General features: G+C 44.5%; 53 protein-coding genes and 1 pseudogene (1 of these 54 cut by a window edge). 13 read left to right on the forward strand and 41 right to left on the reverse strand.

Features of this window, described 5'->3' with window-relative positions; translation table 11 throughout:
- Nucleotides 1-153: 153 nt before the first annotated feature.
- On the reverse strand, nt 154-1,068 hold the full coding sequence (locus ACFP56_RS07950) for an ArsR/SmtB family transcription factor (protein ID WP_379233043.1): 915 nt from the start codon (nt 1,066-1,068) through the stop codon (nt 154-156).
- Between the two features lie 168 nt (nt 1,069-1,236).
- Between ACFP56_RS07950 and ACFP56_RS07955 the strand changes: the two genes are divergently transcribed.
- The 3 genes from ACFP56_RS07955 to ACFP56_RS07965 all read left to right on the forward strand — a co-directional run bounded on the left by ACFP56_RS07955 (nt 1,237) and on the right by ACFP56_RS07965 (nt 5,636).
- The gene (locus tag ACFP56_RS07955) at nt 1,237-2,403 is read left to right on the forward strand and encodes an iron-containing alcohol dehydrogenase (protein ID WP_379233317.1); all 1,167 of its coding nucleotides are present in this window, start codon (nt 1,237-1,239) and stop codon (nt 2,401-2,403) included.
- A 91-nt stretch (nt 2,404-2,494) separates the two neighbouring features.
- The gene (locus ACFP56_RS07960; RefSeq protein ID WP_379233045.1) at nt 2,495-3,307 is read left to right on the forward strand and encodes an aldo/keto reductase; all 813 of its coding nucleotides are present in this window, start codon (nt 2,495-2,497) and stop codon (nt 3,305-3,307) included.
- Nucleotides 3,308-3,527: 220 nt separating this feature from the next.
- Nucleotides 3,528-5,636 (forward strand): hypothetical protein, encoded by a 2,109-nt coding sequence (locus ACFP56_RS07965; RefSeq protein ID WP_379233047.1) that lies wholly within the window; start codon nt 3,528-3,530, stop codon nt 5,634-5,636.
- 110 nt (nt 5,637-5,746) lie between these two features.
- On the opposite strand, the gene ACFP56_RS07970 is transcribed toward ACFP56_RS07965, so the two are convergent.
- The 5 genes from ACFP56_RS07970 to ACFP56_RS07990 all read right to left on the reverse strand — a co-directional run bounded on the left by ACFP56_RS07970 (nt 5,747) and on the right by ACFP56_RS07990 (nt 10,415).
- Nucleotides 5,747-6,844: an ABC transporter substrate-binding protein gene (locus tag ACFP56_RS07970; protein WP_379233049.1), complete on the reverse strand. Its 1,098-nt coding sequence runs from the start codon at nt 6,842-6,844 to the stop codon at nt 5,747-5,749.
- Between the two features lie 33 nt (nt 6,845-6,877).
- Complete coding sequence (locus ACFP56_RS07975) at nt 6,878-7,714, reverse strand: ABC transporter permease (RefSeq protein WP_379233051.1); 837 nt, start codon at nt 7,712-7,714, stop codon at nt 6,878-6,880.
- A 24-nt stretch (nt 7,715-7,738) separates the two neighbouring features.
- Nucleotides 7,739-8,530 (reverse strand): ABC transporter ATP-binding protein, encoded by a 792-nt coding sequence (locus ACFP56_RS07980; RefSeq protein WP_379233053.1) that lies wholly within the window; start codon nt 8,528-8,530, stop codon nt 7,739-7,741.
- A 97-nt stretch (nt 8,531-8,627) separates the two neighbouring features.
- Nucleotides 8,628-8,912 (reverse strand): DUF6171 family protein, encoded by a 285-nt coding sequence (locus tag ACFP56_RS07985; protein ID WP_379233055.1) that lies wholly within the window; start codon nt 8,910-8,912, stop codon nt 8,628-8,630.
- 15 nt (nt 8,913-8,927) lie between these two features.
- Nucleotides 8,928-10,415, reverse strand: coding sequence for an alpha-N-arabinofuranosidase (locus tag ACFP56_RS07990; RefSeq protein WP_379233058.1), 1,488 nt, complete (start codon nt 10,413-10,415; stop codon nt 8,928-8,930).
- 164 nt (nt 10,416-10,579) lie between these two features.
- Between ACFP56_RS07990 and ACFP56_RS07995 the strand changes: the two genes are divergently transcribed.
- The 4 genes from ACFP56_RS07995 (at nt 10,580) to ACFP56_RS08010 (ending at nt 14,372) form a co-directional block, all read left to right on the forward strand.
- Complete coding sequence (locus ACFP56_RS07995) at nt 10,580-11,572, forward strand: aldo/keto reductase (RefSeq protein ID WP_379233060.1); 993 nt, start codon at nt 10,580-10,582, stop codon at nt 11,570-11,572.
- Nucleotides 11,573-11,635: 63 nt separating this feature from the next.
- On the forward strand, nt 11,636-11,836 hold the full coding sequence (locus tag ACFP56_RS08000; RefSeq protein ID WP_379233062.1) for a small, acid-soluble spore protein, alpha/beta type: 201 nt from the start codon (nt 11,636-11,638) through the stop codon (nt 11,834-11,836).
- Between the two features lie 166 nt (nt 11,837-12,002).
- A complete protein-coding gene (gene fabV / locus ACFP56_RS08005) occupies nt 12,003-13,193 on the forward strand; it encodes an enoyl-ACP reductase FabV (RefSeq protein ID WP_379233064.1) in 1,191 nt (396 codons plus the stop codon).
- A gap of 243 nt (nt 13,194-13,436) precedes the next feature.
- The gene (locus ACFP56_RS08010) at nt 13,437-14,372 is read left to right on the forward strand and encodes a ribose-phosphate diphosphokinase (RefSeq protein WP_379233067.1); all 936 of its coding nucleotides are present in this window, start codon (nt 13,437-13,439) and stop codon (nt 14,370-14,372) included.
- A gap of 222 nt (nt 14,373-14,594) precedes the next feature.
- On the opposite strand, the gene ACFP56_RS08015 is transcribed toward ACFP56_RS08010, so the two are convergent.
- Complete coding sequence (locus tag ACFP56_RS08015; RefSeq protein WP_379233069.1) at nt 14,595-15,506, reverse strand: aldo/keto reductase; 912 nt, start codon at nt 15,504-15,506, stop codon at nt 14,595-14,597.
- Between the two features lie 22 nt (nt 15,507-15,528).
- The gene (locus ACFP56_RS08020) at nt 15,529-16,536 is read right to left on the reverse strand and encodes a Gfo/Idh/MocA family protein (protein WP_379233071.1); all 1,008 of its coding nucleotides are present in this window, start codon (nt 16,534-16,536) and stop codon (nt 15,529-15,531) included.
- Nucleotides 16,537-16,675: 139 nt separating this feature from the next.
- On the opposite strand from ACFP56_RS08020, the gene nagZ reads away from it, so the two are divergent.
- Nucleotides 16,676-17,935, forward strand: coding sequence for a beta-N-acetylhexosaminidase (gene nagZ, locus ACFP56_RS08025; protein ID WP_379233073.1), 1,260 nt, complete (start codon nt 16,676-16,678; stop codon nt 17,933-17,935).
- Nucleotides 17,936-18,304: 369 nt separating this feature from the next.
- Here nagZ and ACFP56_RS08030 read toward each other — a convergent pair whose 3' ends face one another.
- The 5 genes from ACFP56_RS08030 to ACFP56_RS08050 form a co-directional block, all read right to left on the reverse strand.
- The gene (locus ACFP56_RS08030) at nt 18,305-20,635 is read right to left on the reverse strand and encodes a septation ring formation regulator EzrA (protein WP_379233076.1); all 2,331 of its coding nucleotides are present in this window, start codon (nt 20,633-20,635) and stop codon (nt 18,305-18,307) included.
- Between the two features lie 91 nt (nt 20,636-20,726).
- The gene (locus ACFP56_RS08035) at nt 20,727-21,404 is read right to left on the reverse strand and encodes a PspA/IM30 family protein (protein WP_379233078.1); all 678 of its coding nucleotides are present in this window, start codon (nt 21,402-21,404) and stop codon (nt 20,727-20,729) included.
- A 77-nt stretch (nt 21,405-21,481) separates the two neighbouring features.
- Nucleotides 21,482-22,375 carry an ROK family protein gene (locus ACFP56_RS08040; protein ID WP_379233080.1) on the reverse strand — a complete coding sequence of 298 codons (894 nt, stop codon included), beginning with the start codon at nt 22,373-22,375 and terminating at the stop codon, nt 21,482-21,484.
- Between the two features lie 354 nt (nt 22,376-22,729).
- Nucleotides 22,730-23,509: a glutamate racemase gene (gene murI, locus ACFP56_RS08045; RefSeq protein ID WP_379233082.1), complete on the reverse strand. Its 780-nt coding sequence runs from the start codon at nt 23,507-23,509 to the stop codon at nt 22,730-22,732.
- 62 nt (nt 23,510-23,571) lie between these two features.
- On the reverse strand, nt 23,572-24,546 hold the full coding sequence (locus tag ACFP56_RS08050; RefSeq protein ID WP_379233084.1) for a 2-hydroxyacid dehydrogenase: 975 nt from the start codon (nt 24,544-24,546) through the stop codon (nt 23,572-23,574).
- A 301-nt stretch (nt 24,547-24,847) separates the two neighbouring features.
- Here ACFP56_RS08050 and ACFP56_RS08055 point away from each other — a divergent pair, with 301 nt between their 5' ends.
- Entirely contained in the window at nt 24,848-25,546 is a 699-nt protein-coding gene (locus ACFP56_RS08055; protein WP_379233086.1) for a Crp/Fnr family transcriptional regulator, read from the forward strand.
- Between the two features lie 26 nt (nt 25,547-25,572).
- A complete protein-coding gene (gene infC, locus ACFP56_RS08060) occupies nt 25,573-26,049 on the forward strand; it encodes a translation initiation factor IF-3 (protein ID WP_379233088.1) in 477 nt (158 codons plus the stop codon).
- Nucleotides 26,050-26,107: 58 nt separating this feature from the next.
- Here infC and nrdR read toward each other — a convergent pair whose 3' ends face one another.
- Nucleotides 26,108-26,587: a transcriptional regulator NrdR gene (nrdR, locus tag ACFP56_RS08065; protein ID WP_379233090.1), complete on the reverse strand. Its 480-nt coding sequence runs from the start codon at nt 26,585-26,587 to the stop codon at nt 26,108-26,110.
- A gap of 95 nt (nt 26,588-26,682) precedes the next feature.
- On the opposite strand from nrdR, the gene ACFP56_RS08070 reads away from it, so the two are divergent.
- Nucleotides 26,683-26,898: a small, acid-soluble spore protein, alpha/beta type gene (locus ACFP56_RS08070; RefSeq protein WP_379233092.1), complete on the forward strand. Its 216-nt coding sequence runs from the start codon at nt 26,683-26,685 to the stop codon at nt 26,896-26,898.
- Nucleotides 26,899-27,063: 165 nt separating this feature from the next.
- Here ACFP56_RS08070 and ACFP56_RS08075 read toward each other — a convergent pair whose 3' ends face one another.
- From ACFP56_RS08075 to pstB, 7 genes are all read right to left on the reverse strand, one after another.
- The gene (locus ACFP56_RS08075) at nt 27,064-27,633 is read right to left on the reverse strand and encodes a lytic transglycosylase domain-containing protein (protein WP_379233094.1); all 570 of its coding nucleotides are present in this window, start codon (nt 27,631-27,633) and stop codon (nt 27,064-27,066) included.
- On the reverse strand, nt 27,630-28,226 hold the full coding sequence (coaE, locus tag ACFP56_RS08080; protein ID WP_379233096.1) for a dephospho-CoA kinase: 597 nt from the start codon (nt 28,224-28,226) through the stop codon (nt 27,630-27,632). The genes ACFP56_RS08075 and coaE overlap by 4 nt, the downstream gene beginning before the upstream one ends.
- 14 nt (nt 28,227-28,240) lie before the next feature.
- Entirely contained in the window at nt 28,241-28,966 is a 726-nt protein-coding gene (locus ACFP56_RS08085) for an MntP/YtaF family protein (protein ID WP_379233098.1), read from the reverse strand.
- A gap of 95 nt (nt 28,967-29,061) precedes the next feature.
- Nucleotides 29,062-29,895 carry a DNA-formamidopyrimidine glycosylase gene (gene mutM / locus ACFP56_RS08090; protein ID WP_379233100.1) on the reverse strand — a complete coding sequence of 278 codons (834 nt, stop codon included), beginning with the start codon at nt 29,893-29,895 and terminating at the stop codon, nt 29,062-29,064.
- Between the two features lie 18 nt (nt 29,896-29,913).
- On the reverse strand, nt 29,914-32,589 hold the full coding sequence (gene polA / locus ACFP56_RS08095; protein WP_379233103.1) for a DNA polymerase I: 2,676 nt from the start codon (nt 32,587-32,589) through the stop codon (nt 29,914-29,916).
- 109 nt (nt 32,590-32,698) lie between these two features.
- Complete coding sequence (gene phoU / locus ACFP56_RS08100; protein WP_379233319.1) at nt 32,699-33,358, reverse strand: phosphate signaling complex protein PhoU; 660 nt, start codon at nt 33,356-33,358, stop codon at nt 32,699-32,701.
- Between the two features lie 48 nt (nt 33,359-33,406).
- Nucleotides 33,407-34,162, reverse strand: coding sequence for a phosphate ABC transporter ATP-binding protein PstB (gene pstB, locus ACFP56_RS08105; protein ID WP_379233106.1), 756 nt, complete (start codon nt 34,160-34,162; stop codon nt 33,407-33,409).
- Between the two features lie 212 nt (nt 34,163-34,374).
- On the opposite strand from pstB, the gene ACFP56_RS08110 reads away from it, so the two are divergent.
- On the forward strand, nt 34,375-35,280 hold the full coding sequence (locus tag ACFP56_RS08110; RefSeq protein ID WP_379233108.1) for an AraC family transcriptional regulator: 906 nt from the start codon (nt 34,375-34,377) through the stop codon (nt 35,278-35,280).
- 40 nt (nt 35,281-35,320) lie between these two features.
- Here ACFP56_RS08110 and ACFP56_RS08115 read toward each other — a convergent pair whose 3' ends face one another.
- From ACFP56_RS08115 to ACFP56_RS08125, 3 genes are all read right to left on the reverse strand, one after another.
- Nucleotides 35,321-36,043 (reverse strand): response regulator transcription factor, encoded by a 723-nt coding sequence (locus ACFP56_RS08115; protein ID WP_379233110.1) that lies wholly within the window; start codon nt 36,041-36,043, stop codon nt 35,321-35,323.
- Nucleotides 36,044-36,119: 76 nt separating this feature from the next.
- On the reverse strand, nt 36,120-37,898 hold the full coding sequence (pnpS, locus tag ACFP56_RS08120) for a two-component system histidine kinase PnpS (RefSeq protein ID WP_379233112.1): 1,779 nt from the start codon (nt 37,896-37,898) through the stop codon (nt 36,120-36,122).
- A gap of 19 nt (nt 37,899-37,917) precedes the next feature.
- Nucleotides 37,918-38,934, reverse strand: coding sequence for a bile acid:sodium symporter family protein (locus ACFP56_RS08125; protein ID WP_379233114.1), 1,017 nt, complete (start codon nt 38,932-38,934; stop codon nt 37,918-37,920).
- An 84-nt stretch (nt 38,935-39,018) separates the two neighbouring features.
- On the opposite strand from ACFP56_RS08125, the gene ACFP56_RS08130 reads away from it, so the two are divergent.
- Nucleotides 39,019-40,158, forward strand: a complete 1,140-nt coding sequence (locus tag ACFP56_RS08130; RefSeq protein ID WP_379233117.1) for a YfbR-like 5'-deoxynucleotidase — start codon at nt 39,019-39,021, stop codon at nt 40,156-40,158.
- Between the two features lie 76 nt (nt 40,159-40,234).
- Here ACFP56_RS08130 and ACFP56_RS08135 read toward each other — a convergent pair whose 3' ends face one another.
- From ACFP56_RS08135 to ACFP56_RS08215, 17 genes and pseudogenes are all read right to left on the reverse strand, one after another.
- A complete protein-coding gene (locus tag ACFP56_RS08135; RefSeq protein ID WP_379233119.1) occupies nt 40,235-40,426 on the reverse strand; it encodes a hypothetical protein in 192 nt (63 codons plus the stop codon).
- 7 nt (nt 40,427-40,433) lie between these two features.
- Nucleotides 40,434-43,337 (reverse strand): DEAD/DEAH box helicase, encoded by a 2,904-nt coding sequence (locus tag ACFP56_RS08140; protein WP_379233121.1) that lies wholly within the window; start codon nt 43,335-43,337, stop codon nt 40,434-40,436.
- Complete coding sequence (locus tag ACFP56_RS08145; RefSeq protein WP_379233123.1) at nt 43,337-44,896, reverse strand: hypothetical protein; 1,560 nt, start codon at nt 44,894-44,896, stop codon at nt 43,337-43,339. Before ACFP56_RS08145 ends, ACFP56_RS08140 begins: the two co-directional genes overlap by 1 nt.
- 148 nt (nt 44,897-45,044) lie before the next feature.
- Nucleotides 45,045-46,802, reverse strand: coding sequence for a sensor histidine kinase (locus tag ACFP56_RS08150; RefSeq protein ID WP_379233125.1), 1,758 nt, complete (start codon nt 46,800-46,802; stop codon nt 45,045-45,047).
- A 199-nt stretch (nt 46,803-47,001) separates the two neighbouring features.
- The gene (locus ACFP56_RS08155) at nt 47,002-47,811 is read right to left on the reverse strand and encodes a sensor histidine kinase (RefSeq protein WP_379233127.1); all 810 of its coding nucleotides are present in this window, start codon (nt 47,809-47,811) and stop codon (nt 47,002-47,004) included.
- A 41-nt stretch (nt 47,812-47,852) separates the two neighbouring features.
- A complete protein-coding gene (locus ACFP56_RS08160) occupies nt 47,853-48,527 on the reverse strand; it encodes a response regulator transcription factor (protein ID WP_379233129.1) in 675 nt (224 codons plus the stop codon).
- A 207-nt stretch (nt 48,528-48,734) separates the two neighbouring features.
- Complete coding sequence (gene isdE, locus ACFP56_RS08165) at nt 48,735-49,718, reverse strand: heme ABC transporter substrate-binding protein IsdE (protein ID WP_379233131.1); 984 nt, start codon at nt 49,716-49,718, stop codon at nt 48,735-48,737.
- Nucleotides 49,719-49,894: 176 nt separating this feature from the next.
- Nucleotides 49,895-50,968, reverse strand: coding sequence for a heme uptake protein IsdC (gene isdC, locus ACFP56_RS08170; RefSeq protein ID WP_379233133.1), 1,074 nt, complete (start codon nt 50,966-50,968; stop codon nt 49,895-49,897).
- Between the two features lie 314 nt (nt 50,969-51,282).
- On the reverse strand, nt 51,283-54,840 hold the full coding sequence (locus ACFP56_RS08175) for an NEAT domain-containing protein (protein ID WP_379233135.1): 3,558 nt from the start codon (nt 54,838-54,840) through the stop codon (nt 51,283-51,285).
- A 125-nt stretch (nt 54,841-54,965) separates the two neighbouring features.
- The gene (locus ACFP56_RS08180; RefSeq protein ID WP_379233137.1) at nt 54,966-55,349 is read right to left on the reverse strand and encodes a hypothetical protein; all 384 of its coding nucleotides are present in this window, start codon (nt 55,347-55,349) and stop codon (nt 54,966-54,968) included.
- A gap of 517 nt (nt 55,350-55,866) precedes the next feature.
- Nucleotides 55,867-55,971: pseudogene (locus tag ACFP56_RS08185) on the reverse strand (LuxR C-terminal-related transcriptional regulator); the annotation flags it as partial.
- An 11-nt stretch (nt 55,972-55,982) separates the two neighbouring features.
- Nucleotides 55,983-56,138, reverse strand: coding sequence for a hypothetical protein (locus tag ACFP56_RS08190; protein ID WP_379233139.1), 156 nt, complete (start codon nt 56,136-56,138; stop codon nt 55,983-55,985).
- Entirely contained in the window at nt 56,135-56,380 is a 246-nt protein-coding gene (locus ACFP56_RS08195; RefSeq protein WP_379233141.1) for a HEPN domain-containing protein, read from the reverse strand. The genes ACFP56_RS08190 and ACFP56_RS08195 overlap by 4 nt, the downstream gene beginning before the upstream one ends.
- Nucleotides 56,367-56,624 (reverse strand): nucleotidyltransferase family protein, encoded by a 258-nt coding sequence (locus ACFP56_RS08200; protein WP_379233321.1) that lies wholly within the window; start codon nt 56,622-56,624, stop codon nt 56,367-56,369. The genes ACFP56_RS08195 and ACFP56_RS08200 overlap by 14 nt, the downstream gene beginning before the upstream one ends.
- A 307-nt stretch (nt 56,625-56,931) precedes the next feature.
- Nucleotides 56,932-57,063 carry a DUF6398 domain-containing protein gene (locus ACFP56_RS08205; RefSeq protein ID WP_379233143.1) on the reverse strand — a complete coding sequence of 44 codons (132 nt, stop codon included), beginning with the start codon at nt 57,061-57,063 and terminating at the stop codon, nt 56,932-56,934.
- Nucleotides 57,053-57,100, reverse strand: coding sequence for a hypothetical protein (locus ACFP56_RS08210; protein WP_379233323.1), 48 nt, complete (start codon nt 57,098-57,100; stop codon nt 57,053-57,055). The genes ACFP56_RS08205 and ACFP56_RS08210 overlap by 11 nt, the downstream gene beginning before the upstream one ends.
- A gap of 25 nt (nt 57,101-57,125) precedes the next feature.
- On the reverse strand, nt 57,126-57,671 hold the 3' portion of the coding sequence (locus ACFP56_RS08215) for a hypothetical protein (RefSeq protein ID WP_379233145.1). 336 nt of this gene lie beyond the right edge of the window; only the last 546 of its 882 coding nucleotides appear in the window; its start codon lies beyond the right edge, outside the window; it ends in the stop codon at nt 57,126-57,128.

Consider the following 57,671-nt stretch of genomic DNA (forward strand, 5'->3'; position numbering starts at 1 on the left):
CAACAAAACGAGGCACAAAAGCCTGTGCAAGCGAGTATGGGCGGCGCAGCTTTGATTCCGCCCTCAACGAGTAGCTGCATCGCAACACTTACATATCATCGAAGCAATACTTATTTACCGCTCTGCTCTACAGATGTTGCAGCAGCGGCTACTTTACTTGCAAGTAATCGTGCAATGAATATCCTGATTGTAATTGCCAAACCCGCTGCCGAACAACGTCACCCCGCCACAGCGCTTTGCATCACTGCGGCTGCTAATACGCATAACAATTTCTTCGTCAGCACATAATGATAACGCATCAATCGTCATATTGGATACGAGTACACCATCAATAAACGTTCCTTGCTCATTAACACGAATATGCTTCATCACACCGTGTTGAATATCTTTATGCCACCATTGTGGTGTGAAAATTGCTGTTCCTTTTCCAATTTTACCTGGAAAGGTCCATACCGCTACATCAATGCCATTAAAGCTAAATACAATATCTGAAGGCTGCAAATGAGACGATGAGCAAGGTGTTTCTGAGCAAATTTCAAGCGACACCTCAAGGGAGCTGGCTTGCTCGTTATACAGCATATAATTCGGGATGCGATACTCGATAAACCCGCTGCTAAACCATACAACACGAGCATCTCGATGAACAGGATCTGCAAAGTAACGAGGGTCATCGCACATCCCAAGCATACTGTGCTCAGAGGCAAGACCGCAGCTTGGCTTCACCTCATAATCCGCATACATGCCGACTGGAATCATCACATCGTATTTTTGAACGCTTGGTTTCTTATTGTGTATCTGACTTCTAAAATTCAGGACCATCTGCTCCAGCTTTAAAGAACATAGCTTTTGCTGACCTCGTTTACCAGCGATCAACTCGCTTGCAACAATGCCTGCCTGCTCGAGCATTTGAATATGACGTGTAACGATGGGCGGTTTAATATCAAGCGCTTCCGATAGCGATCGAATATTCATTGGCCGTTCATTCAGCAATTCAATAATGCGAATTCTAGTAGGTGATGAAAAGCACTCAAGTATTGAAAAGTTATCCTGATTCACCGAGACTTCCATATGTATTCTCCCTTTCAACAAAATCCACTCTATTGTATAACTTGAAAGTTAATTAATCAATATGTTCAATCCGATTGACACTCGATTTTCCATGAAATACAATAGTGAAGAAATTAAATAAACACGCATTCATTAACCTGCGAGTTATCCTAATGAGGAGGGATCAATATTTTACCTTTTTCTTTTCATAATCCTACACGCATCATTTTCGGTGAAGGAAAAGCAAGCGAGGCAGGATCAGTAACTGCTACATACAGCAAAAACGTGCTTCTAGTATACGGCGGAAACAGCATTAAACGAACAGGTCTATACGATTCCATTAAGTCGCAGCTGAATCAAGCGGGCGTTCGAGTAGTGGAATTGGGAGGCATTGAGCCTAATCCTCGCTTAACGAGTGTTAATGCAGGAATCAAATTGGTGCGCGATCATCAGCTTGATTTTATTTTGGCAGTTGGCGGTGGTAGTGTTATCGATGCTGCAAAAGCAATTGCAGCAGGTGTGCCATATGAAGGCGATGTTTGGGATTTCTTTACAAACAAAGCAAGTATTCAAGCCGCTATTCCGCTTGGAACCGTTCTAACCTTGTCCGCTACTGGTACAGAAATGAATGGCTCTATGGTCATCAGCGATTGGGAAAACAAACTGAAGCGCGGATCAGGCAGTCCGCATGTATACCCGCGTTTCTCAATTTTAGATCCAACACTTACCTATACTGTACCAGCAAATCAGACGGTTTACGGTTCAATTGACATTATGTCGCATGTATTCGAGCAGTATTTCAGCTTAACCGACAATACCCCTTTGCAGGAACGCTTCTGTGAATCAATTCTGCAAACGGTGATTGAAAATGTCGAGCCAGCCTTGGAAAACCCAGAGCATGCAGCAGCACGCGCTAATCTAATGTGGTGCAGCACAATGGCGCTAAATGGCGGTCAAATATCGCTTGGCATGCAAAATGACTGGGCGTCTCATGGCATCGAACATGAAATTAGCGCGATCTACGATATTCCGCATGGAGCAGGCTTAGCCATTGTATTTCCTAACTGGATGAAATATGTGTATAGCGAAAGGCCTGAGCGCTTCGCGCAATATGCAGTGAGAGTATGGGGAATCTCTCCCGAAGGCAAGACTACAGATGAGCTTGCGCTGGCAGGAATTGAGGCAACACAAGCTTATTTTAAGCGCATCGGCTCCGAAACTACACTTGCAGAATTCAATATTGACGACAGCCAGCTAGAGCGTATGGCTGAAGAGGCAGTACGCTACGGTCCGATTGGCTCGTTCAAGCAGCTGCACAAAGATGATGTACTCGCTATATTGAAAATGTGCCTTTAGGCAACGCACAGCAACCGATAATCGTTAACAGCTTTCAATAGCTTAATCTAATAGGAACATTCTTATATAAAAAGGTAAAGGAGTGCTTAGCATGAGCCAAAACGTAACATTAAACAATGGTGTATCGATGCCAATGCTTGGACTTGGTGTATGGAAGGTGAGTGATGAGGAAGCCGAGCGTGTCGTACTTGATGCGATCAGCAAAGGCTACCGCGCAATAGATACTGCTGCTGCTTACGGCAATGAGGAAGGTGTTGGTCGAGGTATTGCAAAAAGCGGTGTGAACCGCGAGGACATTTTCGTCACAACGAAAATTTGGAACAGCAATCAAGGCTATGAGCAAGCTCTTGCTGCATTCGATGAAAGCCGACGCAAGCTTAATATGGATGTTGTCGATCTTGTTCTAATTCACTGGCCGGTAAAAGGCAAATATCAGGATACCTGGAAGGCGCTTGAGGAAATCTACAGCAAAGGCTATGCACGCGCAGTTGGCGTCAGCAACTTCCAAACCCATCACCTTGATGATATAGCAGCTGTTAGCAGTTTAATACCAGCAGTTAATCAGGTCGAATACCACCCGCTTCTAACACAAGAGCCGCTTCGTGCTTACTGTGAAGAAAAAGGCATTCGTATGACTGCATGGAGCCCGCTAATGCAAGGTAATCTTGATCTGCCGCTTTTACAGGAGATCGCTGCAAAACATGGTAAGACACCTGCACAGGTTGTACTTCGCTGGGATATTCAAAATGGCGTTATTACGATTCCAAAAACAACAACGTCTTCCCGCCTAGTTGAGAATAGCCAAATCTTTGATTTCGAGCTGAGTGCAGAGGAAATGCAGCAAATCTCCGCTCTGAATCGAAACCAACGCTTTGGTGCTGATCCGGACAATTTCAACTTCTAATTATCACTCCTACAAACAGCAGCGACTTTCTTAAAAGTAGCTGCTGTTTTTCTATTTCCTCCTCTCTTTCAACGAAGTTATCGAGATATCGACACAATGCCAAACAATCCAACAAAGCCTCTCTGGCAATTTTTAAGGCTATGTACCTACAGGAATCATTTACCTTTACGTCGAATATTTTTAAGGAATAATTAAACAGAAAATGACTAGAGGTGATAGCTTGAAATTACATTCTGCAGCCGGTGCGGGTTATAATGATACCCTTACAGAAAGCAATGCCGCAGCCTATAGGAATGGCATTGAACTTCACGTCAACAGAGCCTTTCCACAAAACAGCCTGATGCAGTACGTAAGGACATTATCAAACTACGACAAGCTCATGCTTGCAATAACATTAAAATTACCATTTACAAGAAGAGACCTTAAACAATGGCCTGAGCTTTTATTTTACAAAAAGTTGAATTTAATAATTAAAAAGATAGCAACAGATCGAAAGCTAAAAAAGCAGCTTCTGCTCTATTTAATAGATCGTACGATAGCTGACCCGCCTTCTTTAGAAACCATTAAAAATCATTTGCCGCAGCTCACTGCGGAATATGGCTACTGGGCGATATATTGGACGCTGTACTTCCATTACGAGCGTCAAGAACAAGAAGAATTGTATCAATCGATTTTGAAGGAACTCGAAGCACTGCAAGAAAGCTCCTCTGTGCAGGACACAGCTGGCATACAGGAAACAGCGGCGGCAGCAAGTGAGCTTGTTGAGCTCAATGAAGCTGACACCAAACAGGAGCAGCTTAAGCTCGAGAAAAAAATTGCAATATTAGAAGATAAAATTAGCAAGGAAATTGCGACTAGGCAGCAATTGGAGCTGACTAACGTACAAAAGGATAAAACGATTCGTCAGCTGCAACAGGAACAAGAAAAGCTTCAACAGCATGCTAGTCTGTTAAAGGAGCAGATTGCGATGTATGAAATGAAGATTTCCAATCTTGAGCGAATACAACAAGAATCAGCCTATCGTCGCAAAGAGGATGAAGAGCGCTGGCTACAGGAGCGCGCATCATTGCTAGGTCAAAATAAAACAAACCTCGATGATATACGCAAGCTTCATCAGCAGCTGGAGCAGATACAGCGCGAGCTGGATGACAGCAAGCGGCAAACATCGAATTGGCAGCAGCTTGCACAGCAGCGTCAAGAGGAGCTTCACACGCTTGCCAACAGCAAGGCCCCGCTTGAGCAGCAGCTGAACGAGCTATCAGAGCAGATGCATAATCAGCTCGACACGTATAACCACGACTTGCTTCACCTGTTAAAACACGATGAAGCAAGCTACGAACAGCGATTATATTACCGTCAGCAAATGCTTAATATGCTGCAAATCGTGGATGCGATTGATAAGTTCAAGCATGCGGAGCAACAGCATAATCGTGACGAACAAGATAACGAACCGCCGATTGCAGCCGAGCAGCTATTCACCGCTGAAGAGCTCAAAAGCGTAGCAGCAACAGAAAAAAAGGAAACGCAACGATTTGGCACCTTTTATCGACGTGATCATGGCGGCTACATAGAACTAGAAAACGGAGAAATTTTCAACATTACAGAATCCCTGGTTCAACAGCTTGAGCTTCAGCATGAAGCCGAGGTGCTTTGCACTCCTACGGCGCATCCCGGCAGAGCGAATCACTACACGATTGAGCTTTTGTTCCAAGGTGACGACAGCTTTTCTCCAGTCCATACGTATGATGGCTTCGTCCTGTTCGATGAGGATCAAAAATGGTATTGCGTAGATCTTAACGATGAAAGCAATCGTTTTCCGATCCATTACAAGGATATTGAAATTCAAAAGCCTGGACATGGTGATCCATGCACGTTCAACGTTGCAGAAGATGGCCATATTGCCAGATTAACAAAGCTGTATCGTGTTCATGGTGAAATGACCGAGTCTCATCCAGGACGCAAAAAGAATGAAACTCGCACGAAAACAACAGTGCGCAGAAAGATCGAACCATTCCTTGAAGATTGTACCGTAACGATTATTGGCGGCCAAAGAAAATGGTTTGAATCCGTTGTGAAGGAAACCGGAGCTGCACTTGTACATGATGGAGGGGAGCATCCTGAACGCATTGCATCAGAGCTGAGCCGCTCACAGGCCCTGTTTATGATCTTGACCTCCACGTCTCATCGTGCAACATGGGAAGGAATCGAAATTGCCAAAAGCAATCAAATTCCTCATTTTATAATACAAGGCTCTAAATCGAACTTGCGCAAGCTTTTGTGGGATAATCAAGAGATCATTCGCACCTCGAATCGTGCGGTTGAAGCTTAACAGAATCAAGGTAAACTCACTCTGTCACCTGAAAAACGGCTGCTGTAGTTATGTGTCACCATAACTGCAAGCAGCCGTTTTGTTTTCGACAGTATCGTACATACGCTAAATTATTGCGCAGCGTTCAAATCAGGCAGCCATATTAGCTCGCTGCCTTCATAGATTGCTTCAAGAAAAGCGTTATTCATCACGTTCTCAGATTCCAGTGACCTTGCAATCACCTTTGCATCAAGCAGCATCTGCGCTTCTCGCTCCCACTGCTCTCTCGTCTGCCAGCCTACGCCAAGTTCTGCGCTGCGAGACTGCTCAATTAACGCAAGCTCTACCTGCCAACGATTAAGCTCCGCCTCTTTGTCGTAGAGCGTATCAGAACGCTTCGCCAGCACCTCAATAGCCTGCTCAGCATTCGCTGCGGCATATTCATGCGCCTTCAGCAGGGCTCGCAAGAAATCCTCGACTACTGTAGGGTGCTGACTTGCCCACTCATTGTTAACGGCAAGTACACCAAAGGAGGTTTCAGCGCCAAATTGACCGGGGTCAATAATCCTTACCTGCTCCCCAAGCTTCTCAAGCTGATACGGCTCATTTGACTTATAGATCGTTAGCGCGTCCACCTTTCCGCTGGATAGCACCGTTGGATCGTAGCCTACAGATACACCTTTAATATTATCAATCGTCATGCCGTTATGCTGAAGCATTGCAATCAAATTCGCAGGCAGCGCACCATGGTAGCCAATCGTTTTTCCTCTTAAGTCTGCAGGCTCGTATATATCCGAGTCTTCCATGACAAGCAGCGCGCTTGTACCTACCGCGCCAAATGTGGCAATTCCACTAATATCAGCACCCTGGGCAACGGATTGTATCACCTGACTTGGTGTACCCGAACTTGCAAGCTGCACCTGATTTGCAGCCAAAAACTTCATTCCCTCTGCATCTAGACCGGGAATAATGGTAACCTCCAGGCCAAGCTCATCAAAATAACCAAGCTCATCTGCCAGCACCGCTTGTATATCAGGCGGTGACGCTGCATAGTAAAAGCCCGTCATATAAGAAATTTCTCCAGCACTAGCATTAAGCGCAATACGCTCCTCACTACCTAATGCCGGCAGATCTTGCCGATCAACCGTCTCGTTTGTCTTTTGTTCGTCAGAGCAGGCCGTCACCGCCAGCAATGACAGCAGGAGCAATAATTGCTTCAATCGTTTCATCGTTGTCTTCCTCTCTTCCTTCTGCTACCAATATTAGTTCCAGCTGCTAGATGAAACATGCCAGTACAGCACTTTGCGCTCAACGTACCGTATAAAATTAGTCAATGCTATCCCCATAATGGCCAGCATAAAAATCGCCGCAAACATTCTCGTCGTTTGCATATAGTTGCTCGCCATCATAATAACATTTCCCAGCCCCTGCGAGGAGCCGCTCCATTCTCCAACAACCGCCCCCATCACGCTTAAGCTGACACAGGTTTTTGCTGCACTGAACAAATACGGCAAGCTGTTAGGCAATCGCAGCTTTATAAAGATTTCCGTCTTGCTTGCATGGAGTGAACGCAAGTATTCGTAATGATTTTCATCCACAGAGCGAAAGCCCATAATCGAGTTAATCAGCATTGGAAAAAATGTAATAATAGCCGCAATCAATACTTTTGGCAGCGTTCCAAAACCAAACCAAATAATAAAAAGAGGGGCAATCGCCATAATAGGTGTAACATTGGCAAGCACAGCTATTGGAAGCAGCGTTCGCTCAAGTACGGGAGAATGAGCCATAATAACCCCCATGACAAATGCCACCCCGAGACCTAGTAAAAAGCCCAATACTGCCTCATAAAAGGTCACCCACGCATGCTTCACATAAAAGTTGAATGAATTAACCCATTCAGCCAGCACATCGCTCGGCGCAGGAAGCGTAATCGGGTTAATCTGAAAAACTGCTACTGCAAGCTCCCACAGCAAAAACACACCTAAAAATGCAGCTAATGGCGGCCAAAAGGATGATCGGACGTAAAATCGCTTAAAGCGCTTGGCAAGCTTTGCTTTAGGAGGCTGGTAACCTCTTGCTTCATGTTCATCGTTAGCCACCGTTACTCACACAATCCTCTCCCATTATACTCGCGATTCTTGTCGCAAATGTGCCCTGATTTCTGTTATGTATTGCTGAAACTGCTGGCTTTCTTCAAGCTCAACTGTGCGAGGCCTAGGCAAATCAATAGAAATTGTTTTTTTGATGCGTCCGGGTCTCGGACTCATAATAACAACCTCATCTGACAGCAGCACGGCTTCTCGTATATTGTGTGTAACAAATACTACTGTTTTCTGATGCTCCTGCCAAATATTCAGTAGTTGATAGCTTATTTTTTCTCTGGTTAGCTCATCTAATGCAGAGAACGGCTCATCCATCAGCAAAATAGGAGCGCCAGAGCCGAATGCGCGCGCAATGCCGACCCGCTGCTGCATGCCGCCTGAAAGCATCCGTGGATACGCATGGATAAAATCGCCAAGCCCTACTGATTGCAGCAGCTCGATCAACTCAAGCTCATGCTGCTTGGCAGTGTCGCCCGTTGCTTTACGATTTACCTCGAACGGCAGCTGCATATTTTGCAGAACCGTACGCCAAGGGAACAAGGCGGGTGATTGCGGGACAAAGCTATACTGTTTTCTTTTTTGTGCTTCCATTGGTGTCATGCCACCAATATTGACCTCGCCACAATCCTGCTTCACCAATCCCCCAATAATGCGAAGCAAGGAGGATTTGCCGCAGCCGCTTGGGCCGATCAAGCTGACAAACTTCCCCTTCTCAATTGATAAGCTAATATTTATTAAAGCATCGGTCATCTGATCCCGTTGACGATACTGCTTGCTAACCTCTTTCACCTCTATAAAGGACAAATGCTTCACCTAACTTCTGCTTCCTATTTTAACAACACTTCCTAAACAAAAAGCTGCCAGCTTCACACAAGGTGAAGGTAGCAGCTCTTATTTTATCACTATTTATTTAGTTTGTATAAGGTCCCCAGCTGCGATTTTTCACATTAGGGCAGCTTTTGGTCCGATAATAAGCCGATACGCGAACAAAACAACCGCAAAGCAAGCAGGTTTGCATGTTTTGCAAATGCTCACAGCTGTGACAAGCAGTTAGCCGTTCCTGATAGACTGCATCTGGCACAACAATTGTTTCATCCTGAAACATCGGAGCCTGCAGAATGCGGTCTATCTGCGCTTCTGTCACCTCATATTGAGGCCCACAGCCACGGCAATTGCGATTAGGTTCAGCTACCATATCAATGCTCCATAATTAGCGAATGCTAATTGTCGTTACAGACATAGGAGAAAGGGTAACACTTAGCTGATGGCCATTCACTTCGAAAGAAGTAAATGCACTTGGTTTTACAACATTCTGGTTGTCAAACGTATTGTGCGCGTCAAGCTCTGTCGCCGTAAGCTCCGTAGCTTCCACCTTGAATTGATCCTTCACAAGTCCACGCAGGTCAATGTTCAGCGTTGCTGTTTTCGTAGGATCAACGTGAGCCAAGCTAATATGAACAGCACCTTCTGCATCAACGGATGCTGTTGCGCTAACCGCCTTCATTGTTTTGCCATGACTTGTATAGTCTTCAGATTGAAGATCAAGCTGAAGCAGCTTCGCATCCTGATGAACCTTGTACATATTGAACACATGATAAGTCGGCGTCAAAATCATTTTCTCGCCTTCTGTTAAAATAACAGATTGCAATACATTGACGACCTGTGCAATGTTCGCCATACGAACGCGATCGCTATGCGCATGGAAAATATTAAAGTTCAACGCCGCAACAAGCGCATCACGAATCGTATTTTGCTGATACAAGAAACCTGGATTCGTACCTGGCTCAACATCATACCATGTACCCCACTCATCTACGATAAGAGCTACACGCTTGCTCGGATCATATTGATCCATAATCGCGGAATGTCTTGTAATTAGCTCATCCATGCGCTGCGTCTTAATCAACGTTTCAATCCATTCTTCTTCTGCAAAGCCAGTTGCTGAGCCTTTTTTCTCCCATACGCCCGGCACTGTATAGTAATGCAGAGAAAGTCCATCCATATAACGACCTGCCTCACGCATCAACACTTCCGTCCAGCGATAATCATCCACGTTAGGACCGCAGGCGATTTTGAACACTTTATTGTCGCCATAGTTACGTACGTATGTACTATAACGACGATACAGATCAGCATAATATTCAGGGCGCATATTACCACCGCAGCCCCAGTTTTCATTGCCCACACCAAAATATTTTAGCTTCCAAGGCTTTTCGTGGCCATTTTGAGCGCGCAGCTCCGCCATTGGCGATACGCCGTCGAAAGTCATGTATTCAACCCACTCAGACATCTCCTGAACCGTTCCACTTCCCACATTACCGCAGATGATAGGCTCACATTCCAATAGCTCACATAGCTGCATAAATTCATGCGTGCCAAAATGATTGTTTTCAACAACGCCGCCCCAATGGGTATTAATCATGCGCTTGCGCTGTTCTCTAGGACCGATTCCATCCTTCCAGTGGTACTCATCGGCAAAGCAGCCTCCAGGCCAGCGCAAGCCTGGAATTTGAATTTCCTTAAGCGCTTTCAGTACATCGTTACGAATTCCTTTTGTATTTTCAATTGGAGAATCTTCTCCAACCCAAATGCCTTCATAGATACAGCGGCCTAAATGCTCGGAAAAATGACCATAGATTTGACGGTCAATTGTGGATAACACTTGATCTGCATTAATCGTTAGTTTGTTGTTAGACATTGTACATTCACCCTTTTCCTAAATTAATAATTTTATTAATCCATAATTTGATATATTAATTCTACTGCTATCATAATGTTTATTTCTGTATTTGACAACACCTTTTCTAATAGTTTGCTATAATAATTTTGCTATGAAAATTTTGGAAGATAGGAGAGGTTTTAGTGAAAGATATCCCTCTGCATCACCACGGCATTCTATCAAGTCGATTAGCAATTGGCTGCATGGGGTTTGGCGGCTCATGGGATGAAGCCGAGCCTTATACGTTGGAGCATATGAAGCAGCTGGAAGCAGTCGTTGATGCGGCGCTTTCCATCGGAATTAACTTCTTTGACCATGCAGATATTTATACAAGAGGAAAAGCAGAGCGTATGTTTGGCGAGCTGCTTGCAGCAAAACCTTCTTTGCGTGAGCAAATTTTCATTCAATCCAAATGCGGCATACAGCTCGCAGATGAAGCATTGCCTGTGCGCTATAACTTCTCAAAATCTCATATCGTAGCTTCAGTAGATGGGATTCTTAACCGTCTCGGTACAGACTATATTGACCTGCTGCTATTGCATCGCCCTGATCCATTAATGGATCCTGAGGAAGTCGCGGAAGCAATCGAGCTTCTGAAGAAAAGCGGCAAGGTGAAACACTTTGGAGTTTCCAATATGCACTCCGCTCAGATTGAATATTTGCGCTCAGCTACTCAAGAGCCGTTTATTGTCAACCAGCTTCATCTGAGCCTCGCACATCGTCATTTTCTCGATCAAGAACTGCTCATTAATCGCAATGAAGGCGGGGCTGTCAGCTTTGATCCTGCATTAATGCCGTACATGCAGCAGCAGCGCATTCAGATCCAGGCATGGGGTCCACTCGCGCAGGGGCGTTACACGGGTGCAAGCAGGCCTGATGCAACTGAGGCAGACCTGTTGACCGCCCGCTATATTGAGCAGCTTGCACAACAAAAAGAAACAAGCAAGGAAGCCATTCTGCTAGGCTGGCTCATGAAGCATCCAGCTGGTATTCAGCCCGTTCTCGGAACAACCAACGCCGCTCGCGTGCTTGCCTGTCAGGATGCTGAGCGGCAAGCGGAACTAATGACCCGAGAGGAATGGTGGTCGCTGTATGCTGCCGCCAGTGGTACATTCCAGCCAGTAATCCTTCCATAAGGAAAATGGTGCATAATTATCCAATCCTTCACTCATACTAGCATTAAAGGAGAGTGATAGACCATGAGAACCAGAGTGTTACATCCTGATGCTAAACTAGCGATTGAACGCATGAAATTTGAAATCGCTCAGGAGCTTGGTATTCAGCTCCCGCCAGATGGCTATTACGGTCATATGACGAGCCGGGACATCGGAACGATCGGCGGTTACATCACTAAGCGGCTAGTCGAGATTGGTCAGCAGCAGATATCGAATAGATACTAACCTCTTCACATATGTACCCTGCCTGCCAGGCTGCTTTCACACCATTTAACGGCGAAGAAAGCAGCCTGCTTAGTTTATACTTCCATTATTACGTAATTATCGGTAAAATAGAGTCAGCACAGAGATATTCATAGAGAATATAAGATAGAAAGGAATATCTAATATTATGATCATTCAACCAAAAACAAGAGGATTTATTTGTACGACGGCTCATCCAGAAGGGTGCGGCAAGCAGGTACAAGCCCAAATTAATTATGTTAAGCAGCAGCCAGCAGTAAGCGGACCAAAAAATGTACTGGTCGTAGGTGCATCCACTGGCTACGGACTGGCATCACGCATTGTCTCTGCCTTTGGCGCCAAAGCAAACACGATTGGTGTGTACTTTGACAAAGCTGCAGAAGGCGCAAGAACAGCAACAGCTGGCTGGTACAATTCAGCAGCATTTGAAGCAGCCGCAGCGCAAGAAGGTCTAAAATCCTACAGCATTGTTGGTGATGCCTTCTCCGATGAAATTAAAAACAAAACGATTGATCTGATCAAAACAGAATTGGGCAAAGTCGATCTAATTGTATACAGCGTTGCTTCACCGCGTCGTGTACATCCTAAAACAGGAGAGGTTTTCTCTTCGGTCATTAAACCGCTACATAGCACATATACAAACAAAACCGTTAACTTCCATACTGGAGAAGTAACAGAAGCAACAATCGAGCCAGCTACAGAAGACGAGCTGCGCCAAACGATTGCAGTAATGGGCGGCGAGGACTGGAAAATGTGGATCGATGCGCTTAAAGCAGCTGATGCCCTTACAGAAGATGCAACAACGGTAGCCTACTCCTACATTGGGCCAGAGATTACACATGCAGTGTATCACGATGGTACAATTGGTGCTGCGAAAAATGATTTGCAGCAAACAGCTGATGTGTTGCACGAGCAGTTGCAGCAAACAGGCGGCCGCGCGTATATATCGGTCAATAAAGCGCTTGTTACGCAATCGAGCTCGGCTATCCCTGTCGTACCGTTGTACATCTCTGCACTGTACAAGGTGATGAAGGAAGCCGGCACGCATGAAGGCTGCATCGAGCAAATGTATCGCTTATTCTCCGAACGCCTGTATATTCAAGGTGAAATTCCTGTAGATGACAAGCGTCAAATTCGCATCGACGATCTGGAAATGCGTCCTGAAATCCAAGAGGCTGTAAGCAAAACATGGGAAGCGCTAGCTACTGAAAATGTGTACGAGCTTACTGATCTTGAAGGCTACCGCAATGAATTCTTTGGTCTATTCGGCTTCAATGTTGAAGGTATTGACTATGAGGCAGACGTTGATCCGAATGTTGAAATTACGAATCTAAAATAATAAGAAACAGCCATAATAGCTGATCTTTCAAATGAACGATCATCCTATTATGGCTGTTTTTCATTTATGCTTAACGTAAAAGTTAACTTCTCATCTTTTTCGCTTTATCATTTAAGCGTTCGTTTGCTCCCTATCGATCTTTTGGGTGATTTGTTAAGCCTTCATTAATTTGTTATGATTATGATACTATACTTTGACGCTACAATCCGTATTTGCGTGAACGTACAACTTTTGGAGGATGCTATGTCTGATATAAAAATTTTTTCTGGTTCATCAAACCGTCAGCTCGCACAATCAGTATGCGAGCATCTTGATGTTTCACTAGGCAACGCTACGATTTCTCGCTTGCAAAGCGGCGAAATTCACGTTAGCTACGAGGAATCGCTGCGCAATTGTGATGTATTTCTAATACAATCCCTGTCTCACCCTGTCAATGAGCATCTAGTAGAGCTGCTTGTGATGATTGATGCGGCAAAACGTGCTTCTGCCAAAACCATCAATATCGTAATGCCATATTATGGATATGCAAGACAGGAACGCAAAAGCAAGCCTCGTGAGCCGATTTCAGCAAAAATGGTCGCTGATGTTATATCAACGGTTGGCGCTGAACGTATTATTACACTTGATCTCCATGCCGATCCTATTCAGGGCTTTTTCGATATTACAGTCGATCACCTTACTGCGCTTGATATTATTATCAAGTATATACGTGAGAAAAAAGTGGTCAATCCCGTTGTCGTTTCACCGGATGCTGGACGCGCAACGGTTGCAGAAAAGCTGGCTGGTTTAATTGATTGCCCTTTTGCCATTATGATCAAAAACAGACCTGCTCACAATCAATCGGAAATTACGCATATTATCGGTGAAGTCGAAGGGATGACGCCAATCATTATTGAAGATATGATTGATACTGGCAGCACTATAGTAAATGTTGTTGAGGCATTGAAAAAGAAAGGCTCCCATAATGCATACATATGCGCGACACATGGTTTGTTCTCCGGCGAAGCCTTGCAAAAGCTCGATCACCCGAATATCAATGAGATTGTCGTAACCGATTCGATCCTGCTGGATGAAAACCATTCCGATAAATTTGTGGTGCTTTCAGTTGCTCCGCTTATTTCCAAGGCAATTAAAATTATTACTGAAGGCGGATCGATTGCAACGTTATTCAAGTCATAGCTCCATTACGCACAGCGATAAGCTGTTACTAACTCCCCTCGGGACACATTGCTGAGATGTCCTTGAGGGGCGTTTTGTATATGCCATCAGGTTTGCTTCGTTCGAATGCTCTAGCACAAAAAGAGCAAGTAGAGCGGCTGAACCGCTAACTACCTGCTCCTCTATATAAAAACCCAAATTATAGTATCCAGCTATATCATCGTAAATCGAATACCAGAGACGCTAGCCCTGTTCCAGCCAAGCAATCTCTTCCTCTGTTAATACAAGGTTCGTTGCACGTACGCAGGATTGCAGCTCCTCCATTGTTCGCGCGCCAGCAATGATTGCAGTTGGATAGGATTGGTTCGCAACATAGGCCAGAGCGATTTCTGGAAGCGTCACATCTTTTTGCTCCGCTAGCTGCTTTGCTCGCTCGTATCTGCTCCAGTTCTCGTCACTGTAATAGACACGTTCAATATCACGGTCTGTTACTTCGTTAGGCGTGAAACGACCGGAGAAGAAGCCTCTAGCAAGTGGTGACCATGATAAGCATGGTAGTTTCGTAACCTCATGCATGCGAGCCATTTCCTCGTCTACATGAAGCACGCCACTCCAAAAAGCCTCCTTTGGCTTGGCTAGGCTAAGATTTGGACTGTTGAACGTAAAGCCAACAAGTCCCTGTTGAGCCGCATATTCATTAGCTGCCAAAATGCGTTCAGGTGTCCAGTTCGATGTACCAATTGCATGAATCGTCCCCGCCGCAATATATTCATTCATCATGTCGATAATTTCCCCAACCGTTAGCGAAGCATCGTCACGATGCAGTGCATATAAGTCAATATAGTCTGTTCTCAGTCGCTCTAGACTAGTCGTAAGCTCTTGATGCAATACGGAGCGCTGCAAGCTAGAGATGCCGCCCTTCGTCAATACGACAAGCTCGCTTCTATTACCTCGTTCCTCCATATATCGGCCTAAAACGGCCTCGCTTTCTCCTCCGGTATACACATGCGCAGAATCAATGGTATTGCCCCCGATTGCAACGTATTGATCAAGCTGCTCCTTATTGAGCTCATACGTTGCATGTTGCAAATAATCTGTACCCTTGATGACTGTGGAAATTGGTTTTGAGCATCCTGCTATTGACATATAATGCATGACAATTCACTCCTTAATCACGTTATTGGTTTAATGTGACACGAGCTCCATTCTCAGCTGACTGTAAACAAGCCTCCAGAACCTTCATATTAGCCACTGCATCCTCAAGCGGGAATGGTAACGGCTCTTCGCCGTAGATCGCACGTGCAATAGCATCCGCTTGCAGGGAATACGTATCCAGGTAATCGACCTTTTTTTCTTCAATTCCTTGATCGGTATGAACGAAATAATGTCCTTCCTGCTCATTTTTTCCTAAATAGGCAAACGGAATCTCAATCCGTCCCTTTGTCCCCAAGATCTCCATAGGGTTGCGGAACGCCGCCCACATGCCGCAATCGAATAGCAGTGAGACATCATCCGGGAATTCAACCAGACCCGCTGCCATCATATCAACTCCACCATGCTTTTCGGAAAACATTGCTTGCATCGTAGCTGCAATTGGTTCTTTGCCTAGCAGATAACGCGCTGCGCTAATTGGGTAACAGCCTACATCGTATAGGGAGCCTCCTCCCCATTCCTTGACGAAACGTACATTTTCCGTGCTGTTTCCATTGTTGAATGTAAATGAACCTCTAATCAAACGGATATCGCCAATTACACCTTCCGCAATTAACGATTTAATTTCTGCATAACGCGGATGGTAACGATACATAAATGCCTCAGCGACGACAACATTCATCTCCCTGGACACTTGCAGCATTTCTTCTGCTTCCTGATGTGTTAGAGCAATGGGTTTCTCACACAACACATGCTTGCCTGCCTTCATCGCTTTAATCGTCCATTCCTTATGTAGCTGATTAGGTAGCGGTATGTAAATAGCATCAAGCTCTGGATCTTGCACCAATTCCTCATAGCTGCCATAGGCAATCGGAATATCGAGCTCTTGAGCTGTAGCTTGAGCCGTCTCCAGTGAACGGCTTGCAATTGCTCTTACCTCGTTAAACTGAGAACCTTTTATACCTGGCACAACAGCCCGCTTTGCGATGGAAGCGCATCCAAGCACACCCCAGCGAATCTTTTGCTTACTCATGAATCCAGCTCCTTTTCCGTGTTCAAGTGTTGTTTATACCTGCTAGAACAGTTATGATGTAAGGGTAATTTAGTTACCACACAAGTGAGTAAACTAGCTTATGCTCTATTATATCATTAGGAGGAGAGGTAAGAACGATTTGAATCGAAAATGGCCGTTCATTTTTTTTATAACTCTTCTGTCAGGCATCGGGTTATGGTACGGTGCTCAGATGTTTTTGAAACTCGAGCCAGCATCATCCAATCAAGCAGCAACACTATTGCCTACGAATCCACCAGAAGCAACACTATCACCACAGCAAATTAAATCAGAATCGCCTCCTCCAACACTTGAACCAATAGCCGCTCATACTGACGCACAAGCTGAAGAAACGCATACAGAAGAGACGCTGCAACAGCTTGTCGAGCTGAAATTGTCTGAACTTACCCTTAAGGAAAAAATCGGGCAACTGCTTATCGTTGGAATTGAAGATCAAGGAAAAAGCATCAGCAAAGCAACAAAACAACTCATTCATGAACAAGGCATCGGCAGCATTATTTTGTTCAAGCGCAACATCTCGTCGACACAGCAGCTTCAAGCATTGGTTAAAGAGTTAAAGCAGCTGCCTGCTCATGGAATCCCGCTTTGGGTAACGTTAGATCAAGAAGGAGGCAGGGTAAATCGCTTGCCCGACTCCTTTCCTGCTGCAAGCGAGCTTGCGGCGCTCAACGATGCTGCCTTAACGGAAGCGAGCGGCAGCTTAATGGGAGAAGCATTAGCTGATCTCTCAATTGATGTCAACTTCGCTCCGGTACTCGATATTAACAACAATCCTGACAATCCGGTAATCGGCTCTCGCGCATTTGGAGATACTGCTGATGAGGTTGTAGAGCACGGTATGGCGATGATGAGAGGGTTAAGTGATCATGTCATAACGGTAGGCAAGCACTTTCCGGGACATGGTGATACAAGCTCTGATTCGCATTATGAGCTGCCTATTATTAATAAAAGCTGGTCAGAGCTTGAGCAGCTTGAGCTTGTCCCTTTTCGTGCAGCGATCGAGCAAGATATTGATGCTATTATGATCGGACATCTCTATTTGCCTCAAATTGATGAACGCTACCCTGCTTCCCTTTCGCCAACGATCATTAACGAGTATTTACGCAAGGAATTAGGCTTTGAAGGTATCGTTATGACCGATGACTTAGTTATGGGCGGCATTACGGAGCATTATGAGATAGGTGAAGCAGCTGTATTAGCGTTGCAGGCGGGCAATACTATGCTCATTGTCGGGCATCAACCGAAGCAACAGCAAGCGGTTATTGAAGCATTAGTTGGTGCCGTTGAGCAGCATGTACTCGATGAGGTGCTTATCGACGAAGCGGTGAAGCTAGTGTTGCGTATGAAACTCAATACGTGATCAGAATGAAGTAGATTCAGATGTAAAGCGTTCCTTAAGACGGCGATTATCTCACAATAGCCCTCTGCTCCCATAAGTCATTTTTAAGCAGCATTATGTCCATCTGTCAGCTGGATGTTCCAGAGGATTCACAATACTAACAACGCCTGCTTCGCGTAGAAGCAGGCGTTGTTAGTATTACGTTACTTTATTGAAATCATTAACTAGGGTGTGTCTGAGAACTTCGAGGACAGCAAATTGTGCCGGATTTTCGTTCCATGCAAGGCGCGATTGTGAAGGCGTACCGGGGGTACGTCAAGCAATCGGAACGAAGCAGGGGGCGAAAAGGCGATGCAAGGTGCCCTGAGCGGGTTTTCAGACACGCCCTAGCTATTTGAAGCGTCCGCCTCCGCCGCGGGAGCCTCCGCCTCTGAAGCCGCCTCCGCCGCCACGGGAGCCTCCACCACCGAAGCCGCCTCCGCCGCCACGGGAGCCACCTCCACCGAAGCCTCCGCCACCAAAGCCACCTCCGCCGAAGCCGCCTCCGCCACCACGAGAACCTCCACGAGGACCTCTGTTTCGGTCATTATTCATCATCCGTCGCATCATTTCCATTTGTGCAATTTGACGAAGTCTTTCTTGTTCGGCACGCTCTCTTGCCTGTTTTTCCGATATTTCCTTGGAGGCAATCTGGTTGAAGTGATTGCTCGCTTGCTGTACTTGCAGCAGTAATTGCTCTATTCCTTCAAGACGATATGGCTTTACTGCAAGCATCCGCTCAATATCCGCAAGCTGCTGCTGTGCATAACGTTCCGCTTCTGCCATTGCGCCTTGAACTCGAATTCCTTGATGCTGCACCTGATTCCGGGTTTGCGATAGGCTTTGCTTAAGCTGCGAAACGCGCTGCTGCAGCGACTGTCTGGATCGATTCAGATCGTGGAGCAACTGTTCATGCTCAAGGCAAATTGCTTCAAGCTCATTTAATTGATTTTGAGCCTCTTGAAGCATTCGCTCTGCTTCAAAATAACGCTGACTGCTTCTATCGTTCAACTGCTTCGCTTGCTTGATTAATGACTCGATCTGCGCTATCTGCTCAGGTATACGAGAGTGCTTCTGTTCCGCATTAAGCCAGTGTACGCTGTCATATTCCTGCTTCGCTTGTGCAATCGACCTCTCTGCAATGGATAGCTTATCAGCTCTCAATTGCTGAAGCGACAGCTCTAATGTCCTTGCCTGTTCGATATTGCCATCTCGTGCGTCAATGGATCTCGTTACATCTGACAACGCCGTGGACAGCCATTGCTCAATACGATTGGCGCAATCTCTTGCAGTTGGAACATCTCCAATTTTCAATGATCGCTCGATCGTCAGCAGCTGTCCATTCATTGCATCGAACGATTGATAAGGTGATATTTCCTGCAGGGTTAATTGCTCGTTTTGTACGAGCAAGTCAATTTTCTGTCTTGTTTGCTTTATATTCTCAGGAAGCGTGCGCAATGCTTCGATCAATTGCTCATAATCGAGCACATCCTCTACCCAACCTGAAATTTTACTTTCTTCTGCATTCAGTCGTGTACTCGCTTCAATCGGATTAAAAGCTAAAGCTGCTTCAATCTCCTTCAGCAATTGTGCGATCTCCTGCTGTCGATCAAACAAAGCCTTAAGCGTTGTTTCTGCATCTGTAGCAATCGCTTCAAGTGCTGCTTTCCCCTTCTCGAAGCTAGACTTTCGCTCCTGCAGCAATTGTGTTGCGGCCGCCTCAATGCTTTTGTACTTATCAATTGCTGCCTGCAATTCAGCAATGGATTGCTCAATATGCTTCAAATCACGCTCAAGCTGACGCAGGCTTCCTTCTTGCTTCTGCAACTGAAATGCACTTAATGTTTTCCATGACCGAAGCTGCTCCGGATATTTGGACATCTGCTGAAGGAGCTCATACAGCTCATCCTCCACATCGCCAACTATATCACGTGATTTTCCCTTCGAGAATTTTTTGATCTCATTCATATCAGCATCCAGCTTCTGCAGCCTAGCCGATATTTTCTCGTAATGGTCCTCTAGCTGGGGCAGCAGCTTTTTGGTGCGCATGCGCTTATTTCGCTGTTGTACAAGCACAAACACGATAGCTGCTACGACTAGAAATGCAACCATTAACAGCATCGATAAAGCTGATGAGGAGCTGCTGGTCGTTTGAGCACGGTCAGGCGTTGCAGGAGGCAAGCTGTTGTACTGCTGTACATAATGTGCTAAACCATTAATCGTATCGTCAATCGCCTTGTAGTAATTACCTTCTGCTGCATAAGGGTAAAATTGCTGCTCCAAAAAGGTCGTCACTGGATTACTGCCAGAGAACTGACTGTATATTGCATTCTCCAATCTGGAATTGATCTGCAGCTGAAGCTGAACCATTCCATCATCGTCTGCAATAACTAGCAGCCCTTCGTCAGCGCCCAATCCCCATTCTGAAAATATCCGCTCACTATAGCTTCCCATTGATTGCGAGCCAATCGAATCAATGATCAGCACATTGAGCTTTATATCCTGATTGCGCATGCTTGTTTCAAGCTCATTTTTTTCCTGATTGCTCAATGCGCCGATTTCATCCTGTATGTAGGTGCCGTTTGGTGTAACAGCTAATACCGGACTAATAAGCAGGCTGTACATGGTGAGAACGATGATCATAGCCGCAGATATCTTAAAAAAGCTGTTTCTCATTATCATTAAGCTACCTCCATAAAGAAAAAGCCTGGTTACACAACCTGGCTTTGACTTCCCTTTAAACAATTATGAAAATAAAAAAATACGAAAACAATTATTTTTTATTAAGTTCAGCTTTTAATGCGGCAAGCTCATCATCGATCGCATTGGATTGGGAAGCTTTAAGCTGCTCCTCAAATTTTTGATCTAGTGATTTGTCTTCATTAGCCAGTTCAAAGGCTGCATCTGCTTCATCATGCATCTTTTTGATCTTTTCTTCCATACGAGCGAATGTAGCACCAACATCGTTATTGCCTACGCCCTTCATCGTGCTGTTAATTTTTTGCTGTGCCTTAGCAGCTTCAGCTTGTGCAATAAGCGTGCTGCGTTGATCCTTCATTTCTGTTACGCGAGCTTTAAGATCACGCAATTGATCGCGAAGCTTATCTGCGGTTGCTTTCGCACGATCATAATTTTCCTTAATCTTGTCGCGCTTCTCTACCTGCTTCGCTTTATCAGCCAACGCTTCTCTAGCAAGATCCTCATTACCAGCCGTTAGTGCTTGACGAGCCTGTGAGTCACGCTTAGCAACCAACTCTTCTACTTCCTTCAACTCACGCTCAAAACGCTTTTCAACAGCCATTTGGGAAGTTACCGCAGCCGTTACCTTCTCGACATCTTCATCCAATTCACGTAAAACCTGATCAATAATTTTAACTGGGTCCTCCAGCTTATCTACCGCTGCATTTACATTCGCTTTTCCAATACGGAACAATCGTTCAAATATGCTCATATTCAAAACCTCCTCAATATTTAGCAATAATATGTATACGTTGCAACTAACGTAACGTTTCAATAATGTACGTGTTTCTACATTATTCGTCCATTCGCAGCTTTGTATTCCAGTAATCCAATTGCCACAGCTCCACTTAAGCCCGCGTTGTCACCTAGCCCTGGCGGAATGATATATTGATCAATATGCTTAAGCAGCATATCATGCTGTACATATCCGTTCAGATTGCGCTTCACCTCTTCGCGAATCATCGGGAAAAGCTGCTCCTGATGCATAACACCGCCGCCAAGAATAATCCGCTCTGGCGAAAGCAGCAAAATAGTAGACATTAACGCTTGCCCTAGATAGTAAGCTTCGAACTTCCAAGCCTCATGATCTACGCTCAGCTCGTGTCCCTTCTTGCCGTAGCGACGTTCAATCGCAGGACCTGCAGCTACCCCCTCCAAGCAGTCGCCATGATAGGGGCAAAGGCCTTCAAATGAATCCTGAGGATGCCGCTTGACCGGTATATGCCCTGCTTCCGGATGCAACAGACCGTGTACGAGATTACCCTCCACATAAACCCCTACGCCTACACCTGTACCAATGGTATAGTAAACACAGCTATTGACGCCTTTCGCGCTACCCCAAAGCGCTTCAGCAAGTGCTGCACCATTGACATCCGTATCAAATCCAATCGGTACGTCGATGTACGATTTAAGCTCTCCGAGTACATCGACGTCTCGCCAGCCTGGCTTAGGTGTCGAGGTAATATATCCGTAGGTTGCACTGCTTCGATTAACATCAATCGGGCCAAATGTTCCAACACCTAGCGCATCAAGCTGCTCCTCTTCAAAAAAGCTTCTTATTTTCGCGAACACGATTTCAGGCGACTCTGTAGGGAAATTGATTTTCTTTTCGATTTCACCATGTTCGTTGCCAATCCCACAAATAATTTTCGTTCCACCAGCTTCAATTGCACCAATTCTCACAGGTTAAACCTCCTAAATGTGTAAAAAATACGACTTATGTAAACTATAAACGTTTTAGACGATAGCGCGCTCTTAGCACAACAAAAACTAGTAAAGGTAACAGCTCGTTCTGCATAAAACAAGCTGCATCTGTGCACAGGACATACAAGTAAAAAGGAAGAAGCATGATAGCCGCGCCACAGACAGCGCTTGCAGTTGTACTGAAGCTCCCATTTCTTCCAATACATACACGATAAGCTCTATTAATCAAAACATATCATCTCTAAAATTAACGAAAATAGCCAAAAAACTGATTATAAATAATATTTGCAAAGCTTGTTACGGCTCGATATCCAATCAGTAACTTACTTTTTTCTACAAACCTTGTTCTTGTAAATAGACTAAAGCACGTTTCATTTTATCGTTATAGGCATCATCATGAGACGTATTGGTAAAGTTCACTTTTGCCGAGCCTTTTCCTCTTGCTACGCCAAAACGATGCAGTTGAGCTACCAGACGTCTCACTGTTCCAATGCTGCCATCCACAATGCCAATATGCTCTGGCAAAATGTCTTGCAATACTGGCTTGAAATACGGATAATGCGTACAGCCTAAAACGATCATCCCATACTCCTCCAGATTGTATGGAGAGAGCTTATCCATAAAATAATTTTTTACCTCTTCACCTGAAAATTGCATATTTTCACAAAATGGAACGAGTTTCTCCATCGGCAATGAATCTACGATGCCGTTACCATCAACTCTCGATACCAAGGCATAGTATTTCGGCAATGAGAGTGTAAGCGGAGTCGCAAATACGAGTACTCTACGACCAGTGGAGGCATTCATCTCTACAGCTGGCTTAACAGCCGGTTCCATTCCAATAATTGGAATATTTGGATAAGTATCACGAAGCAGTTCTACTGCAATGCTGGTTGCTGTATTGCAAGCGATGACCAGTGCATCAATATCCAGCTTCATTGTATCCTGAACACTTTCGAGAATATAGCGCTGCACCTCTTCCTTACTTTTAGTGCCGTAAGGGACATGTAATGTATCCGCTACATAAATATAATCCTCTGTCGGTATTCTTCTAATCGCTTCGCTTAATACTGTTAGCCCGCCTATGCCTGAATCAAATATGCCAATTGTCATAATCTATCGTTCCCTCTTGCTTCGCATAAAATATTGTTATTCATCTGTATGCACTGAATGGATTAGCGTGCCAGTTCGGGCACGATATGGGCTTCACCTAAATCAAGAAGTGCATGCACTAGATTTCTAGCAGCCAGCATTGCCATATCATCACGAGTTGCCTCTGTAGCAGAACCAATATGCGGTGTCATGACTACTTGCTCCATTTCCATAAAAGGATGCTCCAGCGGAAGCGGCTCCTTGATAAATACATCCAAGCCCGCACCCGCAATTTGACCATTTTGCAGCGCCTCAACTAATGCCTGCTCATCAATCGTTGCACCTCGGGATGCATTAATAAATATAGCACTTTGCTTCATTAATGAAAACTGCTTCGCACCAATTAAACCTTTAGTCTCAGGTGTTAAAGGAGTCAACAACAACACAAAATCTGAGTCTGCAAGCAGCTGCTCCAGACTTTTATATGTAAGACCAAGTTGTTCCTCCAGCTGTGGCTTACGAGATCGATTATAATAAGAGATATCCATGTCGAAGCCGTATTTTGCACGCTTGGCAACAACCTCTCCAATTCTCCCCATGCCAATAATGCCAAGCTTACGATGATGAACATCCAGACCAAACAGCTTTCTGCCCTCATTGCCTTTCCACTGCTTATTGCGAATTAATCGATCTAGCTCAGAAATTCGCCGTGCAGATGTCAGCATAAGCCCCATAATGAGATCAGCAACTGTATCATCCAGTACATATGGAGTATGTGTGCCAATGATGCCGCGGGAACGCATGGCAGCTATATCAAAATGGTTGTAGCCGACACTCATTGTACTAATTACTTTAAGCTTTGGGGCAGCATTTAGAAGCTCATCACTTACCTTCATCGCTCCGCTAGTAAAATAGCCCTCTGCTTCTGCTAAGTACTCCTTGAGCTTCGTTTCCTCACGCTGTTCATCTGGCTTCCACGTCAACACCCTACAATGCTCCTCCAAATAATACTGAACATTGCTCGGCAGTCTACGATCTACAAATATAAGTGGCTTCATATGCAATCCCTCCTCTAGTTCTCATTTAATCATAGCTGGAACATTTCCTGATTACAACGAAAAGAGCTTTTTTGCCGCCTCCCAACAGCAAAAAAGCTCTTTTTTCTCGTACTACCCATTATTTTGAGAATAATGGATTGATTAACCCTGTCATTCCCGTTATCATAAATAATATATGCCTATAGACAGACCTCCTTTTGAATCAATCTAATCCCTTCTCCCACCTAAAGAGTATCAAAATCGACATGTTCTTTCAGTGACTTGTATTACAAATTTATCAATTAAAGTGAGGAATCCTAGTTTGAATAGCATTGATACGAACAAATTAAGAGCGAATATCCCTTTCTTCAAGGATATAGACCAAAGCCTGCTAGAGCATCTCGTGCCTTATATGCGGGAAGAATCCTATAAAAAGGGTGCAATCATATTTCATGAGGGAGATGAAGGGAATCAGATCTTTTTTATTCGTTCAGGTATGGTAAGCATTTACACCTCGAATAAAGCCAAACGGATCACACTAGCTTACTTAACAAAAGGGGAATATTTCGGAGAGATGGCGTTAATGCAACCAGGTCTTGCACGTTCAGCTACAGCGGAAACGATGACAGCTGTTAAGGTATATTCTTTGCATCGATCAGATTTTTATAAGCTTGTAGAGAAGGATCGCAACGTTCCATTCTTATTGTTAAATTATACAATGGAAAGACTGCGCAAGGCCAATCATCAAATTTATGATTTAACCTTTCTTAATGTGCAGCATCGAATTATACGCCGTTTGCTAGATCTTGGAAAAGAGGTTGGTAAATTACGCGAGGATGGAAGCTGTCTTATTCCGGTAAAAATTACACACCAGCAGTTGGCTGATACAGTCGGAGCTGCGCGAGAAACGGTTTCTAAAATAATTATGGAATTGCAGGATGAAGCACTGATCGATTTAAGTAATAAAAAGCTTACTCTTCTTAATCTCGAAGCGCTGCGAAATAAATTAAATCAGCACTAACTATTAATTCATTAGGAGAACGACCGATGGCATTACTCATGAATGAAAACATAAAAGCATCTGAAGTCGATCTGTTAGATCTTGAAGGTCAATCGTTAGGTATTGTCTCTACAAACGAAGCGCTTCAGGATGCAAAAGATCAAAAAGTCGATTTGGTTTGCATCAATATTATGACAAGTCCTCCGCAATGTCAGCTCATTTCTCGCGGAAAGGCGAAGCAAGCGCTTCAGGCTAAGGATAAGTCAACACCTAAAAAAGAAAAGGAAATTCGTTTAACGCCAACAATTGAGGCGCATGACTATGATACAAAGCTGCGACAATGTCAGAAGCTGCTCGAATCAGGACATCCAGTTGCTCTTGTTATTAAGCTTAGCGGGAAGCAGGGACAAGCTGCAAAGTCACTGCTCGAAGAGTTGATTGCCGACCTTAAGCCGTACGGGAAACCTGCAACAGGCATACAGCTTAGCGGCAAACAAGCGGCTGTCACGGTATTGCCCCTGTAATCCAGTAAAAAAGCACGTTCCTTAACTGATCAGCTGGATCAGCATTGGAACGTGCTTTTTATTTATCTTCAGTTGGTTGAACATTCGTATTAGAAAGCAGCGAGTTAAGCTCCTTCATAAACATTTCAATATCTTTGAATTGACGATATACGGATGCAAAGCGAACATATGCAACCTCATCAACCGGGTAGAGCTGATTCATTACAATGGAGCCAATTGCACTGCTTTCTACTTCTGCAAGAGCCGTCGTTCGCAGCTCCTTTTCCACCTCAGAAACGATGACCTCCAAGCGTTCCACAGGAACGGGACGTTTCTCGCACGCGCGAATTAGTCCACGCAATATTTTATCACGGCTAAACTCCTCGCGGCTGCCATCCTTTTTAATAACGATAAGAGGGGTTTCCTCAATCATCTCGAATGTTGTGAATCTTCTACTGCATTGCTCGCACTCACGACGACGACGAATTGATTTATTTTCATTAGCTGGACGGGAATCCAGCACCTTTGTACCTGAATAATCGCAGTATGGACACTTCATGAGCATTCCTCCTTTCTTTTTGCCAGACCTTTCCTGTAATAATTCATGTAATATCGCACATAATACTTTTACCAACCGCAAGGAGGTGAAACAATATGTCACGCAATCGCAACAGCAACCAATTGCTAATTCCTCAAGCTATCGAAGCAATCGATCGTTTGAAATTCGAAGTAGCTCAAGAACTTGGTATCGCGATTCCACAAGACGGTTACTACGGTAATGTTCTTACAAAAGAGACTGGTTACATCGGTGGTAACATCACTCGTCGCCTTGTACAAATCGCTGAGCAATCTCTAGCAGGTCAACGTTAATTTATATGTTTGTTTATTGAAAGTAGCAATGAGATTGCTCTTCCTATGGGAGGAGCAATCTCGTTGCTTATTAATGCCTGTCCAAAAATTACTTATATTATAATATTGCCGTTATTCCAGCGTCCAGTATTAGTTTTATCCATCAATAAATTTCCAATTCCCTTGCTAAATCTGAGGATAGAGTTCTTTATATTTATTGTAATAATAAACAACCTTTTGGACATACATTCGAGTCTCGCCATATGGAATATCATCCGCGGATTCATAATGCCCATCCCACGTCTTTTCTTCAAGCCACTTTGATACATTGCCAGGTCCTGCATTATAGGCAGCGATCGAAATAATGACATCATCCTCAAACTGCCCCAGTAAATGTCTCAAATACCATGTCCCAAGCTCTATATTCAACTCTGGATCGTGCTTAAGCTCATCCAGCGAAATCATCTTCATCTTATTACGCTCAACAATCCACTCCGCCGTTGTCGGCATAAGCTGCATCAAGCCAACCGCCCCCTTTGGCGATTCTCTACCCGTTTGAAAGTTAGATTCTACACGAATTACGGCTGCAATCAGATGCGGATCGACCTCATACTTTACAGACTTATCTGAAATAATGCCACGATACTTGACAGGGTACATCATCTCACTGATCCAATTAGAACGTATAAATAATATGGCAATAAATCCTATTATAATAAAAAGCAGCAGTTTACGACGCATTCGTTTCTTCTTCATTGATCACCAAGCCTTTTGATCAGTTGAATCACCTGCTGCTCTGTATATTCCAAGGAAGCTGAGTTATCGATAACCCAGTCTGCACGTGCTTTCTTTTCTTCAATATCCATTTGCAGGCTAATTCGTTCAATCGCTTGCTCTCGAGTTAATTCATTTCGCTGCATCAAACGTTCAACTTGAACGTCTTCAGGCACATATACAACAAGTACCCCTTCATATAAATGCGCCTGATTGGTTTCGTACAATAAAGGTATATCCGCCACAATCAAAGCATTGGGCGATAAAAGCTTGTACTGCTCTATTTTTTGCAGCATGCTTGCCCTTATGGCTGGATGCGTAATGCCCTCCAGCTGCTTAAGCTTGTCCGAATCAGAAAAAACAATTGCGCCTAACGCTTTGCGATTCAAGCTACCATCTGAATTGAGAACATCCTGACCAAATACGTCTACGATTTGTAGTAGAGCAGGCTGCCCTGGCTCTACTACATCGCGAGCAACCTGATCTGCATCAACAAGCAAAGCTCCATGCTTGACGAGCATTGCGCTTACCGTACTTTTCCCACTAGCGATTCCGCCTGTCAATCCGATCAGCATTGCACTCACCTCTTTTACATAAATTTCAAAAAACCAAGAAGTATCAACAGCAGTCCTGGAAGACCGCTCAAATAATGAATGAATGGCAAATGAGACAGCTTACGTCCAAGCATCGTCCCAGCCACTAAAAATATGGCGCTGCATAAAGCAATCGTTAACGGTGTGTAAATAGCATGCAGACCAAGCATAGCAGCACCAAGACCTGCGCCAAACGCGTCAAGCGACAAGGCTATGCCAAGCATCAGAGCTTCTGATGAGGAAATATTGCCTGACGCATCAAAATCTGCCGTTTGCGGCTTTCTCAAAATTTGAATAACCAGGCCTAAACGCTTTAGCTCTATTGTAAATAGCGCCGAAGCAAAAGACTCCTTCTCAGCCTGTTCAGGAACAGCTTCCCCTTCATTGGAGCGTGCAGCTTGCCGCTCCGTCTCCTGGGATTCCATCTTGCCATTCTTCCGCTCATGCATGCCACGGTAGTATTGATATAACGCCCAAACTCCGATAGCTACTAATATGACGGCGCCAATGCGGCTAGCGGCAACTGGTGATAAATAAGATGAAAGCCATGTGCCCGCCTGCATGGAAATCGCAATGACACCGCCTGAGCAGCAAGCAATAATGAGAATTGAAAGTAATGGAATTGTAATTTTACGCAGGCCATACGTGATACCGACACCGAAGCTATCAAGACTTACGGCAATAGCTAATACTGCCATAGATGCAAAATGCATGAATAACATGATCGTACTCCTTCCCACACCTCTACAATACGTCGTAGTCAGATGCCTACAAGCGTAACGTATCATATGCGTAGAAAAGAGCATTCGTGATTACCCTACTTTTTCAATTTTTGACATCGCGGACAAATATGCGTGCCTCTGCCGCCGACAACAAACTTAACCATCGTTGTGCCGCAGCTTGAGCAGGGCTCATTTTCTCGGCCATAAGCTGAAAGCTGCTGCTGAAACAAGCCCATCTCGCCTTGACCGTTCACATAGGATTTGATCGAGGAGCCGCCTGCATCGACTGCTCTGGTCAGCGTATCGACAATTGCCTGATGCAAGCTTTTCCATTCCTTGCTGGATAATGAGTCAGGCGTTCGTTCAGGATGAATTTTCGCAGCGAATAACGCCTCATCCACATATATATTGCCTAATCCAACGATTAATTCTTGGTTCAGCAGCAGCGGTTTAATTTTAGATGAACGCTTCTCCAGCTTGCTGCGCAATATATCGGGCGTAAATTGATCTGATAAAGGCTCTATGCCCAGTTTTTTAAGCGGCAGCTCAAGCAGCTCTTCACCCTCTTTGAACAAATGCATCGTCCCAAATTGCCGCACGTCCTTATAGCGAAGCTCCGTTCCATCCGTAAAGCTGAATCTAACATGAGTATGCTTTTCAACAGGCTCATCCTGCTTGAATAATCCATAGCGGCCTTCCATGCGCAAATGGGATACAAGAACAAGCCCGTCAAGTATAATGCGCAAAAACTTGCCGCGCCTTGCCACATCCATAATTGTATGCCCAATGAGCGCAGCGCAAAACTGCTCAATCTCTGCAGGCCTCTGGATAATTCTCGGCAAATGAACCTGAACGTGTTCAATCGTTTTTCCTTGCACAAGTTGTTTTAATGTTCGTGCTACCGTTTCAACCTCCGGTAATTCTGGCAATGCTGTCACCTCTTTGCTTTATTTCGCTTCATACCAGCTATCGCCGTAGCTTACATCAGCTACAAGAGGAACGTCAAGCTTGATCGCATCTGCCATCACCTGCGGTACAAGCTCCTTCATCAACTCCAGCTCATGAGGAGGAACCTCGAATACAAGTTCATCATGCACCTGAAGAAGCATGCGGCTTTGCAGCTTGCGCTGCTCCAGCTCTGCGTTCATTTTTACCATAGCAAGCTTGATAATGTCCGCAGCAGAGCCTTGAATGGGCGTATTCATCGCGATTCGTTCCGCAAAAGAGCGGATATTGAAGTTTGATGCGTGGATATCCGGCACGTAACGGCGACGATCAAGCAGTGTGACGATGTAGCCATTTTTCTTCGCTTCTGCGATAATGTCATCCATATATTTGCGGACACCTCTAAAAACGTTGAAATACTGCTCGATAAATTGAGACGCTTCCTTGCGCGTAATGCCAAGGTTTTGCGATAAGCCAAAATCACTAATGCCGTAAACAATCCCGAAATTGACGGCCTTCGCAGAACGGCGCATATTGCTGTCCACCTCTTCAGCAGAAACACCAAATACGTCCATTGCCGTTTTTGTGTGAATATCTTGATTATGGATAAACGCTTCCTTCAACCGTTCATCGCCCGAAATATGCGCCAGTACGCGCAGCTCAATCTGCGAGTAGTCCGCTGCAACAATACTCCATCCAGGCTCTGAAGGAATAAAGGCTTTGCGAATCTTTCTTCCTTCCTCCAAACGAATCGGAATGTTTTGCAAGTTTGGAAATTGCGAGCTAAGTCTCCCTGTTGCCGCTATAGTTTGGCGGTAATACGTATGGATATGGCCCGTTTCCTCTCTTACCTCTTTCAGCAGTCCTTCGATATAGGTGGACTGAAGCTTGGCGAGCTGTCGATAGTCGAGAATATTTTTAACGATAGGATGATAAGGTGCAAGCTCTTCCAGCACCTCGGCATCTGTAGAGTAGCCGGTTTTGGTCTTTTTCTTCGCAGGAAGCCCAAGCTTCTCGAACAGCACCTCGCCAAGCTGCTTCGGCGAGCTGATTTTGAACTCCATGCCTGCTTGCTCGTAGATTTCCGTTGTCAGGCGCTTTAGTGAAGCCTCCAGCTCAACGCCTTGCTGCTCTAGCTCAGTACGCTCAACTTTAATGCCGCGCTTCTCCATTTGTGCCAAAATGCGCGAAAGCGGGCCCTCAAGGTCATAATAAAGCGCAGCCATGCGCGTATCCTCCAGCTGCTTGTTCAGCTTAGGCACGAGCTGCTGAACAACGCTTGCCTTAACCGCAAGATGCTGGAACAGCTCAGGCTCTGCGGGAAGCTTCAGCTTAGCTCCTTTACCGTATACTTCATCATCAGATGGCAAACCATAAATACCATTGCGTTCCGCGATCGTATGCAGAAGCTGATTGCCATCCGTTGGATCAAGCAAATAGGCTGCAAGCTGAACATCAAAATAACCGCCGCCCAATTGAATGCCATGCCAATTCAGCACCAGCTCGACCTTGTGCAGATCATAGCCGTACTTTTTAATTTCCTCGTCAGCAAGCCATTCCACGACTGGCACAAGCTCCTGCTGCTTCAGCATAGCTGGAGAAATGACAAAAACCTCTTCACCCAGTGCAATAGCAATACCCTCAAAGGTCGCAAGATGAGGATTTTCTCCAATCGTCTCGACATACAGTCCGTGCATCTGCTGCTGCTTTAATGCAGTAACAAGCTGCGCGAGTCCTTCGCTTCCTTGCTCAGTAATATTGTAAATAGTCAAGGCAGCAAGCGCCTGCTTTGCCTCTTCTTCACTGGAGCTGCTTCCAGCAGATACATCAAGTCGCTCTAGCAGTGATTTGAACTCCAGCTTTTGCAGCTGCTCAGCAAGCTTAGCTGAATCATAGCCGCTGTAGATCATCTGATCCTCTGTCAGCTCAATTGGAACCTCACGGAAGATGGTAGCGAGCTGCTTGCTCATAATCGCTGCTTCCTGATGGGTCGTTAGATTCTCCTTCAGCTTGCCCTTTTGCGCATCCAAATTGCTCAGCACCTCTTCAACCGTCGGGAACTGATGCAGCAGCTTCAGCGCTGTTTTCTCGCCTACACCTGGGACACCCGGAATATTATCGGATGTATCACCCATTAACCCCTTCAGGTCAATGATCTGCTTAGGCTCAAGGCCGTATTTTTCCTGAATCGTTTCTGGTGAATACAGCTCCACCTCACTTACCCCTTTGCGTGTTACAGCAATTGTCACTTTAGGAGAAGCAAGCTGCAGCATGTCCTTATCACCAGAGATTACAACTGTTTCAATTTGCTGCTCATCTGCCTTGGCTGTAAGCGTTCCGATAATGTCATCAGCCTCATAGCCATCAATCTCGTATTGCGCAATGCCAAATGCTTCAATAAGCTCCTTCAGCAGAGGGAACTGCTGTGACAGCTCAGGCGGTGTTTTCTGACGTCCTGCTTTATATTCAGTAAATTGCTCATGTCTGAAATTCGTTTTTCCTGCGTCAAAGGCCACCAAAATATGTGTTGGCTTTTGCTCCTCAATCAGCTTCAACAGCATAGTAGTAAATCCATAGATCGCATTCGTCTGCATGCCTGAAGAATTCGTAAGTGGCGGCATTGCGAAAAACGCACGATATGTAATACTATTGCCATCAATTAACATCCATTTTTTCATTTGAAGCTGCACCTCATTCTATGTAACTTGTCAATACTACTCTATGATACCACAAAAAGGACCTTCCCTAGTCATAACATCAGGGGAAAGTCCTTTTTTCTGCCGATATTTATGAGTTTAGATCCGGACGCTTGCCAGTTACCAGATATACAACGCTTTCTCCGATATTCGTCGCATGATCGCCGTAACGTTCGATATAGCGTCCAACAAAGCTTAAAATTTGTGCTTGCGCAATGTTGCGTGGATTTTCCATCATAAGCAGCAATAGCTCACGCGTGATCTGACTGAATAGGGCATCGACCTGATCATCGTCCTTTGCCATTTTGAAGGCAAGATCAACGTTTTCATGCACATACGCCTGAATCGCTTCATACGTCATGTTGCGAATAATTTCTCCCATTCGTGGAATATCAATAATTGGCTTGATAAGTGGCTCGCCTTGCAGACGAAGCACAGCCTTGGCAATATCAAGCGCTAAATCCCCCATGCGCTCCAAATCGCTCGCAATGCGGAAGGCAGCAATGATGCGACGCAAATCCTTTGCAACGGGCTGCTGAGTAGCGATCAGCTTTAAGCCAAGCTCCATTATTTTCTCTTCCATCTCATTTACTTTTACATCGTCGGCAATTACTTTATTCGCCAGCTCTTGATTATTATCCTTAAGCGAGTTGATCGCTTGCTCGACAGCACGCTCAACGAGCTCTCCCATCTCAACAAGCCATTGGTTTAATTGCTCTAGCCCTTGATCAAATTCTCTACGTACCGTCATCATGATTGTTATTCCTCCCCAAAATTTAGTGCTGCGTCTGCTTCGTCATTATCCAAAGCGCCCGCTAATATAATCCTCTGTGCGCTTGTCAGTTGGATTAGAAAACAGCTTCTCGGTATCATCAAATTCAACGACTTCGCCATTAAGGAAAAACACCGTCTGATTCGATACGCGAGCAGCCTGATGCATGTTGTGCGTGACCATTACAATCGTATATTTATCGCGCAAATCCTGTACCAGCTCTTCGATTTTCAAGGTAGAAATCGGATCAAGCGCTGATGTTGCCTCATCCATCAGCAAAATATCAGGATTAACTGCGAGCGCACGCGCAATACATAGGCGTTGCTGCTGACCACCAGAAATCGAAAGCGCAGAACGCTTCAAGGAATCCTTAACCTCGTCCCATAGCGCGGCAGCCTTCAAGCTCGTCTCCACTATTTCATCAAGCTGCTGCTTTTTTTTAATTCCGTGCAGGCGAGGGCCATACGCGATATTGTCATAGATTGATTTTGGGAAAGGATTGGGCTGCTGAAATACCATTCCGACCTTATTGCGGAGCGTTTCCACATCGACTCCCTGTGCGTAAATATCCTTGTCGTTAATGACAAGCTTCCCTTCGATACGAGTACCTGGAATCATATCATTCATTCGATTCAACGTACGCAGCAGCGTTGATTTGCCACAGCCGGAAGGCCCGATAAAAGCTGTGACTGCTTTTTCAGGCATCGTAAGATTTACGTTTTTCAACGCATGAAAATCTGTATAAAAAAGGTTCAAATCCTGTGCTTCAATTATTGTAGACATGCATAATTCCCCCATAGTTCATAATCAGCATGACGCTCATTTGCTAGATGCACTAACCAGTTCTTAAAAAATCTATACAACCACAACTATCATAATCATAGATTGTTAATCTCATATTTTTATAATGTTAAGGCTATGTAAAATCTCAACAGTATTATGTGGCAATAAAAAATTCAGACAAATACGTTGATAACGAGGCTAGGAGCTTTATAATGAAGGAGAAGGGAGTGGGGCTAATGGAGGCGACACATGAAATTGTCCCATATGACAATCCTTTGCTAAGTGTTCGTATATTCCAGGCGCATCGAGAACAAAATACCCGCACGGAATGGCACTACCATAAGCAGTTAGAGCTGCTGCTCATATTGAATGGCAAACTGGATATTTATATGGAATCCGAATCTATACAGATGTGCAAGGATGATGTTGTAATCTTAGGAGCCTCGGAGCTTCATCGCGATTATTGCTCAGAATCTCTTGATTATATTGTTGTGCAATTTGACCTGGAGCATTTTTTTGACCAAAGCTCGATATCGTACATGCGTTATTTTTCAGAAACACATGCTCCTTTAAGTAAAGCGAATTATATTTTCAAAGAAAATCCGACTATTAAGCATGAGGCAGCCCGTTGCATTCGCAGCATACTGGACGAAGCCACGATGAAGGATGCTGGTTATGAAATTGCTGTAAGCATCCTGATCAAGCAAATTTTACTGATGCTGCTTCGCAACGATACACAAAAAATACTCGCTGAGCAGGACCCCTTTGACAAGCTTCGTCTAAAGCCAGTGCTTGATTACGTTGAGCAGCATCTGACTGATCGCATTCAAGTCGAGGAAGTATGTCGCATTGCGAATATGAGCTATTATTACTTCGTCAAATTTTTCAAAAAATCAATTGGCCTCTCATTCACAGAATATGTGAACTACCGCAAGGTAAAGCGTGCAGAACGACTGCTGCTCACAAAAGACTTGAGCATTACGGAAATCGGAGAAAAAATCGGAATGCCAAACATGGCTCATTTTTATAAAATGTTCAAAAAATACAACGACTGCTCGCCCAAGCAATACCAGAAGAAAATGCTGACATGGAAGCCTCATGAGCAGCAGAGCAGCTAAATAGCGATTACCACTCTAACTAGCAAAAAACTCGTAAGTCCTATACATTAGGGCCTACGAGTTTTTTTGGCATGACGAGCTTATAGCCTACTCCACGAATCGATTCTATTCTTACAGATTGCTGCTCAAGCTCAAGCTTTTTACGCAAGGAGCTTACATGTACGTCAACGGTACGTTGACCTCCAATGTAATCAAAGCCCCATACGACATTCATCAGATCATCTCGGCTTATGACCATGCCCGGACGCTGAACAAGATACAGCAGAACTTCAAATTCCTTCGGACGAAGCGAGATCGGTTGACCCTTTACATTCACCTCGTATTTTTCCGGATAGATGGACAGCTCCCCTGCTTGAATTACCTTTTCATTCGAAAGCGCTGGCTTCGGCTCTTCGTTTTGCGTGCGGCGCAGCACTGCCGATACACGTGCCAGCAGCTCTGCAACACCAAATGGTTTCGTTATATAATCATCTGCACCAAGCTTTAAGCCTTGGACAACCTCTTCTTCCGCATTGCGAGCCGTGAGAATAATGACTGGTGTACGCACCCCATTTTGATGAAGTCGATTCAGAATTTCAAATCCATTCATTCCAGGAAGCATAATATCAAGAATAATAAGATCAAACTTTTCCTGTAAAGCTGTCTGGAGTCCTTCACCGCCATGCTCAACGAGCGTAGTGTCATATCCTTCTTGTGTCAAATTGTAAGATAACAGCCTCGATAATGTGGGCTCATCCTCAATGACCAGTATTTTGTTCGACATCGCTTGACCTCCATACTTATCACAATAGATTCCGTTTACCTGTAGTGTATACTTTTATTAAAACATTGTAAAACATTTAATGGATCTGCGGCAGCTCCAGCGTAAAGGTTGTTCCTTGTCCAACCTTGCTTTCAACGGTGATCGTCCCTTTATGAAGCTCTACCAAGTGCTTAACGATGGACAAGCCTAGCCCCGTGCCGCCCGAGCCTCGGGAACGCGCCTTGTCAACGCGGTAAAAGCGTTCAAAAATACGCGGCAAATCTTTTTCAGGAATACCGATTCCAGTATCCGAAATTGAGATGCGAATCATGTCCAGCTCAGTGACCGTTATGTCTACTTCTACCTTCCCGCCCTCAGGTGTATAAGCTATTGCATTGCTTAGCAGGTTGACGAAAATTTGACGAAGTCGATCCTCATCACCTTCCATGTACAGCTCTTCTGGCGAGCTCAACTGAAAATCGATATGCTTGCGATTAGCACTCACCTCGAGAATAGCAAACGTATTGGTCATAAATTCCTTAATCTCAATCGGCGATAGCATCAGCGGAACACGGCGTGATTCGATTTTAGACAGCTCTAATATATCGCCAATTAGACGATTCAATCGTTCACTTTCATCATAAATAATTTGCAGGAACGCTTTGGAAGTCTCTTCATCCTTAACGGCTCCGCCCAATAATGTCTCGGCAAAACCCTTTACCGCTGCAATTGGTGTCTTCAATTCATGTGAGACATTGGCGACAAATTCGCTGCGCATGCGCTCCAAGCGACGAATCGCGGAAACGTCCTGCAGCACAAGCAGGATTCCACCAAAATCTGAGCTGTTTCCTTGATAAATTGGCACCAGGTTGAGCTCAAGCAGACGTTCCTCCGGGTAATAGAACGTAACTTCCTCATGGATATGTCTTCTGGATTCATAGCCTTCTACAATCAACTGCGACAATTCGTACTGCTGCTTCATCTCACGATAATGTCTGCCAATCAGCTTGGCAGCCGAGATGCCGAGAATTTGCTCAGCGCGCTCATTCATAATCAGAATCGATCCGCTTGCATCCATCATAACAATCCCGTTTATCATGTTGCTTAGTACGCTTTGCAGATGGTTTTCATTCTGACGAATGCGTCCCATTTGAATTTGCAAGCTGTCTGCCATGGCATTGATTGCATGTCCCAGCTCGCCAATCTCATCATTTTTCTTAACCTCAACGCGTGCACGATAATCCATATTTTTAATCCGCTTTGCAACCTGTGTGATTTTTTCAAGTGGCTTCGTTAAGCCAAGTGCAATCCGATAGCTGATTAATGCCGCGATAACGAACAAAATAATGAGTCCAACAACCAATACTGCTGTCAAGCTGCTAATCGACTGCTCTACTTCTTCTAGACTAATAGCAAGACGGAGCACATAGGTTTCATCATTTGCAGTATTAGTTACCGGGATCGCAACATACAGCATATTTTGGTTAAGAGTATCACTGGAACGAGTTGATTTCCCGATGCCATTCTCAAGTGCACTGAGCACCTCTTCACGATAGTGGTGATTGTCCATCTCCCGTACATTGAAGTCTGAGTCGGCCAGTACGGTTCCATCTTCCTTTATTAGCGTAACACGATTATCCATCAGCTCCTGAAGCTGCCTGATATGCTCATAATAATAGTCGGCCAGCTCTTCATCGCTGCCTGACTTCCAATCCATTTGCGCAGCGATCAATCGCATCTCGCGCTCTAGTGTATCTTCCAGTACATGAATATGGTTTTCCTTAAATGTCTTTAGCATAAGCAGGCCAGATGCAATGACAGATAATGCGACCATAGAAATAATAATTGTCGTTAATCGTGCACGAAAGCTTAGCAATATGCAACCTCTCCTAACATTATGTTCGTTCCTGTATATCCTCTCCATCGTACTCTCGTCTGCTAGCTTTGGCTAGTTTCGTTTTGTTAAGAGTTTGTAAAAACAGACCGATCGTCGTTGCAATTGGCTGCTGCAGCAGAATACCTAACAAGATTGGCATCGCTGTCTGCGGTGAGAAATACGTTAGCGCAATGACGGCTCCCAGCGACACGTTGCGTATTCCCGAGGCGTAAGACAATGTAATTCTGTCTGCTCTCTCTATCAGTCTCATCGCGCTTAAATAGCCGAAAAGATAGCTCAATAGTACAATCGCAATGGAAATTGGAATGATGCGAAGCAGATCCTGCTTCAGCTCGTCCAGTGATGGCGTTAACGCTGCAGCATTAAGTGCCACGACCACCATAAAGCATAGCTTGGATAATGGGGCGCTATATGGCTTAACAGCCGATACAATCCGTCCCTTCGTCAGCTCATGCAGCGCAATCCCGAGCACAGTCGGCAGTACAATAATAAGCAGCAGGTCAATCAGCATGGATACGGTATCAAGCTGGATCGTTGCATGAAACAGAAGCCGCAAGCCGCCTGTAATAATAATCGGGCTCAGCAAGGAATCAATAATAACGATTGCCAGCATAAGTGAGACATTACCGCCTGTCATCGAAACCCACATCACTGCGGATATGCCAACCGGAATGAGTGTAAACATAACAAGACCAATCACATAGGGCGAATGATAGCCAAATACAAGGCCTGCAAGCCAATATACAAGAAGCGGGAGCAGAACATGAATGATGCCAAAAAGCAAAAGGAGCTTAAGCGGCTTGCTGAACACATCCTTGATATGCTCGAAGCTGCAGCCGATCGCCATAGCAAAGGTTACGTAGGCAAATAAATAAGGAACGAGATAGGTATAGAAATAGAGCGTCTCGCCAAAAAGGAGGCCCGCTCCAATAACAAGCGGCACAACAATCACCATATACTTTTCGATCCAATCATTCAGCTTAAGACCGCGCTGCGCCACTTTCTTCTCTCCCATCCACTAGTTGTTTCCAGCAATTATCTGTATAATAGCATATATGCTTAAGCAGAACGCTTCTCTATTTCATAATGAGGTGTAGCTATGAATAATAGTCATTATTTCAAATCTATTTTTCAAATGCAATATGTTCGTCGCTGGCAGGAATATTCTCCTCGCTATGAGGATAATGCTGCCAGCCATAGCTTTCGCTGTGCAGCGATAGCCGTACTAATTAGCATAATCGAGCGACGCCTGCTTATGAAAGCTCTGTCTCCAGCTGAGCTAATCGGCAAAGCGTTGCTTCATGATCTGAACGAAACGGTTACTGGCTCCATTAAATATGTAACGAAAAAAGAAAAAACGTTAACCTCTCATATTCAGAGACTAGAAAGCGAGGTTAACCATCAGTTGGTTCAACAGCTCTCCAAATCATTGCAGCATTCCTTCACGCAGTACATTGTCTATGCTGAAGATGCCAGCTATACCGGCGGCCTTGTGCGCGACATTGATTCCTTTGATGCGATGCTGTTTTGCAAGCGTGAAAGCGATCTGCAGCAGGGGGGTTATTTCACGGCTCGTTATCAGGAGCTGCGCAGCCAGCTGCTAAGCAGCCCTAACGATTCGATTCGCTGGCTTCTTCACGCGTACGAACAGGATCAAGGAATAACGCAATTTTTACAGTACATTCTTAACCTGGACATGATTGAGCGCTGGGGCGGGAGCTTTAATCTAATCCCGGACAACGATGCTACGCACAGCTTTCGCGTTGCTGCGATTTCGCTGTTCCATGCCCATTTGGAAAAGGAAAAGTATCATGTTGATCACATTAATGTATACAGCCTGCTTGGAAAAGCGATTATGCATGATGTCGTTGAAGGCGTAAGCGGCGATGTTGCCTCACCGATCAAGCATTCCTCCTCAGAGGTGAAGGAAGCGTTCGCCCAATTTGAAGCTCAGGTTGCCCGCGATATGGTCAATGAACTGCCTAGCTTCATGGTTGAGGACATGATGGATTTTTTGGTGTATGCCAAGGACGACACCTACGAAGGTCTGCTCGTCGATATTGCTGATAAGATTGATGCGCTCATCAAAAGCAATCTGGAAATACGAAACAACCCGCATTACGCTTCCAAGTATGAGAAGCAGCTTACCCATATTCAGCATCGTTATGAAAATCCATCCGTTCTATTCTTTCTGGCGTATATTTTACACGACCTGACGTTTGATCACGTCATGCGCTAACAGCACTATAGCGCTGCAATAATAAAACGGGACACCGCCCTTTCTTACTCAGGCGGGGTGTCCCGTTTTTCTACGTCTAGCGCTTGCTATGTGCTTTAATATCTTTGGCATAGCTTGAAATTGCTTGATACAGCGATTTCCACTGCCTGCTGCCAGTAATCGGCGGTAATTCATTTTGATTATCTGACGTCACGTGCTCAGTAGACTGCAAGCGCTCCTCTTGAGGAGTCGCGATCGCCTTCGTTGCTGTTTGCTGCTCCATATTCAAGCCTTTGTCACTCCTTCAGCCAGCTGCTTCTCAATGTGAACAAATCCTTCAGTTCATCTGTGCTTAATTCAGTGATCCATTGGTCGGACTGCTGTACAATTTGATCATTAAGCTGCTGTTTTCCATCTATCATTTCATCTATTTTCTCTTCAAGCGTTCCGATCGTAACAAATTTATGCACCTGCACCTGTCTTGTTTGCCCTATTCGGAACGCACGGTCCGTAGCTTGATTCTCTACAGCAGGATTCCACCATCGATCAAAATGTATTACATGGTTTGCCGCAGTCAGGTTCAAACCTGTACCGCCTGCCTTCAAGCTGAGCACAAACGCCACATGCGGGATGTCTTCATTTTGAAAGTCTGCAATCATATCATCACGTTTTTGCTTCGGTACAGCTCCATGCAAATAAGGAACATCAAGCTCGTAGCGCTGCGACAAGATGCGCTGAATCTGCTCGCCCATTTCAATATATTGTGTAAAGATCAGGCAGCGCTCTCCCTGCTCTGCAATATGATCCACAAGCTCTACCAAACGCTCTAGCTTGCTTGACCGAGTAATTTCCCATTGTCGTTTCGACTGCTGCTTCAACAGCAAAGCAGGATGATCACACAGCTGCTTCAGCTTGGTCAGAGAGCCTAAAATTAAGCCTCTGCGCTGCATCGGCGTTTCCTTATCCAAACGATTCAGCAGTTCACTTACGATTCCCTCATACAGGGACACCTGCTCTGCCGTAAGTGGAATAAAGCTTTTGCTTTCTTGTTTTTCTGGCAATGAAAGCGAGATGCTTGGGTCTTTTTTCACCCTTCTGAGCATAAATGGCTTCACCCAGCGCTGTAATGCTTCAATTTTTTTCGAATCCTTTTCACGTTCAATCGGTACAATCATTGATTTGCGGAATTGATATAAGCTGCCCAAATAGCCGGGATTAATGAAGTCGTAGATCGACCATAGCTCTGTTAATCGATTTTCCATCGGCGTACCTGTCAATGCAATGCGGTGTCTCGCATTCAGCTTGCGAATCGCAATAGCTTGCTTGGTGTACGCATTTTTAATATTTTGCGCTTCATCCAAACAAAGCGAGTCCCAGCTAACCTGCCCGAGCTCATCACTATCAATTTGCGCAAGCGCATAGGACGTGATGACGAGATCTGCAGCTTTTATGGAAGTCAGGAACTGATGATCCTTTGGACGCTTCGTTCCATAATGCAATACCACGTTTAAATGAGGAGTGAATCGCTTCAGCTCCCGCTCCCAGTTGCCGATTACCGAAGTAGGGCAAATCAATAAAGAAGGAGCATTCGCAGCTTGCTTATTCTCTTTTATAGAAGCCAGGTACGCCATATATTGAATGGTCTTCCCAAGCCCCATATCATCTGCTAGTACAGCTCCCAGGCCGTATCGTCGAAGAAACAGCAGCCATGAAGCTCCTTGCTGCTGATAAGGTCTCAGCTCTCCTAAAAACAGCTCAGGCGGTTCCATAAGCGGAAGCTCTCGTACATTCTGAAGCTGATCCAGCCAGCTACGCAAATGCTCATTCAGCTCAATTTCGGTTTCCAGCTCAAGGTCTGAATCATCACCAAACCACTCCGCATGCTCGCCTCGCAAATGCATCTGCAGCACATCGCTAAAGGTTAACCCTTTTTTACGGTGTACCTGTTTCAACCACTTCTTCACCTGAGCTAAATCTTCCGTACTCAAATAAACCCAATTATCATCCAGCTTAACAAGACGACGATTGCTGGCTGCAATATCAAGAAAATCCTCTTCACTCAGTTCTGACTCTCCTAAGGCAAACCGCCAGTCAAACTGGACGATTTGATCCAATCCAAACATTGGCTCGGCAGCAGATCCAAGCGAGTTTCTCATTTTCCCTTTAACCTTCAATCGGCGACTGCGAACACCTTCCCACCATGCTGGCAGAATAACCTTGCAGCCTGCTGACAAGAGCTGCTGGCTCGTAAATTCAAGAAAATGCCACGCCTCCTGCTCGCTCATCGTATGCTGGAGAACGCCGAATTCGTCCACCTGCAGCTGCTGATCCAGCACCTCAGCATAACGCACACGCTCCCGCTGCAGCTTTTCTACAATCGTTTCTTTCCACTCGCTCGGCACAGTGAGGCGTCTACCATCCGACTGCTCCATCATCCAGCTTTGGGAACCGTTGTCGTACAGCAATCTGTACCACTGATCATCCTCTCTAAAGTAGATCGATGAGCGAAGCATCCAGTTTCCATGCTTGCCGACTGGCTCATGAAGGGAAATAGCCAACTTATATGGCAGAACATCCTCCTTGTAGCCAACTGCAGCGAGCCATTCCTCCTCATCCACAACCTTTGTTAGCAGCATACCCTCTCCAACATCTGCAAGCAGCTGATTCCAGCTGCGATGAATGCTCGCATCATGCTGAAGCAGATCATCAATGATCAGGCTAGACCACTTATTCAATCCTTCAAATCCATACTGCTGACCTGCTTCCAGCCACTTCTCCCAGCTTTGCTGCAGTACCCCTGTAAGCATAAGACGCCAGCTCGTTTGCTCCTGACTCCAGGAAGCGCCATCAGGCTCGAATCGTCCCTGCTCCAGACAATCGAGCACTAGAAACGCCATCTGCTGCAGCAGCTGCAGGCGATCGCTGTAATGCAGCTGAAGCAAGCGCAGTGAGGATGGAGCAGCAAGAAATTCGAATGCCTGTCTTGGCGTCAGCTTTAAGATCGTTCTTCCGTTCAATTTGCTTTCTTCGATTTCAGTTCCATACCAAGAACGAGCATCCCATCCGAACAAATAGCTCCTTAACTGACCGTAGGGCGCTTCTCTCCACCCGTCTACTCGAAGCACAACTTCATAGCCCGCTTCACCTGCACGCCAAATTCCATCTATTGATAAAGACTGTAGTCCACTATTCATTTTCATTACAATAGCTTTCCTTTCAATAGCTCCTCCTGAAATGCTCTAAGGCGGCTATACTTATGCTGCATCGCATCAAAATATCGAAGCCATACATCCTGCTTCTCCAGCTGCTCATACAAGCCTTGAAGCTTTTTCATATATTTCGCAGCCATTCGATAGCCTTGCCGGTTTCGGCTATGAATCGCTGAATCAATCGCTTGATGGTACATCGGCAAGAGCGCTTCAGGCGAATGCCGCTCAATGCTTTGCAGCTCAGCCCCCTTGAAATCATCTGGTTTCCTACCCATATACATTTGCAAATCTGTCCACTGCTCATATTGTCCCTGCGCCGCATAATGCTCAGCTAATGAGGAATAGGAATGAGGAAGCAGCATAATCATCACTGACTGCCAGCGCTCCTCGCTTGGCTGAAGCATGGATGCCTTGCGGCATAATGATAAATACGGGCCTACTGAGCGAATATGCTGACCTGTAGTGAAATGCTCTAGCAATCGGTCCATCCATATATGAACCTTATCCCATTGCTGCTCTTGCATTCTGCCTTCCACAACTGGATAAATGAGTCGCTGCACCTTTTCAAACTGACATTTCTCAAAATAGCTTATAGCTGCCTCATCCTCATGCTCATTCAGCTTGAGCACTGCTAAAGAACCGTACAGCATATTCCTCATATATGGACTTTGCTCCAGTTCAAGCTGTTGCTTGAATAACTGGACCATCTCTTGCTGTTGCGTTTCATTTCCAGCGAGCAAGCCTAGCAGATGATAATAGATATAATCCCATTCGACCATCGGTTTTTCCATTTTTGCAGCACAATCATAAACAAAGGCTAACAGCTCTCTAATCCATTCGTACTCAAACGAATGGAGCTTCTCGTCCTTCAGCTCTTTCAACCATTCGTACAGGCTGGTCATCCAAGGCTCGGCGATGCGTTTGAAGGTCATCTCATGATAATAACGACTAAAGCTGTCAACCGCGAGCAATGCCCTCTCACCGAGATAAAGCACATAGAGAATCGAGGCACACCAATGCATCCGCTGCACATTTTGCGGACTATGCTTTGCCATTCCTTTAATAGCCGTCAGCGTTTGTGATAATGGATGAAAGGAATGCTTGCATTTCTTCCAGTCCTCTCCATACTTACTGTGAAGACGCTGAAACAGCTCGGCTGGATTCGTATGCTGATCCAAACTCGAACTGCTTTCTGATTGCTGAATGGAAGATGCTCTCGTAACGCCTAACAGTTGAAAATACGCCTGCTCGGCAAGCACCTTTCCGTTTTCAAGACCTTTACTATATTGAAAAAACAGCGCACCAATATGTTCACAAAAATCAGAATGCTGACATGTACAGCTGCTGTATCTGATATGCTCTGAATCAATGACAACTGCATGCAGCTCGACATCTTTTACAATTCCGTTAACCATATTTTTAGCATATACATTTGTCTTCTGCACAGCATCTGCTTGATATAGCTGCCATGCACGTTTAACGACAGCAGTATAGTTTCCACTTTGGCACAGCTCATCAAAGGCAGCTAATAGCTGATTATAAATTTGCATGCCTCTTGAGTCACCCCATTTCGCTCTTCTCTCCATTCTATCTATTATATCAAAAAAATCGCCTCACTATAATGCTTTCTCAAGTGTTTTTACAAGTTCCTTTCGTAAAATAAAAAAGAAGCTCGCGATAACGAGCTCCTTACTCCTTTTAGCTAACCTTCAAAGGAATTTTCACTTCAAAGGTAATCGTAGTTTCATCAACAGCTTGCATTTGAATTTCACCTTTATATTGTTTGACAATGCTTGAAATAATCGACAATCCCAGACCATGATGATCGCCTATTTTAGTGCTGAAGCCGCTCTTAAACAAAGGCATGTCAACCTGCTCTTTTGCATTTGCGCAGTAATTGCTGATTTTAATATGCAAGCTGTTGTTTGCCTCGCGACCATATAGCGACACGGTACGCAATTCTTCTGGATACTTCAACACCTCATCAAAGGCATTATCAATCAAATTGCCTAGTATGCGATTGATATCTAGAGCTTGACCTGCGAGTGCAGTGAGCTTGACTGCCTTCACATCATGTTTGAAATGAATATGATACGCTTCTGCTTGCGAAAGCTTTGATCGAATGAGTGCTGCTACTGCTGGATTGCCAATATTGATATAATCATTAATCATATGAATTTCCCCAGCAATCGCTGCGGTGAACTTTTCCACCTCTTCGTACTGCTTAAGCTTAACAAGAGAGTGAATCGTTTGTACCTGATTAATAAAATCGTGTCGCTGTGAGCGGATTGACTGAAACAACGCATTAATTTCTTCAATATACGTATCCTGAGCTACCTTTACCGCTTCTTCTCGCAAGTTTTTAAAGTAGTTCATGACGAGAATGACAACCGGAACCATAATGGCCATAATCAAAATAGTTATAAGTCCTACCCGAATGACACTGTCGCCCAGGCTCTGCAAAATGTAGTCATAATTTGCAGTAATAATGAGCACGTAGCCATCCATTGGCTGACCTTTCTCATCAACCATTGCAAGTCGTTCGTCCTCTACTATGACTGGAATAAACATTTTGTATGTGTGCGCCTGATCCATTCGCTCAATTCTTATGTTGCGCTCCTCAGAATAGAAGGCATTGCGCACATCCGTAACGTCATGCTTCGATTTGTAACTGTAATTGCCGTATAGTACTGGTCGCTGTACAATATGCTTACGCTCGCTGCCGTCCTCTTCAATCGTTATTTTATCATTGGGGAATGTTCTAGGATTGACGATACTTAATTCTAGCAGTGAAGGATTCGATTCGATCAGATCCTCAAACAATCGATTCAGACCAGTTGCCTCGTTATAACGATCCACACGCGTATAATCGACATAGGGATCGATCATATAGTTGGTAGAACCATCGTAGAAGTAGCCCCATTTATATATGCTTGTATAATCAGTCGAGGATACCTCATAGGGTCCTGACCAAAAATTTGGAAGTGATGTGCCTAGCCATTTTTCCTGCACAACTGTACCTGAGAACAGCTCATGAAAGATTCGATGCCATGGATTCCAAGAAGCTGTGCTTTTATTGATTTGATTGGGGTCGGATGACTGGTACAAAACAATGTCATTATCCTCCAGCTTTTTTAAGAGCGTAATATGGGCGATGCCCAATTCCTTGGCAAGCGCAACAAGCTGATCACTCGTAATTCGCTCTACATCTCCGTCCAGTGCATATTTGGCTGCTATTGCTGCTGCTCGCAGCTCCCTGCTAATCTGTTCCTCGAACAGCTCTTGTCCTATTCGCTTCTGTTCTGCAGCGCTTTTAATTTGCTCTCCAAGTGAAACCAACTCTTTTTCCAGCTCCTGCTGCAGCATTAAGCGTGTAATATAAAAAAACACAACATTATTAACAATTACTAGTAATACGATACTGCTTATTGCGATTAGCCATACATTTCTTCGCATCGTTGCTCCTTTAAACTCGACAGGTATAAAAAACATCAATAACCCTATATTAGCATAAAAATGATGCTCTGGTCTCAAAAAATTCAGCTGTATGAACGTGTGAGCTAACAAATATTTTTTTTTGGAACAAAAAATGAGAGTTTAATTGGCCCAAATTTACTAGCCAAAAACTCTCATTTCCTTTTATCCCAGTTTTGAATCATAACTTGTGTGAACGAAGTGCAACCGTTACCGTGGTCCCTCGATCTTTATGACCGTTAAGCTTGATTGATCCTTCGTGCATCGTAATTATCGACTCGACAATGGCAAGACCAAGTCCGAAGTTGCCACTATATGCCTCGTTCTTCGCTTGCGCTCCGCGATAGTAGCGTTCAAACAGCCGCTGCTTCTCCTCTATACCCTCACCCTCATCAGAAATTGTAACGACACACTGCTTTTCGACCATCTCTACGTCGATTGATATCGAGCCTCCATTTTTTTCATGCTTGATTGAATTAGTCAGTAAATTCACCCATACCTGATGCATGAGTACTTGATCGGCATAGACTACAGCTTGATCATTGGCATTCAACAGCACTGTTAGTTCCTTGCTGGTCATTTGCCATTCGAGCAGCTGCAGCACTTGTCTTAACTGCTGCTTTATCGGATAGACCTGTCTATTCAATGCCTCTGGCTTATGCTGCACATAAGAAAGGAGTAGAATGTGCCTGCTTAAAGCAGATAGCTGCTGGACTTCATTAGAAATAATCGTTGCATAGCGTTTTCGTTCTTCTTTCTTGAGGTGGTCCTGTTGCAGCATTTGTGCGTATCCTTGAATGGAAGAGAGCGGGGACAGAAATTCATGAGAGATATTCCCGATATATTGATGGAGTACCTGTTCTGCGTAGTCCATTACACTGCTGTAGCCTGTTCGCTGCTTATGGCTTGTATCAGGCTTCACCAGCAGTGCAGGCGAAACTGCTTTAGCATGAATGCATGCAAGCTTGGCTATTGAATTCCCTTTCTTCACTCTTCTATTTCTTTTGATACGGTGTTTATGCAGCACGTGCATCAAGGCATCACCTCTAGCTTGTAGCCTATCCCTCTTACTGTATGAATCACAAAACTGTCTGCGTAGCTTATAAAACGTTTGCGTATTCTTTTTATATGCACATCCACCGTTCGTTCATCTCCTGCATAATCTGATCCCCATACGAGATAAATGAGCTCATCCCTGCCAAACAATCTTCCAGCATATTGTGCGAGCTGAGCGAGCAATTCGAACTCCTTAAGCGGTAATATAAGAACATGATCACCAATAACAACTTCAAAGTTCTGTCGATCAATCACTACCCGATTCAGTACAATTCTATCGTTCGAAGCAAGCAAATATCTTCTGAACAATGCCTTGATGCGATACAGCAATTCGGAAGGCTCATACGGTTTCGTAACATAATCATCAGCACCACACTTAAACCCCTGCTCCTTATCCGACAGCTGATCACAGGCTGTAAGAAGAATAACCGGAATATTATAGTTGCTTCGTATATGCTCGCAAACCTGTAGACCATCTACCCCAGGCATCCGTATATCAACAATCGCCATATCGACTAGGTGTTGCTTAAGCAGTCTAATCGCTTCCTCACCATTGCCTGCTTCTATTACTTTATAGCCTTCCCTTGTCAAAGCGTGATTGAGTAATGCTCGATTGTGGGCTTCATCATCTGCAATTAAGACTTGTTTCACAGCATTATCCCCTCCAACATTTACTCCTTATCGACCTGCTGCATGTCACGAAACTATAAGGCTGTTGCAACTTTATAATGAAAATGATAATCAATATCATAATCAAAGTAAACCATTGCCATCCGTCAAAATTTAGATAAAACGCTATAAAACAACCGGAATATACCACTTTTCTCCATAAATCTGTCATTTACTGGTCTATTCGTTTCATTGCTGCAGCTCTGGATAAAGCATAGGAAGCAGCGCATCCATCGCATCTATCGCATACAAGCTTGCAGTCGTTCCAAATAAAGCCTCTTCCAGGTCATACACTCGACCATTTTTCACTGCATTAAAATGCTTCCATATGTCATTTTGCTGAAATTCTTTATCAAACATTACGATAACCTCTTCAGGCATGCCGTGTGCGGCGCGCAATATAATGTCAGGATTGGAATTGTACAGAAATTCCGTATTCGAGGCCAAGTATTCGACACGCTCTCCCTGCACAATATTGATCCCGCCTGCCAGCCGTACCAAATCCCCAATGTAGGAATGCTCTGTTGCAACCAGATAGCTCCCTGGAACCCCCATTAAAATAAGGACGCTTGGCTTCTCATAATCAGCTGTCAGCTGCTCAATCTCACTAACTTTCTGCTCAAATTTGGTAATAATTTCAGTGGCTTGCGCTTGACGATCATATCTTTCTCCCAGGTCAACAATCGCTTGATTCATTGCTGCAACGCTTGTCAAATCAAGAAAATTTGCAACAATCCCTGCTTCTTCAAAAACTGGCTTCAAATCATATTCAAGCGTGGTGACAGAGAGCACCTCTGTCGGCTTAAGCGACTTGACGAGCTCCATGTCTGGACTCATCGGATTACCAACCTTGGTTACACCGTCATATCGTTCTGGCAGAACCTTTACACTTGTAGGAATGCCTACAACATCAAGCTCAAGCTTATCCAATAGTTGAGTAATCGCTACTGTCGTTGTTACGATACGATACTCGTCGTCCCTATGCTTGGATGCATCAATGTATAGCTGATCCTGATCGTCTAGCAAGGCTAGAGCTTCTTCTCGTTGAGAGTTCTCTATGCCTGCCTGTCGAGCAACTGCCGTAAGATCACCATTGCTTTCCTGGGCACAGCCTGTTAACAGCAGCACACCTGATAGAAAGATGCAAGCTATGCCCGTTATCCATCTATTCATGTTATAATGGCCATCCTTTCAACTATGATAACTCATTGTTCTGCCAGCTCCAGTAAGCGACCGAAGATGCTTAATGCCTCGGCTCATGTAGCAATGGCCAATAAGTGCAGGCTGCTTTTAATAACATGTATAATCACTTGGCACACAACAAACATGTATTTATCGAAGCGATTTCCCTATTCTGCTCTCGCTTGTCGCTTACGGTAGATCAATACAGTCACTGCACCAGCCACAAGTAAAATAGACAAAAATACAATGACGATAATTCCGCTTCTTTTGCTGGAATCCTCTGTGACACTAGCCGATACGATAGTTGCAGCATCTTCGGTAACTGCTCCATCCAGTGCTGATGCAAGCTCAATCGTGTTCTCATGATCAACAGCTGACTCAGGTTTACTGGTTCCTTCTATATCAGTTACTTCAGTTACATCAGTTACATCTGCCTCAGCTACATCCAATTTCACTCCTTCGTTATCCCCAATCTGGACGCTTGCTCCATTCTCTTCACCTTGCTGTTGATCCATTCGATCTACAATCGAAGTGCTGCTCTCGCCAGCCGTATTGCTTGTTGCGGAACGTATTGGCACAGAAGCTGACTCTGGTAAAGCAGAGGCTGTTGCTTGAGGGGCAGCTGTTGGTGCTGATGAAGGTTCATTTTTTTGAGGAGCAGCACTTTGAATTGGTTTTGCACTCTCTTTAACCGTATCATTCGGCTTCTCCGAATTCGCTGCTGCAGTTGGCTGCGGCTCAACAGTTGGCTCCGGAGCCGCATTACTCTCTGGTTTACTAATTAGCTTCAATGTGCTCGTGTCAAAAACAAAACGAATCGTATAATTATGGTCGTAATCAATTTCCGGAACGGTTACATGAATTTGTGACAGCATTGGCTTATCAAGACTGGCTAGAGAAAATTGTACAAGTCTTGTATTTTTGCTGCTATCTCGACTGATTACGTTAGCGTCTACGTAGTCGTCTCCATCCGACACTTTAAATTGTGTTACCCATTCACTGTGATTGATTGTCATTTGAACGGTAATTGTGCCACTGCTAACGATGACTGTCGCCGGCTTCTCCCAATAATCATTAGCCATAGATACCGATTCGTCATCAGGCTTCTTAATTATATAATCAATTGTATATGTGCCGTCGCCCTCAGAAGCTGCATGTGCATAACTAGCTCCTTCAAGCAAAACGAATATACTCGCAAGCAGCAGAACGGCACTTAGCGTCTTTTGGAATATCCTGTACATGATAGATCTCCCCTTCATTCATTAGTGAGCACTAGCAATACAACGCATTCAAGAAAATGATAATCATTATCAATAGAGAATCAAAAAAAATTTTCTTTATGTATGCTTAGTGCTTCGGCTCGTTGATCCATTGCTAGAAAAAAACGATCTCAACAATAATCGTAGCTTCGAATTATGAACGCAATATGAACAACAGATTACAAATTCACGCTAGCTTCGCAACAAATTGATAAAATAATTTCGCTTGTTATGAGCCGAACTGCTCACAACAAGCGAAATCTTCTACCATTCATTACATGAACATATGCAGGCTGCTACGTGCCAGCTTTCTCCAGCAAGCGAATAATAAGCGTCAATGCTTCTGCTCGAGTAGCAGTACCATTTGCATCGAAGCGATTATTTTTTTTGCCCACGATCAAGCCTGCTTTCACGGCTGCTGCCACTTCCTTTTGAGCCCATCCAGGAACCTGTGCCGCATCAGAGAACTGCAACGCTCCAGCTGCATCAACATCGAGCTTGGCAGCACGTGCTACTATTACAGCTAATTGTGCACGTGTTAATTGATCATTCGTGCGGAAAGTCGAATCCGCATAGCCTTGAATCAAGCCCTCGGACACTACTCTCGCAACATGCACCTTGGCCCAGCCTGGAATACTTGTGAAATCAGTTAACGTATTTACCTCGCTGCTTTCTTCAAGCTTCAAAGCACGACTGAGCATCACGGCAAATTCGCCTCGAGTCACAATACCATTTGGTCGGAAGCTGCCATCTGCATAGCCATTCACAATCCCAAGTTTAATCGCTTTTTCTATGCTAGCCTTGGCCCAATGGTTTGCTGCATCTGAAAATGCAACCGTTGCTGTACCGCTATTCGAGCCTGCCTGCTGACCGCTTTGTGCATTGTCATCAGACTGCTTCGGTTTCTCTTCATCTGTTTTCACCTCTTCCTGCTCTTCTTCATTTACGCTTCCCGGATTCGGAAGATTGGGCGCACTCGGCACATGACTCGATCCTGGTACTGATGGATTTATGCCTGCGTTGGACGCTTGTGCTTCGTGAAACTTAAACTGGATATCATAGGAGTTGTGATAGTTAAACTCTGGCCAATCGACCTTCACCCAACCATTTATTGAGGAGGATAAATTGCTGAGATTAAAACTGACGACACGCTGATTCAACGCAGTATCTGAATGAGCGATGCTGCCACTGCTGCCGCCTATCGTTAACCCGGTTATTTCTTTGCTTCGCAGCACTGTAAAGGAAACGGTTTTTGAGTTCCCAGTTACCTTAACTAGTGCAGTCGGCACAACATAGTCTTGTGCTACAGATTGTTGCGTTGTACCGTTCTTATAGATCGTAAACGGAACATAGTAATTTCCATCAGCAGGATATACAGGACCACCAGGACTTGGCGTTCCTGGACTTGGCGTTCCTGGACTTGGCGTTCCTGGATTTGGTCCCGGGTTTCCAGTTCCAGGATCGTCTTCATACACAGTTTTAAATGTTTCGAGCGCCTTGCTTAAACGCTGATACGCTGCATCTGTTGTTTCTTGATCGGAAGGAAACCGAACTGCTTCTTCATGAGCAAGCTTGATTGCATTGGCAAGTGCTGTACGGGCAATCTCATAATACTCACCAGCCTGCTCGCGTTCAACAGCCTTGTCATAAGCATCGGTCGCTTCAAGAATCAGATCATACAGCTCTTCATTGTCTGCCCCGTTAAAATTCAAGCGAATGCTGTGCGTGCGATCGTAATTCATTGCAGGTACAACAGTGCGCACTTGCGCATCAAGCAATGAGCTCAAGTCATCTACTTTAAATTCAACCACTCGCGTGTCATTTTCTTTGTTCTCGCTAACTGTTGCAGCGGCAACGAACTGATTGCCTGTTTTTACGTTCAGCTCAGGAACACTGCTGCTGCTCGTAACTGTAAACGATACATGCATGGTGCCTTGATCGTCAGTTGCCACAATAGCAGGCTTTTCAAAATACTGTTCCATTCTTGAAAACGCCTCATCACTGCTATGCGCAACCGAGAAATACACTTGCTTCGTCTGCGCTGCCTGGAACGTGTCTACCGCGGCATGCAAGGCTTTAGTTGCTTCAAGAATTTGCGGTCGCGGCGCGGATAGTTGATCTGCGGTCGCTTGCGCCGTTGCAATCGCGGCTTCCAATCGAGTAATATGATAAGCCGAATGCTGACCTAACGCTGTACCCTCTTCCGCAGTATCCAGCAATATATGCGCATCATCAATTAGCTGCTGCAACGCATCCAGATACGCTTTGTTAAAGCTAATAAATACGGTATGACGCTCCTCTTCAGGAAGCTCCATCGGATATTGCAGCGCCCATAAGCCTTGCCACAGCTCATCATTTTGTATATAAGTACGGTTCGAGCTTCTAACCTCTGTCTGATACACTTTAATGGTATCTTTATGTTCGCCTGATAAAACATTAGCAAAAGCAGTAGTGTTCGTTACATCAGGTTGTTTAACAGTTAAAGCAGAAGTTGACGACCACCTTGAAAATAATCCATCTGCTGCTGAAATAGACATCGTTCTTATCGATCTATCAGTCAACTCATCCTTTTGATCATAGAACGCAATATTTGCATAGGCATGATAATAGTCAGGACCTGCCTGCTGCAACAATACAGCATGAGTGCTGATCTCATTGGCATATGGAGATAACTTCGCATCCTTTTCCAATGAGTCCAATACGAGAATCTCAACATCTTGCGCGGTAACTCGCTGCTTTTCGTATAACGCCCAATCACCAGCAGCATTTGCAGTATTATAGGCTCCATTCACTTCAGCTTGCGTTGCATTCTCTTTATCTACTAGAAGCAAAGCTTGTGCGATTTGCTCTTTTATTTTTGTGACAGGACCCTTGTACCCAACCGCCGGGCCAAAGTAATCGAGCGGCAAGTATTCACCATCAGATAGAGCAGCTCTGTTCGAAGGCAATCCCGCTTCACGCTCTCCGGCATCGGCTTTGCCTGCCACCCATGCAGAGGCTGTTTCGATCCATTGAACCAGCCTTGATTTATCAACTGCGATACGTGATGCTTCAAAAGCTTTAATCGCTTGGTCGACTACCTGATATGCCGCTTCCAAATTTCCCGGCTCTTCCTTAATTAGACTTTCCGCAAGCTCAAGCTTGCCCAGTAGCATCTGCTTGGAGCCTGCTGGATAGGTGCCATCATAGTCACCTTCTACAGCATCATCATACAGGGCGTACCCTTCCGCCACTCTTTGTACAAATAATTGCTCCGTTACGCCAGCAACAGGCGGCTCTTCCTCCCCGCCACCAGGATGATCTGGCAGTGTAATATCGCTTGTATTGATTTCAAGCTGTGCTGTATACCAATGATTATAAGGAATAGGCAATCCATAAATGTTATCTTTATCATCAATATGCATCAAAATATCTTGCTTTTTCCAGATATCTTCAATTACAAATTGCACGACTACATTATCGGGATGTTCAGCGTCACGTACAACGACAGCTTCATAACCTTCTTGTCCCGTTACAGACTCAATATCATTTACGGTATGAATGACCGCTTTGGCTGCACCTGCTTTGCGAGCAGCCAAATAAGCAAACGTGGCATAGTTTGCTTTCTTAATTTCATGCTCAAATACGGACTTGCCGTTGGATACAACCAACCTTCCGCTGTCTTTCACCAAAAATGTGTCTGCTGCTGATGTTTCAGTTGTACCGTCCTTCACATAACGAAAGGAAACCGCATATTGTCCATCAGGGATAATCGTTCCAGGCTCAACATAAGCCGATACAGAAGCTGGTACGGCCAGACCAACGAATAACGCTGCAATTAATAATACTGATAACACTCTTCTTATCCGATTCAAATTAAAAACTCCCTTTTTTGTAAAGTGACTCATCTTAATTCATCAAAATCCAACAAATGATTTAACGGGTAAAAGAGCGTTCTGCCAAAGCAGAGCGCTCTTTTGCATGCTTCAAGTAATCGGGATTATCCCCAAACTAGATTGAGTTTGTACCACGTATTATGCGGACCCGCAACGACGTTCAAATACAATTCAATTGGAGCTGAACTGTTGCCAGGGAACGTTAACGTTGTCGTATCTGAAGCTGCATGATAGACACCTGAATAAAGCTGTCCATCTACTTCAACCTGTGGAAAGTAGTTTCCGCTTAACGTAAGCGTGACATTGCCGCCTGATACCGTAGCGTCAGCTGCAATATAACCGCTGGAATGAGCATGATATGCATCATTGTATTCAAAATAGTAATTATAGCTGTTGTACGGATTCGCAAAAGCAGAAGCTGCCATAGCTAGCATAAGCACCAAAGCCAACATCAAAAGACCAACCGATTTTTTCATTGTTTTCACCATTACTTACACACTCCCTTGACATATGATATAAAAATCAATATAACAGCTTGCTGTTTACACCTGTTGCCTTCTTGCATATGCTCTTTAGCATATAAAGCTACAATTAAACTGCAGGCATTCCTCCTCTACGACTCGCTATACATTCGCTGAAGCAGTCAACCACCAATCTAAGATAATGATAATCATTATCAATATGAGCGCAAAAAAAATGGGCGACTACAGCCTGGATGTACCGGTAAACATCCTACGTTTCACGTATACCGCGAAATGTACGTGCGGCTTCTCCAGCTACTTACCAATGTACAGCCCCATTATGAACAGAGTATGAACAACACATTACAAATTAACCACGGCCATAAAGTGAACTCACAATCTAATGCAATGCTGCCTGAACAAAACATGTTTTATGTACAAAAAATGAGAGCTTAATTGGCCCATTGGAGAAAGCCAATAAACTCTCAAACCTTGCATTCACACGGCAAATGATATGAGTTAGCTGGAAGGCGATTGGATCAGACTAGATCTTTAGCTCTCCCATCTTAATTAACTCTACAACTGCTTGCGAACGACCTTTCACATTCAACTTTTGCATAACATTGGAGATGTGGTTTGAAACACGCCGAATTCATTCCCTCATTTTGCAGTTTCCTGCTCCATTATCTTCACGACGGCTTCGTTAAGTGTTCTGACCTGATTGAGCAACTGGGCAACATCCTCCTTGGAGAATGAAACTGTAGCACTATAATCGGCTTCTGCCCGGTGATCCATTAATCGATTATACAGCTTCACAAGTTCAACCGACAGAAGTCCTGTTGCGCCGAGATTTTTGTTGACCCAGCCTCGGACATAGGTGTGTTGTTGCTGACCTTTTCGCCTCTTGCTAAAATCAATGCTGTCACATATTGAAAAGCGGAATAATACAAAGCGCTAACACAGCTATCATACATCCCAGAGGAAAATGAAAACTCAGCAAGCTTGAATTTCTGTTCTGCCTTGCTTCCCATTACTTCCACTGCTTTAAGATATCGCAATAACAATCCCCTCCTCAACAATGTTGTCTTTTAGGGGAAGCCATATGGAATCTTTCTCTGACCGCCATTCAGCAGCGTTTTCCAAAATACACGTCAATTGAGTACCATGCTGCAAGTTAATTTCATAAACCGTATCGGAAAGCAGTTCACGATTATGCCAATTTTTCTCGTCCTCTATGAGAACTAATACATCAAGATCAGACCATTCGTCATAATCTCCTCTTGCTTTGGAACCAAAAATAATCTACTCACTTAGTTGAAAGAGTAGAGCAAGTCGTTGCTGCAGATGGATTAATGCTTGTTTTTCTTGAAGAGTTAACGAGTTTTTTTCCGAAGGAGCATTTGTGCGCATTCACTTGTCCCCCCTTTAATTGGATTACTGCATGACTCAAATTAGATTGTACCATGCCCTCAAGTTGTCCGCACTGGGCGGTTTAAGGCTGGTCAATTGATTGCAATGATGATTACCTTTTATCTTTCAAAAAATCGACAGGAACAATAAGCCCGTTTATGGATACCAGCTTATTGAAGGGATTGCTTTGCTCCGACCTTTATGTGGAAAATTCACCGCCGAAGTATCCCATTTTGAACATATCGCGTATCATATTGGACTTTTGTGAGGTGGTGCTTTGACCAGTTCCAAAGTATTCGCATATCTCGTGAACGGATACGTTAAGGCTCAAAACTCTTGTCGAACAAAAAGTTCACCGTACCAGTCACGTGAATTATACCAGCTGCCCAAGTCTCAATACAGATCCAAATAATACAACAGTTCAAACATTTGAGATAAAAACTTCGAATAGTTTATATCCTCTCCACGTTTTAAATCCATTATCATGTCCTGTACACTGTCCCACTTATCAAGCATTACTGGATACGTAATTCTATGCTCATACTCTCTTATTTGCTTTAAGTTTGTCAAGTGTCGCGCTATTACTTCCTCATATGTTATGGTTTCGGTTCTTGAATGGGAGTATGAAGAAACATTAGAAGAATTAACAAAAGTTGATTGGCGCGTTCGTAATTGTGCTATTCTGTCCCGTTCTCTTTGTCGTCTCACTTGAAATAATTCATGCTGAAACATTTTCTCAATCCTATTCACTTGAATCGATGAGAGAGGAAGACCAATATCAATTTGTGTTCTCAAATTTTCTGTCAAATTCAATTCGTTATAATCAGTCGGCAAATCCCAGCACTGCTCGTGTCGAATGAGTATCTCGTCACGTTCAAGATCAATGTTATGAAAACCATTCGTAATATCTTTAATCAGTTCAGCAGACATCATCGTATA

This window comes from Paenibacillus septentrionalis, from assembly GCF_042659865.1.
GTDB lineage: Bacteria > Bacillota > Bacilli > Paenibacillales > Paenibacillaceae > Pristimantibacillus > Pristimantibacillus septentrionalis.

Excerpts from the sequence above, each read along its gene's own strand:
- ACFP56_RS08010 (WP_379233067.1), top strand. The coding sequence starts at position 13,437 with ATGTCTGATATAAAAATTTTTTCTGGTTCATCAAACCGTCAGCTCGCA.
- ACFP56_RS08000 (WP_379233062.1), top strand. The coding sequence starts at position 11,636 with ATGAGAACCAGAGTGTTACATCCTGATGCTAAACTAGCGATTGAACGC.
- ACFP56_RS08145 (WP_379233123.1), bottom strand. The coding sequence starts at position 44,896 with ATGCAAATTTATAATCAGCTATTAGCTGCCTTTGATGAGCTGTGCCAA.
- ACFP56_RS08085 (WP_379233098.1), bottom strand. The coding sequence starts at position 28,966 with ATGTTATTCATGCATTTTGCATCTATGGCAGTATTAGCTATTGCCGTA.
- ACFP56_RS08180 (WP_379233137.1), bottom strand. The coding sequence starts at position 55,349 with ATGGTGAAAACAATGAAAAAATCGGTTGGTCTTTTGATGTTGGCTTTG.
- ACFP56_RS08115 (WP_379233110.1), bottom strand. The coding sequence starts at position 36,043 with ATGTCGAACAAAATACTGGTCATTGAGGATGAGCCCACATTATCGAGG.
- ACFP56_RS08050 (WP_379233084.1), bottom strand. The coding sequence starts at position 24,546 with ATGAAGCCACTTATATTTGTAGATCGTAGACTGCCGAGCAATGTTCAG.
- ACFP56_RS07960 (WP_379233045.1), top strand. The coding sequence starts at position 2,495 with ATGAGCCAAAACGTAACATTAAACAATGGTGTATCGATGCCAATGCTT.
- pstB (WP_379233106.1), bottom strand. The coding sequence starts at position 34,162 with ATGTCTACAATAATTGAAGCACAGGATTTGAACCTTTTTTATACAGAT.
- infC (WP_379233088.1), top strand. The coding sequence starts at position 25,573 with ATGGCATTACTCATGAATGAAAACATAAAAGCATCTGAAGTCGATCTG.
- ACFP56_RS08125 (WP_379233114.1), bottom strand. The coding sequence starts at position 38,934 with ATGGGAGAGAAGAAAGTGGCGCAGCGCGGTCTTAAGCTGAATGATTGG.
- ACFP56_RS08070 (WP_379233092.1), top strand. The coding sequence starts at position 26,683 with ATGTCACGCAATCGCAACAGCAACCAATTGCTAATTCCTCAAGCTATC.
- ACFP56_RS08035 (WP_379233078.1), bottom strand. The coding sequence starts at position 21,404 with ATGAGCATATTTGAACGATTGTTCCGTATTGGAAAAGCGAATGTAAAT.
- coaE (WP_379233096.1), bottom strand. The coding sequence starts at position 28,226 with ATGCTGATCGGATTGACAGGCGGAATCGCTAGTGGGAAAAGTACGGTA.
- ACFP56_RS08020 (WP_379233071.1), bottom strand. The coding sequence starts at position 16,536 with ATGAGTAAGCAAAAGATTCGCTGGGGTGTGCTTGGATGCGCTTCCATC.
- murI (WP_379233082.1), bottom strand. The coding sequence starts at position 23,509 with ATGACAATTGGCATATTTGATTCAGGCATAGGCGGGCTAACAGTATTA.
- nrdR (WP_379233090.1), bottom strand. The coding sequence starts at position 26,587 with ATGAAGTGTCCATACTGCGATTATTCAGGTACAAAGGTGCTGGATTCC.
- ACFP56_RS08075 (WP_379233094.1), bottom strand. The coding sequence starts at position 27,633 with ATGAAGAAGAAACGAATGCGTCGTAAACTGCTGCTTTTTATTATAATA.
- ACFP56_RS07950 (WP_379233043.1), bottom strand. The coding sequence starts at position 1,068 with ATGGAAGTCTCGGTGAATCAGGATAACTTTTCAATACTTGAGTGCTTT.
- ACFP56_RS08150 (WP_379233125.1), bottom strand. The coding sequence starts at position 46,802 with ATGCGAAGAAATGTATGGCTAATCGCAATAAGCAGTATCGTATTACTA.
- ACFP56_RS08030 (WP_379233076.1), bottom strand. The coding sequence starts at position 20,635 with ATGATAATGAGAAACAGCTTTTTTAAGATATCTGCGGCTATGATCATC.
- ACFP56_RS07970 (WP_379233049.1), bottom strand. The coding sequence starts at position 6,844 with ATGAAACGATTGAAGCAATTATTGCTCCTGCTGTCATTGCTGGCGGTG.
- ACFP56_RS08130 (WP_379233117.1), top strand. The coding sequence starts at position 39,019 with ATGAATAATAGTCATTATTTCAAATCTATTTTTCAAATGCAATATGTT.
- phoU (WP_379233319.1), bottom strand. The coding sequence starts at position 33,358 with ATGACGGTACGTAGAGAATTTGATCAAGGGCTAGAGCAATTAAACCAA.
- ACFP56_RS08015 (WP_379233069.1), bottom strand. The coding sequence starts at position 15,506 with ATGCATTATATGTCAATAGCAGGATGCTCAAAACCAATTTCCACAGTC.
- polA (WP_379233103.1), bottom strand. The coding sequence starts at position 32,589 with ATGAAAAAATGGATGTTAATTGATGGCAATAGTATTACATATCGTGCG.
- fabV (WP_379233064.1), top strand. The coding sequence starts at position 12,003 with ATGATCATTCAACCAAAAACAAGAGGATTTATTTGTACGACGGCTCAT.
- isdE (WP_379233131.1), bottom strand. The coding sequence starts at position 49,718 with ATGAATAGATGGATAACGGGCATAGCTTGCATCTTTCTATCAGGTGTG.
- isdC (WP_379233133.1), bottom strand. The coding sequence starts at position 50,968 with ATGTACAGGATATTCCAAAAGACGCTAAGTGCCGTTCTGCTGCTTGCG.
- ACFP56_RS07990 (WP_379233058.1), bottom strand. The coding sequence starts at position 10,415 with ATGTCTAACAACAAACTAACGATTAATGCAGATCAAGTGTTATCCACA.
- ACFP56_RS07985 (WP_379233055.1), bottom strand. The coding sequence starts at position 8,912 with ATGGTAGCTGAACCTAATCGCAATTGCCGTGGCTGTGGGCCTCAATAT.
- ACFP56_RS08110 (WP_379233108.1), top strand. The coding sequence starts at position 34,375 with ATGAAGGAGAAGGGAGTGGGGCTAATGGAGGCGACACATGAAATTGTC.
- ACFP56_RS08140 (WP_379233121.1), bottom strand. The coding sequence starts at position 43,337 with ATGAAAATGAATAGTGGACTACAGTCTTTATCAATAGATGGAATTTGG.